This window comes from Edaphosphingomonas haloaromaticamans (assembly GCF_001853345.1).
Taxonomy (GTDB): domain Bacteria; phylum Pseudomonadota; class Alphaproteobacteria; order Sphingomonadales; family Sphingomonadaceae; genus Sphingomonas_E; species Sphingomonas_E fennica.
In genome coordinates this window covers 4043503-4101173 of record NZ_MIPT01000001.1, presented here as the reverse complement: position 1 = coordinate 4101173, position 57671 = coordinate 4043503, and the positions used below count along the sequence as shown (strand labels likewise).

At 67.6% G+C, this 57671-nt stretch carries 49 protein-coding genes (1 of these 49 running past the window's edge); 26 read left to right on the top strand and 23 right to left on the bottom strand.

Translation table 11 applies throughout. The features are described from left to right. The 4 genes from BHE75_RS19000 to BHE75_RS18985 all read left to right on the top strand — a co-directional run. On the top strand, positions 1-561 hold the end of the coding sequence (locus tag BHE75_RS19000; RefSeq protein WP_070934823.1) for an AMP-binding protein. It extends 999 nt beyond the left edge of the window; only the last 561 of its 1560 coding nucleotides appear in the window; the start codon falls outside the window, past its left edge; the stop codon is at positions 559-561. 23 nt (positions 562-584) lie between these two features. Then, on the top strand, positions 585-1301 hold the full coding sequence (locus BHE75_RS18995) for a TetR/AcrR family transcriptional regulator (RefSeq protein WP_254684508.1): 717 nt from the start codon (positions 585-587) through the stop codon (positions 1299-1301). A 108-nt stretch (positions 1302-1409) separates the two neighbouring features. Further along, the gene (locus BHE75_RS18990) at positions 1410-2303 is read left to right on the top strand and encodes an SDR family NAD(P)-dependent oxidoreductase (protein WP_070934821.1); all 894 of its coding nucleotides are present in this window, start codon (positions 1410-1412) and stop codon (positions 2301-2303) included. Next, positions 2303-3475 carry an acetyl-CoA C-acyltransferase gene (locus BHE75_RS18985; RefSeq protein ID WP_070934820.1) on the top strand — a complete coding sequence of 391 codons (1173 nt, stop codon included), beginning with the start codon at positions 2303-2305 and terminating at the stop codon, positions 3473-3475. The genes BHE75_RS18990 and BHE75_RS18985 overlap by 1 nt, the downstream gene beginning before the upstream one ends. Positions 3476-3642: 167 nt before the next feature. Here BHE75_RS18985 and BHE75_RS18980 read toward each other — a convergent pair whose 3' ends face one another. From BHE75_RS18980 to BHE75_RS18930, 11 genes are all read right to left on the bottom strand, one after another. Continuing rightward, the gene (locus BHE75_RS18980; RefSeq protein WP_070934819.1) at positions 3643-4560 is read right to left on the bottom strand and encodes a response regulator transcription factor; all 918 of its coding nucleotides are present in this window, start codon (positions 4558-4560) and stop codon (positions 3643-3645) included. Then, on the bottom strand, positions 4550-7927 hold the full coding sequence (locus BHE75_RS18975) for a hybrid sensor histidine kinase/response regulator (protein ID WP_070934818.1): 3378 nt from the start codon (positions 7925-7927) through the stop codon (positions 4550-4552). The genes BHE75_RS18980 and BHE75_RS18975 overlap by 11 nt, the downstream gene beginning before the upstream one ends. Continuing rightward, positions 7924-8574: an urease accessory protein UreG gene (ureG, locus tag BHE75_RS18970; protein WP_070934817.1), complete on the bottom strand. Its 651-nt coding sequence runs from the start codon at positions 8572-8574 to the stop codon at positions 7924-7926. The genes BHE75_RS18975 and ureG overlap by 4 nt, the downstream gene beginning before the upstream one ends. Further along, complete coding sequence (locus BHE75_RS18965; protein WP_245896934.1) at positions 8571-9347, bottom strand: urease accessory protein UreF; 777 nt, start codon at positions 9345-9347, stop codon at positions 8571-8573. Before BHE75_RS18965 ends, ureG begins: the two co-directional genes overlap by 4 nt. Then, on the bottom strand, positions 9241-9771 hold the full coding sequence (gene ureE / locus BHE75_RS18960) for an urease accessory protein UreE (protein WP_070934816.1): 531 nt from the start codon (positions 9769-9771) through the stop codon (positions 9241-9243). Before ureE ends, BHE75_RS18965 begins: the two co-directional genes overlap by 107 nt. A gap of 10 nt (positions 9772-9781) precedes the next feature. Beyond that, positions 9782-11494 carry an urease subunit alpha gene (gene ureC / locus BHE75_RS18955; RefSeq protein ID WP_070934815.1) on the bottom strand — a complete coding sequence of 571 codons (1713 nt, stop codon included), beginning with the start codon at positions 11492-11494 and terminating at the stop codon, positions 9782-9784. Beyond that, the gene (locus tag BHE75_RS18950) at positions 11495-11800 is read right to left on the bottom strand and encodes an urease subunit beta (protein WP_070934814.1); all 306 of its coding nucleotides are present in this window, start codon (positions 11798-11800) and stop codon (positions 11495-11497) included. 145 nt (positions 11801-11945) lie between these two features. After that, on the bottom strand, positions 11946-12248 hold the full coding sequence (locus BHE75_RS18945; RefSeq protein ID WP_015458205.1) for an urease subunit gamma: 303 nt from the start codon (positions 12246-12248) through the stop codon (positions 11946-11948). Between the two features lie 2 nt (positions 12249-12250). After that, complete coding sequence (locus BHE75_RS18940; RefSeq protein WP_070934813.1) at positions 12251-13135, bottom strand: urease accessory protein UreD; 885 nt, start codon at positions 13133-13135, stop codon at positions 12251-12253. A 79-nt stretch (positions 13136-13214) separates the two neighbouring features. Continuing rightward, a complete protein-coding gene (locus BHE75_RS18935) occupies positions 13215-14708 on the bottom strand; it encodes an agmatinase family protein (RefSeq protein ID WP_084653368.1) in 1494 nt (497 codons plus the stop codon). Positions 14709-14869: 161 nt separating this feature from the next. Beyond that, on the bottom strand, positions 14870-16294 hold the full coding sequence (locus BHE75_RS18930; protein WP_070934812.1) for an agmatinase family protein: 1425 nt from the start codon (positions 16292-16294) through the stop codon (positions 14870-14872). Between the two features lie 186 nt (positions 16295-16480). On the opposite strand from BHE75_RS18930, the gene BHE75_RS18925 reads away from it, so the two are divergent. Genes BHE75_RS18925 through BHE75_RS18890 form a run of 8 tightly spaced genes read left to right on the top strand, consistent with a single transcriptional unit; the run spans position 16481 to position 23066 of the window. Then, entirely contained in the window at positions 16481-17671 is a 1191-nt protein-coding gene (locus tag BHE75_RS18925) for an amine dehydrogenase large subunit (protein ID WP_084653365.1), read from the top strand. A gap of 7 nt (positions 17672-17678) precedes the next feature. After that, the gene (locus tag BHE75_RS18920) at positions 17679-18227 is read left to right on the top strand and encodes a MauE/DoxX family redox-associated membrane protein (RefSeq protein ID WP_070934811.1); all 549 of its coding nucleotides are present in this window, start codon (positions 17679-17681) and stop codon (positions 18225-18227) included. Between the two features lie 2 nt (positions 18228-18229). Then, positions 18230-18859 (top strand): methylamine dehydrogenase accessory protein MauD, encoded by a 630-nt coding sequence (gene mauD, locus BHE75_RS18915; protein WP_015458199.1) that lies wholly within the window; start codon positions 18230-18232, stop codon positions 18857-18859. A gap of 19 nt (positions 18860-18878) precedes the next feature. Further along, positions 18879-19427 (top strand): methylamine dehydrogenase (amicyanin) small subunit, encoded by a 549-nt coding sequence (gene mauA / locus BHE75_RS18910; protein ID WP_070934810.1) that lies wholly within the window; start codon positions 18879-18881, stop codon positions 19425-19427. Continuing rightward, on the top strand, positions 19427-19885 hold the full coding sequence (locus BHE75_RS18905) for a c-type cytochrome (RefSeq protein ID WP_070934809.1): 459 nt from the start codon (positions 19427-19429) through the stop codon (positions 19883-19885). Before mauA ends, BHE75_RS18905 begins: the two co-directional genes overlap by 1 nt. Beyond that, positions 19882-20379, top strand: a complete 498-nt coding sequence (locus BHE75_RS18900) for a hypothetical protein (protein WP_070934808.1) — start codon at positions 19882-19884, stop codon at positions 20377-20379. The genes BHE75_RS18905 and BHE75_RS18900 overlap by 4 nt, the downstream gene beginning before the upstream one ends. Before the next feature lie 34 nt (positions 20380-20413). Then, positions 20414-20884 (top strand): (2Fe-2S)-binding protein, encoded by a 471-nt coding sequence (locus tag BHE75_RS18895; RefSeq protein WP_015458195.1) that lies wholly within the window; start codon positions 20414-20416, stop codon positions 20882-20884. Next, a complete protein-coding gene (locus BHE75_RS18890; RefSeq protein ID WP_070934807.1) occupies positions 20877-23066 on the top strand; it encodes a xanthine dehydrogenase family protein molybdopterin-binding subunit in 2190 nt (729 codons plus the stop codon). The genes BHE75_RS18895 and BHE75_RS18890 overlap by 8 nt, the downstream gene beginning before the upstream one ends. Before the next feature lie 38 nt (positions 23067-23104). Here BHE75_RS18890 and BHE75_RS18885 read toward each other — a convergent pair whose 3' ends face one another. Further along, positions 23105-23413 (bottom strand): UrcA family protein, encoded by a 309-nt coding sequence (locus BHE75_RS18885; protein WP_191225227.1) that lies wholly within the window; start codon positions 23411-23413, stop codon positions 23105-23107. A gap of 304 nt (positions 23414-23717) precedes the next feature. Here BHE75_RS18885 and BHE75_RS18880 point away from each other — a divergent pair, with 304 nt between their 5' ends. Then, complete coding sequence (locus BHE75_RS18880) at positions 23718-26123, top strand: TonB-dependent receptor (protein ID WP_070934805.1); 2406 nt, start codon at positions 23718-23720, stop codon at positions 26121-26123. Positions 26124-26242: 119 nt separating this feature from the next. Here BHE75_RS18880 and BHE75_RS18875 read toward each other — a convergent pair whose 3' ends face one another. The 4 genes from BHE75_RS18875 to BHE75_RS18860 all read right to left on the bottom strand — a co-directional run bounded on the left by BHE75_RS18875 (position 26243) and on the right by BHE75_RS18860 (position 31785). Then, positions 26243-27829 carry a tetratricopeptide repeat-containing sulfotransferase family protein gene (locus BHE75_RS18875; protein WP_070934804.1) on the bottom strand — a complete coding sequence of 529 codons (1587 nt, stop codon included), beginning with the start codon at positions 27827-27829 and terminating at the stop codon, positions 26243-26245. Positions 27830-27839: 10 nt separating this feature from the next. Beyond that, positions 27840-29894 (bottom strand): TonB-dependent receptor, encoded by a 2055-nt coding sequence (locus tag BHE75_RS18870; RefSeq protein ID WP_084653361.1) that lies wholly within the window; start codon positions 29892-29894, stop codon positions 27840-27842. Between the two features lie 36 nt (positions 29895-29930). Then, positions 29931-30506, bottom strand: coding sequence for a HupE/UreJ family protein (locus BHE75_RS25385; RefSeq protein WP_438830633.1), 576 nt, complete (start codon positions 30504-30506; stop codon positions 29931-29933). A gap of 409 nt (positions 30507-30915) precedes the next feature. Then, positions 30916-31785 carry a peptidyl-prolyl cis-trans isomerase gene (locus tag BHE75_RS18860; RefSeq protein ID WP_084653359.1) on the bottom strand — a complete coding sequence of 290 codons (870 nt, stop codon included), beginning with the start codon at positions 31783-31785 and terminating at the stop codon, positions 30916-30918. A gap of 203 nt (positions 31786-31988) precedes the next feature. Between BHE75_RS18860 and urtA the strand changes: the two genes are divergently transcribed. From urtA to urtE, 5 genes are read left to right on the top strand one after another with little or no spacing between them, the layout of a single operon-like run. Beyond that, positions 31989-33206: an urea ABC transporter substrate-binding protein gene (urtA, locus tag BHE75_RS18855; RefSeq protein ID WP_070934802.1), complete on the top strand. Its 1218-nt coding sequence runs from the start codon at positions 31989-31991 to the stop codon at positions 33204-33206. 25 nt (positions 33207-33231) lie between these two features. Continuing rightward, the gene (gene urtB / locus BHE75_RS18850; RefSeq protein WP_070934801.1) at positions 33232-34122 is read left to right on the top strand and encodes an urea ABC transporter permease subunit UrtB; all 891 of its coding nucleotides are present in this window, start codon (positions 33232-33234) and stop codon (positions 34120-34122) included. Continuing rightward, complete coding sequence (gene urtC / locus BHE75_RS18845) at positions 34115-35194, top strand: urea ABC transporter permease subunit UrtC (RefSeq protein WP_015458185.1); 1080 nt, start codon at positions 34115-34117, stop codon at positions 35192-35194. The genes urtB and urtC overlap by 8 nt, the downstream gene beginning before the upstream one ends. Then, positions 35191-35949: an urea ABC transporter ATP-binding protein UrtD gene (urtD, locus tag BHE75_RS18840; protein ID WP_070934800.1), complete on the top strand. Its 759-nt coding sequence runs from the start codon at positions 35191-35193 to the stop codon at positions 35947-35949. The genes urtC and urtD overlap by 4 nt, the downstream gene beginning before the upstream one ends. After that, a complete protein-coding gene (gene urtE / locus BHE75_RS18835; protein ID WP_070934799.1) occupies positions 35946-36662 on the top strand; it encodes an urea ABC transporter ATP-binding subunit UrtE in 717 nt (238 codons plus the stop codon). The genes urtD and urtE overlap by 4 nt, the downstream gene beginning before the upstream one ends. Positions 36663-36782: 120 nt before the next feature. Here the strand turns inward: urtE and BHE75_RS23560 are convergent, their stop codons facing one another. Next, a complete protein-coding gene (locus BHE75_RS23560; RefSeq protein ID WP_084653357.1) occupies positions 36783-37811 on the bottom strand; it encodes a metallophosphoesterase family protein in 1029 nt (342 codons plus the stop codon). Between the two features lie 26 nt (positions 37812-37837). Next, positions 37838-40288: a TonB-dependent receptor gene (locus tag BHE75_RS18825; RefSeq protein ID WP_191225226.1), complete on the bottom strand. Its 2451-nt coding sequence runs from the start codon at positions 40286-40288 to the stop codon at positions 37838-37840. 213 nt (positions 40289-40501) lie between these two features. On the opposite strand from BHE75_RS18825, the gene BHE75_RS18820 reads away from it, so the two are divergent. Beyond that, the gene (locus BHE75_RS18820; RefSeq protein ID WP_139181774.1) at positions 40502-41686 is read left to right on the top strand and encodes a TetR/AcrR family transcriptional regulator; all 1185 of its coding nucleotides are present in this window, start codon (positions 40502-40504) and stop codon (positions 41684-41686) included. 17 nt (positions 41687-41703) lie between these two features. On the opposite strand, the gene BHE75_RS18815 is transcribed toward BHE75_RS18820, so the two are convergent. Together BHE75_RS18815 and BHE75_RS18810 are read right to left on the bottom strand one after the other, a co-directional pair. After that, complete coding sequence (locus BHE75_RS18815) at positions 41704-43866, bottom strand: penicillin acylase family protein (RefSeq protein WP_139181773.1); 2163 nt, start codon at positions 43864-43866, stop codon at positions 41704-41706. A 95-nt stretch (positions 43867-43961) separates the two neighbouring features. After that, on the bottom strand, positions 43962-44570 hold the full coding sequence (locus tag BHE75_RS18810; protein ID WP_070936138.1) for a TetR/AcrR family transcriptional regulator: 609 nt from the start codon (positions 44568-44570) through the stop codon (positions 43962-43964). A gap of 82 nt (positions 44571-44652) precedes the next feature. Between BHE75_RS18810 and BHE75_RS18805 the strand changes: the two genes are divergently transcribed. From BHE75_RS18805 to BHE75_RS18780, 6 genes are all read left to right on the top strand, one after another. After that, positions 44653-46959 (top strand): TonB-dependent receptor, encoded by a 2307-nt coding sequence (locus BHE75_RS18805; RefSeq protein WP_070936135.1) that lies wholly within the window; start codon positions 44653-44655, stop codon positions 46957-46959. A gap of 23 nt (positions 46960-46982) precedes the next feature. After that, positions 46983-48275, top strand: a complete 1293-nt coding sequence (locus BHE75_RS18800; RefSeq protein ID WP_070934796.1) for a metallophosphoesterase — start codon at positions 46983-46985, stop codon at positions 48273-48275. Positions 48276-48407: 132 nt separating this feature from the next. Then, a complete protein-coding gene (locus BHE75_RS18795; RefSeq protein WP_070934795.1) occupies positions 48408-48827 on the top strand; it encodes a GlcG/HbpS family heme-binding protein in 420 nt (139 codons plus the stop codon). Between the two features lie 5 nt (positions 48828-48832). After that, a complete protein-coding gene (mgrA, locus tag BHE75_RS18790; protein ID WP_070934794.1) occupies positions 48833-49873 on the top strand; it encodes an L-glyceraldehyde 3-phosphate reductase in 1041 nt (346 codons plus the stop codon). A 208-nt stretch (positions 49874-50081) separates the two neighbouring features. Continuing rightward, the gene (locus BHE75_RS18785; RefSeq protein ID WP_070936133.1) at positions 50082-51116 is read left to right on the top strand and encodes a LacI family DNA-binding transcriptional regulator; all 1035 of its coding nucleotides are present in this window, start codon (positions 50082-50084) and stop codon (positions 51114-51116) included. Between the two features lie 120 nt (positions 51117-51236). Then, complete coding sequence (locus BHE75_RS18780; RefSeq protein WP_084653354.1) at positions 51237-53741, top strand: glycoside hydrolase family 3 protein; 2505 nt, start codon at positions 51237-51239, stop codon at positions 53739-53741. Between the two features lie 110 nt (positions 53742-53851). Here the strand turns inward: BHE75_RS18780 and BHE75_RS18775 are convergent, their stop codons facing one another. Continuing rightward, positions 53852-55030: an MFS transporter gene (locus BHE75_RS18775; RefSeq protein ID WP_070934792.1), complete on the bottom strand. Its 1179-nt coding sequence runs from the start codon at positions 55028-55030 to the stop codon at positions 53852-53854. Between the two features lie 15 nt (positions 55031-55045). Beyond that, a complete protein-coding gene (locus BHE75_RS18770; RefSeq protein ID WP_070934791.1) occupies positions 55046-56080 on the bottom strand; it encodes an aldo/keto reductase in 1035 nt (344 codons plus the stop codon). A gap of 88 nt (positions 56081-56168) precedes the next feature. Here BHE75_RS18770 and BHE75_RS18765 point away from each other — a divergent pair, with 88 nt between their 5' ends. Continuing rightward, positions 56169-57074, top strand: coding sequence for a LysR family transcriptional regulator (locus BHE75_RS18765; RefSeq protein ID WP_070934790.1), 906 nt, complete (start codon positions 56169-56171; stop codon positions 57072-57074). 27 nt (positions 57075-57101) lie between these two features. Here the strand turns inward: BHE75_RS18765 and BHE75_RS18760 are convergent, their stop codons facing one another. Then, positions 57102-57500 (bottom strand): nuclear transport factor 2 family protein, encoded by a 399-nt coding sequence (locus BHE75_RS18760; RefSeq protein ID WP_070934789.1) that lies wholly within the window; start codon positions 57498-57500, stop codon positions 57102-57104. Positions 57501-57671: the final 171 nt, after the last annotated feature.

Here is a 57671-nt window from a genome sequence, read left to right as displayed (position 1 = left end):
GATACCGCGCGCAAGGCGACGGCGTCGGGCAAGCCGGCGATCGGTGTCGATCTGCTCATCACCGATGCGGAGGGACGGGCGCTTCCGACGCAACGGGAAACGGAGGGGCATCTTCGCGTCCGCGGCGCAGCGGTGATCGAACGCTATTTCGGCCACGACAGGTCCGCCACGGATCCCGACGGCTGGTTCGCCACGGGCGACCTGGCGAAGCTGACCGCCGATGGTGAGCTGATCATCACCGGCCGCGCCAAGGACCTCATCAAATCGGGCGGGGAGTGGATCAATCCGGCGGAAATCGAGGCGGTCGTGGGCGCCCTGCCTGAAGTGTCGCTCGCGGCCGTCATCGGCAGGCCGGACCCGAAATGGGGCGAGCGCCCGATCCTCCTGGTCGAGATGCGCGAGGATCAGCAGGTTTCCGACGAAAAGCTGCTGGGCGCGCTTGTTGGCCGGGTTGCGCCCTGGTGGATTCCCGACGCGGTCGTCCGCCTGTCCGCCATGCCGCTGGCCGCAACGGGCAAGATCGATAAATTGCGCCTCCAAAGCGAATATGGCGGGGCCTGACTTTCCCGCCTTGTTCTCCAGCCTTGACGCCTGCGCGCCTATCCCCGAAGAACATTCTCGTGCAAGAGAATGTGAAAGCCCCCAAGCGGTCGAAAAAGGCCGAGCAACGCGCCGAGACAATCGAGCAGATCCTTGATGCTGCCGAATATCTCTTTTCGAAACATGGGCTCTACGGGGTCACGCTGAAGGACGTGGCGAAGAAGGTCGGCGTCCATCACACGCTGCTGAATTATTATTTCGAGGACAAGAACAAGCTCTTCCATGCCGTGTTCGCCCGTCGCGCCGTCGTGACGAGCGAGCGGCGCATGAACGCGCTCGATCAATATGAGAAAGCGTGCGGCGACAGGCCGACCGTGGAAGGCGCGCTCCGCGCCTTTCTGGATACGGACCTCGACCTCTATATCGAGGGTGGCGAGGCGTGGAAAAACTACGCCGCGCTGGGCGCGCAGGTGGCGAATACGCCCGAATGGGGCGCCGAGTTGATGGACACCCACTTCGATCCCGTCGTGCTCAGATTGATCGACCTTCTGAAGAAGGCGCTGCCCGATTGCAGCGAGGAGGATATTTTCTGGGGGTATCAGTTCGTTACCGGTGCTCTCATGCTCACGCTCGCGCGCACGGGGCGTATCGACAAGCTCTCTCACGGCCTGTGCAAATCCGACGATTTCGTCGCCGTGAAGGAACGCATGGCTTCCTTCATGGCGGCGGGTTTCCTGCAGATCTGCGGCCAGGGGCGATGACGGCAGGCGAGGAAGCGGCACCGGCGTTTCGAGCGGCGTGAATTTCATTCGCTCACTTGATAGTGAATATCCCATGCGCTAATCCCTTCCGCAAGAAGGGAGAGTGCCATGAATCTTGCGGGTCGAATTGCCATCGTCACGGGCGCGGGTGGGGGATTGGGGCGTGCCCATGCGCTTTATCTCGCGCGTCTCGGCGCCAAGGTCGTGGTCAACGACATGTCGCAGGAAAGCGCCGGCAAGGTCGCTGCGGAAATCGCGGCTGGCGGGGGCGAGGCGATACCGGTCGCGGCTTCAGTCACGGACGAGGCGGCCATTCTCGCCATGGTTGACGATATTCTGTCCCGCTGGGGCCGCGTCGACATTCTCGTCAACAATGCCGGCATTCTCCGCGACAAGAGCTTCGCGAAGATGACGATGGATGACTTCAGGGCCGTCGTCGACGTGCATCTGATGGGCGCCGCGATCTGCTCGAAGGCCGTCTGGGAGCCGATGCGGGCGCAGCGTTACGGGCGGATCGTGATGACGACCTCGTCTTCGGGCCTCTATGGCAATTTCGGGCAGGCCAATTATGGCGCCGCCAAGATGGCCCAGGTCGGCCTGATGCAGACGCTCGCCATCGAAGGCGAGAAATATGGCATCCGGGTAAACGCCCTTGCGCCGACGGCGGCAACTCAGATGACGCACGGGGTTCTTTCCGATGACAGCCTGGAACTGCTTGATCCGTCGCTGGTGAGCCCGGCGCTTCTGGCGCTGGCGGGCGAGGATGCGCCCACGCGCACGGTGCTCTGCGCGGGCGCCGGCCATTTCGCCGCGGCGAACATCACGCTTACGCGCGGCCATTATGTCGGTGCCGGGGCCGATGCGGGCGATCGCCTGCTTTCGGGCTGGCAGGCCGTCACCGATCGCACGGGTGAGATGGTTCCCCCCTACGGCTTCTTCCAGGCGGAACGCGAGCTTGCCAGCGCGGGCAACGAAAACCTCGTCGTAGCGCTCCGCCAGTGATGCGCGACGCCGTCATCGTTTCCACCGCCCGCACCCCGATCGGCCGGGCCTATCGCGGTGCCTTCAACGCCACGCCCTCTCCGACCCTTGCCGCCCATGCCATTGCGGCGGCGGTGGAGCGGGCGGGCGTGGAGCCGGGGGCGGTCGAGGATTGTATTCTCGGCTGTTCGTTGCCCCAGGGCTTCCAGCAGACCATCGGCCGGACGGCCGCGCTGGCCGCTGGCCTGCCGGTCTCGGTATCGGGCATGACGCTGGATCGCCAATGCTCCTCCGGCCTGATGACGATCGCGACGGCGGCAAAGCAGGTGATCGTCGACCGGATGGACGTGGTGGTCGCCGGCGGCGTCGAATCGATTTCGCTGGTCCAAACCCCCGATCTGCGCGTCGATCAGGACCCCAGGCTGGCTGCCGCCCAGCCCGACATCTACATGTCGATGCTCGAGACCGCCGAGACGGTGGCGGCGCGTTACGGCATCCCGCGCGAGGCATGCGACGCTTACTCGCTCCAGTCGCAACAGCGCACGGCGCGTGCCCAGGCGGAAGGCCGCTTCGATGCCGAGATCGTTCCGGTGCGCACCGCCATGCGGCATGTGGACAAGGCCAGCGGTGAAACGAGCGTCCGCGAGGTGCATCTGGAACGGGACGAGGGCAACCGCCCCGATACGACGATCGAGGGCCTGTCCGCCCTGAAGGCCGTCTTCCCCGGCGGAACCGTCACCGCCGGCAATGCCAGCCAGCTTTCGGACGGCGCATCGGCCTGCGTGGTGATGGAAGCGCGCACCGCCGAGCGCCGCGGATTGCAACCTCTGGGCCGCTATGTCGGCATGGCCGTGGCGGGGACGAAGCCGGATGAGATGGGGATCGGCCCGGTCCTGGCGGTTCCTAGGCTGCTCGAGAAGTTCGATCTTGCGATCGACGATATCGGGCTCTGGGAATTGAACGAGGCCTTCGCGGTGCAGGTGCTCCATTGCCGCGACACGCTCGGCATTCCCGACGAACGCCTCAACGTGAATGGCGGAGCCATCGCGATCGGGCATCCTTATGGCATGTCGGGCGCCAGGATGGTCGGGCACGCGCTGATCGAAGGCAGGCGCCGGGGCGTCCGGCATGTCGTGGTGACGATGTGCGTGGGCGGCGGCATGGGAGCGGCCGGCCTGTTCGAGGTGATGTAGGCCCCGCACCGGGTCCGGGTGATCGGTGCTCAGCCGGGCTGGCGCAGGATCTGAACGTGGTCGGGGTCGATGCGCTGCGCCGGGTGGCCATGGATGCGCTCAAGGCCGACAGCAGGCGCCTCGCGGACGAGGTGTCCGGGAGCGGCTCCTGACCGCCGCCGCGCGGGTCAGTTGCCGATGGTGCGCACCGCGAAGGCAGCGGCGGCGGCGCGCGTCTCGACGCCGAGCTTTTCGAATATCTGTTCCAGATGCTTGTTCACGGTGCGTGGGCTGATGCTGAGGATCTCGCTGATCACGCGATTGGGCTTGCCGTAGCTGATCCACAGCAGCACCTCCGCCTCGCGCTGGGTGAGGGCGTAGCGATCCTGCAGGCGCTGGATATCGGCGCCGTCGCGGATCAGGTTGAGGCGGACCAGCGTCTCGTCCCGCCGCGCGCGGGTGACGAGCACCAGTTCGAGCGTGGCGCCCGGCAGATCGAGCTTGATGCCGGCGCCGCTGCCATTGTCGTCCGCCAGCAGCCGGGCGATCGCGGGGCGGAGGAGATCGGGCAGGGCGCCGGCCTCCTTGTCCCACGCGGGATCGATATCGGCCAGCATCCGGCCGGCCTGCGGCGTCGCCCAGGCGAGGCCGCCCGCTTCGTCGACGGCGAGGAGGTGGCGCCCGGTGGCGTCGAGCGCGATCTGGCTGCCATGGGAGATCCGCGCGTTGGCGAGGTGGACGCGGACGCGGGCGAGCAGTTCCTCCACCACGATCGGCTTGCGGACATAATCGACCCCGCCGGCGTCGAGCGCATGGACGACATGCTCGCTTTCGGTGAGGCCGGTCATGAAGATCACCGGGATATGCGCCCAGGCGGCGTTGCGCTTGATCGCGCGGGTGGTTTCGAAGCCGCCCATGCCGGGCATCACCGCATCCATCAGGATCAGGCCGGGGGTGACATGGGCGAGCAGATCGACCGCGCCCTCGCCGCTGGTGGCGATCAGCGCCGTCATGCCTGCCCGATCAATGGTGTCGGTGAGGAAGCGCAGCGTTTCGGGCGTGTCGTCCACGACGAGCACGGTTTCATGGGCAAGATCAGCGACCATCGTTCAACCTTGTCTTTATCATCGCCCCCAGCCCCTTGAGGTCGAAGCGGTCGAGCGAGGCGAGGAAATGCCCCGTCATCGGCCGGGCCTCGGGCACGGCGGCCTCGAATTCCTGTATTTTCCTTTCTATCCCCCGGACATGGCCGATACGGACGAGTTGCTCCAGCTCGACCAGATAGGCTTGCGCCGCTTCGGGCAGGGCATCGGCCGAACCGCCTTCGCCCGCGTCGGCCGTGGCGGGTGCGGGGGTGCCGCTCGTCCATTCGATATCGAGCTGGTCGGATATGGTATCGAGCAGCGTGTTGAGCTCGACCGGCTTGATCAGGAACATGTCGTGCGCATCCTGCCCGTCGCCGCCGCGGCGATATTCGTGCGCGTCGGCGGAAACCATGACGATGCGGATCGCCGGTCCATGCGCCTCGCGAATCAGGCGGGCCGTTTCCCAGCCCGACAATCCCGGCATGGTGATGTCCAGCAGCACGAGATCGGGCCGGACCTGGGCGGCGAGCATGGTACCGCTTTCGCCGTCGAGCGCGGTATAGACCGGAAAGCCGAGCGGTTCGAGCAGGTTGCGCAGCACCGCGATCTGGGTGGGATCGTCATCGATGAGGAGGATGGAGCGGCGCGGGCCGACATAGCCGGTCACGGTGTCGCCGCTCGGGCTGTCGGGCAGCGCGGCGCCCGCCGCCGCCTGGGACAGCATCACCCGGATGACGAAGCGGGTGCCCTTGCCGGGTTCGCTGCTGACGGTGATCTCCCCGCCCAATATCTGCACCAGCGCCTGCGTGATCGACAGGCCGAGGCCCACGCCCTGCTGGCGGTGCGCGCCGGGATTGCTGCCGCGTTCGAACGGATCGAAGATGCGCTTCAGATCGCGCGGATCGATGCCGATGCCGGTATCGGCGATTTCGATGGTGGCGAGCTGGCTGCGATATTTGACCTTGAAGCCGACCTTGCCGGCTTCGGTGAACTTGATCGCGTTCGACAGCACGTTGATCAGGATCTGGCGCAGCCGCTTCTGATCGGTGTGGACGAATTCGGGCAGCCGTTCCGGCCGTTCGTAGACGAAGGCGATGCCCTTGGCCTGCGCCTGCGGGCGGAACATGTTGGCGAGCTGATCGAGGAAGGGCGGCAGGCGCACCGTATCGCGGCTGACGCGCAGGATGCCGCTTTCCACCTGCGAGATATCCAGCAGCCCTTCGACCAGGTTGGTGAGATGCTCCGCGCTGCGGCGGATCACGCGGGCGGCCTCCACCGGGGGCACGTCGCTGCCGCGCTCCAGAAGCTGGGCATAGCCGTAGATCGAGTTGAGCGGGGACCGGATTTCGTGGCTGACGCTGACGAGGTAGCGGCTCTTGGCGGCGTTGGCGGACTCCGCGGCCTCCTTCGCCTTCTGGAGCTGGCGGTCGGTGACGTCGTGGGAGGCGATCTCCTCGACCAGCTTCTGCATGTGGTGCTGGGTTTCCTGCATGGCGGCGCGGCGGCTTTCGTGCGCGAGGACGATGATCCAGGCGGCGATGCCGGCCAGCAGAGCGAAGGCGAAGAACACCGCGAGCAGCACCGGCGCGATGGCGGCCCCGCCATCGGCCATGCGCCGCGCGAACTCCCGGTGGATGACGCCGAGCACCAGCGCATTGCACAGGTTGATGAGCGCCAGCACGCCGATGAAATGGCCGACGGGGGTGTGCACCTGCGCCGCGAGCGATGTCGGCAGCAGGCGTTCGAGCCAGTGGGACACCTGCTCCGTCGCGCGGCTGCGATCCTTGCAGCGATCGTGGCAGCGCGCCTCCAGCGTGCAGCACAGCGAGCAGATCGGCGCCGAATAGACCGGGCAATGGGCCATATCGTCCGGCTGGAAGCTGTTTTCGCAAATGATGCAGCGCCGTTCCGCCTTGGCCGGCAATGTCGATCGGCGCGCGATATAATAACGGCTGCGGGTGGCGAGCGCGATGGCGGGCGCGGCGACGAAGGCGATCGCCAGCCCAATGGCGGGCGCGAACGCCTGCGGCAGCGGGCCCAGCAGGCCGACATGCGAGACGGTGGAGGCGACGATCGACAGCGTCATCGCGCCCACGCCCACCGGGTTGATGTCGAACAGGTGGGCGCGCTTGAACTCGATGCCGCGCGGCGAGAGGCCGAGCGGCTTGGAGATCATCAGGTCCGCCGCCAGCGCGCCGATCCAGCCGGCGGCGATGTTGGCGTAGAGGATCAGGATGCCCTCGATCGCGTCGAGGATGCCGATCTCCATCAGGATCAGCGCGAGGACGACGTTGAAGATCAGCCAGACGACGCGGCCGGGGTGGCTGTGGGTGAGCCGGGCGAAGAAGTTGGACCAGGCGATCGACCCGGCATAGGCATTGGTGACGTTGATCTTGAGCTGGCACGTGATGACGAAGATGCCGGTGAGCACCAGCGCCAGCCCAGAATGGCTCGTCATCGCGGTGAAGATCGTGAGGAACAGGTCCGTCGGGCTGGCCGCCTGCGCGGCCGTCGCGCCGTGGCGCAGCACATAATCGGCGAGGAAGGAGCCCAGCAGCAGCTTGGCGCCGCCGATCAGCGTCCACCCCGGCCCGCCGGCGATCATCGCCAGCCACCAGCGCGTGCGCCCCGTTTTCTCGCGCGCGGGCAGGAAGCGCAGATAATCCGCCTGCTCGCCGATCTGCGGCAGCAGCGAGAGGAGGGTGGAGAAGGCCAGGCCGAAATAAAGGAGGCTGACCTCCCCGTCCGGCGCGCCGAACTGGCCGGCGAAGCGGCTCCATTCATCGAGCGCGGGCTGGCCGAGCCAGAGGATGTAGCCGATGGGTGCGAGTTGCAGCATCACCCAGATGGGCTGAGTGACGAACTGGAAGCGGGTGATCGCGCTCATGCCGTAGAGCGCGACCGGGATGACGACGAGCGAGCTCAGCACATAGGCCAGGCTCATCGGGATGCCCGACATGGCGCGCAGCGCGACCGCCATGATGCTGGCTTCGACCGAGAAGAGCAGGAAGGTGAAGGAGGCGTAGATCAGCGAGGTGATGGTGGAGCCCAGATAGCCGAAGCCCGCGCCCCGGGTGAGGAGATCGATGTCGAGCCCGCGCCGCGCCGCCTGATAGGCGATCGGGAAGCCGATCACGAACATCAGCGCGACCGCCGCCGCGATCGCCGCGACGCTGTTGGCGAAGCCGTAGGCCAGCGTGATCGTCGCCCCGATCGCCTCGCAGGCCAGGAAGGCCGTCGCCCCGATCGCCGTGTTCGCCACCCGCCCCGCCGACCAGCGCCGCGCGCTGTCCGCCGTGTAGCGCAGCGCATAATCCTCCAGCGTCTGGCTGGCCGCCCATTTGTTGTAGAGGCGCTTTTCCCGGTAGATGTAGGCGGGCTGGTTCATCGGCTCTCCCGCCTTGCCGGCAGCCCGCCCGCCTGGACGATGAAGGCGATGATCTCGTCCAGCCCGATATTGTCCTTGAGGTTGGTGAACAGGAAGGGGCGGGCGCCCCGCATCTTGCGGGCGTCGCGGTCCATCACCNCCAGGCTCGCGCCGACCAGCGGGGCGAGATCGATCTTGTTGATGACCAGAAGGTCGGATCGGGTGATGCCGGGGCCGCCCTTGCGCGGGATCTTGTCGCCGGCGGAAACGTCGATCACGTAGATGGTGATGTCCGCAAGCTCCGGGCTGAAGGTGGCGGCCAGGTTGTCGCCGCCGCTTTCGATGAAGATCGCCTCCAGCCCCGGGAAGCGCGCCGCCATCTGGTCCACGGCGGCGAGGTTGATGCTGGCATCCTCGCGGATCGCGGTATGCGGGCAGCCGCCGGTCTCCACCCCCATGATCCTTTCGGGGACAAGCGCGCCCGATCGGGTGAGGAATTCGGCATCCTCGCGCGTGTAGATGTCGTTGGTGATGGCGGCGATATCGTAATCGTCCCGCATCGCCTTGCAGAGCCGGTCGGTCAGCGCCGTCTTGCCCGATCCCACGGGGCCGCCGATCCCGATGCGGAGCGGGCCGTGGACATGGGGGGCGAGGGCGGCCATGGTCATGATCTGAACAGCCTTGTGTAGAGCGTTTCGTGGTGGATCGACGCCAGTTCCAGCAGCGGGGCGGCGGTGCCGAGATCGTCGAGCGGGGTGGCGATGGCCCGCGCCGCGATCGGCGGGATACTGCGGGCGAGAAGGGCGGTGGCGATCTGCCCGTCCGTCTGGCCGAGCGGCACGAGGCGCACGCCGGCCGAGACGAGGTTGGCGGCGGTGCCGTGCAGATAGGCATGGAGCGCCGGCTCCAGCGGGACGCCGTGGGCGGCGCAGGCCAGCGCCAGCACCACGGCATGGGCGATCGGCCGATCGCCCCAGCGGCCGGCGAAACCGTCGAGCGCGGGATGCGGCCAGGCGCGGCGGGTGACGGTGAGGAAGGACCGGCCCTGCTGGTGGCTTTCCAGCGCGGTTTCACTGCTGCCGCGAAAGGCGGCGGCCAGCGCCGCCACCTCATCGAAGGCCTGCGGATCGGCGGCGGTGCGCCAGCCATGGCCGAACAGCACCGCATCCACCCAGCCGCCGCCGCGCGCGAGCACCGCCTCGATATAAAAAGCGAGGCCGGCCACATCGCGGACCCGCTGATCGTCGACCGCCGTTTCCAGGCCGTGGCTGTAGGTGAAGGCGCCGACCGGATAGGCTGGCGATGTCCAGGCAAGCAGGTGCTGAAGGGCGCCGTCAGTGAGCATGGTGATGGTGGTGGCGCTCCCGTCCGGGTGGCGCGGCATGATCGTGATGGTGGCCGTCGCCGTGATGATGGTCGTGGCCGTGCCCGCCGCTGGCATAGGCCCCCTGTTCGGGCGTGAAGGGCGCGTGGACCGCATCCACCGATGCGCCCAGCCCCTCCAGCATGTGGCGGATCACATGATCCTCGCGCAGCAGGATGCGGTCGGCCTGGATTTCGGCCGGCAGGTGGCGGTTGCCGATATGCCAGGCGAGGCGGACCAGGCCGATGCCGGGCCCCGCGCGCACCGCCATCAGCGGCTCGGGCGCGGCGGTGACGGCGATCAGGCGCCCGTCCGCCAGCGCGATCGCGTCGCCATGGCCGATCACCGCCGCGCGGGGCAGGTTGAGCAGGAAGGCGGTGCCGCCCTTCGCGACATAGCGGAAGCGGCGGCGGTGCCGCTCGTCATGATCGAGGGCGATATGATCGGACGCGCTGGCCGGGTCCCACTCCCCCCGTGCGATGATCCGTTCCGCCGTCTGCATCACGATCCTTTCAGAACAGGAAATAGCGCTGGGCGAAGGGGAGGGTGCGGGCCGGCTCGCAGGTCAGCAGCTCGCCGTCCGCGCGGACCTCGTAGGTCTCGGGATCGACCTCGATATGCGGCATTGCGTCGTTCAGGATCATGGCCCCCTTTCCGATGGTCCCACGGGTGTTGTGCACCGCAGCAAAGGGGCGCGAAAGGCCATATCGATTGCGAATTCCGGCATCGATCGATGCGCCGGACGCAAAGAAGAGCGAAGACAAGGTGTTGGCCCGGCCAAGCGCGCCGAACATCGGCCGATAATGCACGGGCTGCGGCGTCGGGATGCTGGCATTGGGATCGCCCATCGGGGCCGCCGCGATGCTGCCGCCCTTGATCACCATATCGGGCTTCACCGCGAAGAAGGCCGGGGACCAGAGCACCAGATCGGCGAGCTTGCCCACCGCGATCGATCCGACGATGTGGCTGATGCCGTGGGCGATCGCCGGGTTGATCGTATATTTGGCGATGTAGCGGCGGGCGCGGAAATTGTCCGCATCGGCATCGTCGGTGCCAAGGGGGCCGCGCTGCCCCTTCATCTTGTCCGCCGTCTGCCAGCAGCGGATGATCGTTTCGCCGACCCGGCCCATCGCCTGGCTGTCCGACGACATCATCGAGAAGGCGCCGAGATCGTGGAGGATATCCTCCGCGGCGATCGTCTCCTTGCGGATGCGGCTTTCTGCGAAGGCCACGTCCTCGGCGATGCGGGGGTCGAGATGATGGCACACCATCAGCATGTCGAGATGCTCGTCGAGCGTGTTGACGGTGTAGGGGCGCGTCGGGTTGGTGGAGGAAGGCAGCACGTTGGGCAGGCCGGCGACGCGGATGATGTCCGGCGCATGGCCGCCGCCCGCGCCCTCGGTATGGAAGGCGTGGATGGTGCGGCCCCTGAAGGCGGCGATCGTGCTTTCCACGAAGCCGCTTTCGTTGAGCGTATCGGTGTGGAGCGTGACCTGGATGTCCATCTCGTCCGCCACCGACAGGCAGCAATCGATCGCGGCCGGCGTCGTGCCCCAATCCTCGTGCAGCTTGAGGCCGCAGGCGCCGGCCAGGATCATCTCCACCAGCGCATCGGGCCGGCTGGCATTGCCCTTGCCGAACAGGCCGAAATTCATCGGGATCGCCTCCAGCGCCTGGAACATCCGCTCCATGTGCCAGGGGCCGGGGGTGCAGGTGGTGGCGAGCGTGCCGTGCGCGGGGCCGGTGCCGCCGCCAAGCATGGTGGTGACGCCGGCGTTCAGCGCCTCCTCCGCCTGCTGCGGGCAGATGAAATGGATGTGCGCGTCGATCGCGCCGGCGGTCAGGATGCGGCCCTCGCCGGCGATGATCTCCGTCCCCGGCCCGATGACGATGTCGACGCCGGGCTGGGTATCGGGATTGCCGGCCTTGCCGATCGCCGCGATCAGGCCGTCGCGGATCGCGACATCGGCCTTGATGATCCCCCAATGATCCAGGATCACGACATTGGTGATGACGGTATCGGCGGCGCCTTCGGCCCGGCTGGCCTGGCTCTGGCCCATGCCGTCGCGGATCACCTTGCCGCCGCCGAACTTCACCTCCTCGCCATGGACGGTGCGGTCCTCCTCGACGCGGATGAGGAGGCTGGAATCGCCCAGCCGGATGCGATCGCCGACGGTGGGGCCGAACATGCCTGCATAGGCCCGGCGGGTGAGCGTGACCGGCATTCAGAGCCCCCCCATCACTTCGCCGCGAAAGCCGATCACGATGCGGCGGCCCCCATAGGGGATCAGCGCCACTTCGCGGCTCTGCCCCGGCTCGAAGCGGATGGCGGTGCCGGGCGCGATATCCAGGCGGTGGCCGCGCGCGGCGGCGCGATCGAAGGTGAGCGCGGGATTGGCTTCCGCGAAATGATAATGGCTGCCGACCTGGATCGGCCGGTCGCCGCTATTGGCGACGACAAGGGTGATGGCCACGCGATCGGCGTTGAGGACGATGTCGCCTTCGGCGGGGATGATCTCGCCGGGGATCATGCGGCGGCCCCGCGCGCCATTTCCGTCATCCCGACGAAAGTCAGGACCCATTGCCGCTCCGTCCGAAATTCCAGCGCAGCGGCAATGGATGCCGGATCAAGTCCGGCATGATGGATGTGGGGCGTTGAGGGCGCGGGCCCCGCCGTCACCGGATCGGCCTGTGGACGGTGACGAGCTTGGTGCCGTCCGGGAAGGTGGCTTCCACCTGCACGTCGTGGATCATCTCGGATATGCCCTCCATCACCTGATCGCGGGTCAGCACATGGCCGCCGCTCGCCATCAGATCGGCGACGCTGCGGCCGTCGCGCGCGCCTTCGACGACATGTTCGGTGATCAGCGCGATCGCTTCGGGATGGTTGAGCTTCACGCCCCGCTGGAGCCGGCCGCGCGCGACGATCGCGGCCATCGCCACCAGAAGCTTGTCCTTTTCGCGGGGCGTGAGGTTCATCGTCAGCAATACCAGACGGCGGGAAGGCGCGGGGGCAGGCCCAGCGTGGCGGCGCGCAGCGCGGCGGTCGCGCGGATCACGCGATCCCGCAAGGCCCGCGCGTCCCGGTCGATCAGGCGGAGGATGAGCAGGCCGTCGAGGCAGGTGGCGCCGCCATCCGGCGCGCCGGCGAGATCGCGGGCGAGATCGAGGTGGCAGGCGGCATCGGGGCCGGCATAGGCCAGCGTCGCGATCGCGCGCGCGCCGCCGAAGCCGAACGGCGCATCGGCGGTGGCGGCGAAATCCCCGGCGATGTGCAGCGCGTCCGCCCACAGCAGCCGGCCGGCCCGCCAGATGCGCCATTCGTCATGGACGAGGCCCCGGGTGAACTGCTCGCCCATCGCGGCGCGGCCGAACAGCATGGTTTCGACCGCGAGCAGCCGGGCATCCTCCGCCAGATGGGCATGCAGGCGCCGGCGCATCCGCGTGCGATCGAACAGGATCGCTTCCTGCGCCAGCCATTCGCAGCGCCCGGCCTCGGCGATTTCGATCCGCGTCTCGATGCGGATGTCGGGATCGCCCGGCCGCACGCGATAGAGTTTCTCCGCCGCCTGGGTGGTGACGGTGCCGCGGCCATGGGGCTCGACCCGGATATCGAGCGCGACGCGATCGCCGCCGGTGAGGCCGCCGCTGGTGGTGATCGATACGGCCTGCGGGAAATCGCCCGCGGCGACATCGGGGAACAGCAGCCGGCAGGGCGCGCGCTGGTAGAGATCCGCCACGCCGCGCGCGGCGAAGGCGATGCGCGCCTCGCCATCCACCCGTTGCAGTGCCGCCTGCTGGCGCTGCGCCGATGGCGGCGGCGCCAGCGGATGAATGACGGCATCTGCGGATCGGCCATGCTCCATGCCGATGGTTGTGCGGGGGACACGGACGCATCGACATGGGGCATTTGACGTATGGGGCGGGAGAACCTCGCCCCGCCGGTCAGGTGGTCGGGCGCTTCTTCGGCCGCCAGCCATAATCGGGATCGACCTTTTCCACCTTGCCGTCGCGCTCGCCCTTCTGGCCGGCCGAGGGCTGCTGATGCTCGGTCGTGAGGTCGGAAAGATAGCCGGCCTGGGTGATGCCCTTCTTGCGCATCGCGACGCCGGTGAGACAGGCGTGCATCACGAAATTGGCGTTGAGCGCGGTGCGGTATGTGGAATCGAGCTGGGGCGCCACCTCGACGATCTCGAAGCCGACCAGCTCGTTCTCCGCGCACAGCCGGCGGACGATCGGCAGCGCCTCGCGCATGGTGAGGCCGCCGGGAACGGGCGTGCCGGTGCCGGGCGCGAAGGCGGGATCGAGCACGTCGACGTCAAAGCTGATGAAGATCTTCTTGCCGCTTTCGCGCGCTTCCTTGAGCGCGCGCTCCATCGTCGCCTGCCAGCCATTCTTCTCGATTTCCGGCATCGCATGGTAGCGCACGCCGTTGTTGCGCATCCATTCGAAGCCCTCCGCCTCCGGCCACGGCCCGCGCAGGCCGACCTGGATATAGTTCCGGCCGAGGACATGGCCTTCCTTCACCGCGCGATAGACGGGCGCGCCATGGGTGATGAAGTGGACGCCGCCCTGGCCGGCATCGAAGTGGGAATCGAAGTGGACGACGCCGAAGCTGCCTTTGCCGTGGACGTCGGCCAGGCCCGCCACGTCTGAATATTCCAGGCTGTGATCGCCGCCGACGATGAAGGGGATGGCGCCGGTGCGGGCGATCTCGGCAACGCGCTCGCGCACATGGTGGACGGTGCGCTCGGTGCTCATATTGTCGACGGCGATGTCGCCATAATCGACGATGTTCAGCTCCTTCGACGGATCGACCATGGTGAACATGTCGATCCCGCCCGCGCCATATTGGTTGCGGAGCGCCGATGGGCCGGACTTGGCGCCGCGATAGCCCGATCCCATGTCCAGCGGCGCGCCGACGATCGCGACGTCCACCTTCCCGGCAACGAGATCCTCCGGATAGATGGCGACCGGCGCGCCCGCGAAGGTGGCGATGCCGCCGCCATAGACGCCCCCGCCACGGCCGTTCATGTAATAGCTGAGGCTGAAGGGGCCCGGTTCCCGCTTCGGGTCCATCGTGCGCGGGCGCATCGTCTTCCAGCCGTTGAACATGGGCGATTCGGTATTGAGCGGGATCGACGCCATGTCGGTGTCGGGATGGAACTTGTTCGCCTCCACCACGGCGAGCATGCCGTCGATATAGGCCTCGATCTCCGCCGGGCTCTTTTTCTCGAGGCGCTGGAACAGCTTGTCGTAGGAACCGGCCATGCCCTCCGCCTTCTCGGAAAGGAGGAAATCGCGCTTCTCCTTGGGCAGCTTCGCGATCTTGGCTTCCAGCCAGGCGGGCGGGGCCACCTTGTCCGATCCGGCGGCCACGGTCGCGGTGATCGCCACGCCCGCCAGCAGCATTCCGATAACGATCCGTTTCAGCCTCATGATCCAGCCCCCGGCAAAAGAAATCCTGTCGGGGCGGGACGCTAGGGGCGGCGGAGCCGGGCCGATATGGGGCGATTGACGTAGCAGGGTAAGATACTGATATATAATAAGAAGGGGCGACATCCTGCGATGCCGCCCCCAGGTCCACGCTGGATTTCGGATCAGGTCGTGGGCTTCTGGCGCCCCTTCTTTTCCGCGGGCTTCTGCCATTCGGAGCTGAGCGGGCTCAGATAATGTTCCTGGGTGATGCCTTTCTTGCGGATCGCCATGCCGGCCATGCAGGCGTGCATGATGTAGGCGCTGTTCTGGGCGGAGCGGTAGGTGGGGTCCATCGTCGGATCGAGCTCCACCAGCTCGAAGCCGGCAAGGTCGGTCTCGGCGCAGATGCGGCGGATCAGCGGCACCACCTCGCGCATGGTGAGGCCGTCGGGAACCGGCGTGCCGGTGCCGACCATGTAAGCGGGGTCGAGCACGTCGATGTCGAACGACACGAACACGCGCTTGCCGTTTTCCTTGGCTTCCTTGAGCACGCGGCTGACCACCACGTCCCAGCCGGATTTCTCCACCTCCACCATCGTATGGTAGCGGAAGCCCTGTTCGCGCATCCATTCGAAGGTCTCGATATCGGGCGATTGCGCGCGCAGGCCGACCTGGATGTAATCGCGGCCGGCGACATGGCCCTCCTTGATGAGCCGGTAGACCGGCTGGCCATGATCGATCAGATGGGCGCGGCCGCGACCCGCATCATAATGCGAATCGAAGTGGATGACGCTGACCTTGCCCTTGCCCAGCACGTCGGTGACGCCGGCGATGTCCGAATAGGCAAGGCTGTGGTCGCCGCCGACGATGAAGGGGATGGCGCCCGTCTTCGCGATGGAGGCCACCTGTTCGCGCACATGGCCCATCGATCGCTCGGTGCTCATATTGTCGACGGCGACGTCGCCATAATCGACCATGTTGAGCACGGCGCGCGGCGACGTCATCGTATACATGTCGTTGCCGGCGCCCATGCGGACGGTGCGCATGGCGGTGGGGCCGAGATGCGCGCCGCGCGTGCCCGAACCCATGTTGAGCGGGATGCCGACCATGGCGATATCGACCTTGCCGGCGGTCAGGTCGTCCGGCCGCAGCGCCACGGGCAGGCCGAAGAAGGTGGGGATGCCGCTGCGCCCTTCGACATAGCGGCTGAGCGAGAAGGGGCCGGGTTCGCGTTTCGGATCGAGCTCCGCCGGGCGCAGCACCTTCCAGCTGTTGAAGCTTTTGGCCTCCGGGTTGAGGGGGATCGACGCCAGGTCGGTCTTGGGGTTGAACTTGCTCGCCTCGATCACCTCCATCATCGCGGCGACATAGGCCTGGATCTCCTCCGGCGACTTGGCCGCCAGCCGGCGCTCCAGCTCGCCTTCCACGGAAACGAATCGATCGGTTTCCTTCGAACGGAGGAATTTCGCCTGCTCGGGCGTCAGCTTGTCGAGCTTGGCCTCGATCTCGGGCGCGAACCGCTTTTCCGTGCTCTGCGCGATGGCGAGCGATGCGATGCCCGCCGCCGCCGACAAGGCGATGATGCCGAGTTTCCTCGATAGTCCCACGCCGCGACCTCCCTGTTCTTGCCATCGGCCCCAGGCACCGGCGCGGACGGAATCGTCCCGCCAGGGGAGCCGTGCCGGAGCTAGCATCGGGCGGGCGGCGCGGCCCCTACGTCAAACGCCCCATGGCCCGGCAAATCGCCGCAATCCAATGCTGCCGCCCATCGATCAACCTGTGGGGAACGGGATATGGGGCTGCAGTTCGGATCGTGGCTGAGGGGAGGCGCCTGCGCCGCCGGCATCGCCTGGGCGGGCATCGCATCGGCCGCCGATACGCCGCCGCCCGCGCCCGCATCGTCACCGCCGCCGATATTGGAGGCCGAGACCAGCGGCACGCTGATGCTCGGCCCGGCGGGCGCGCACCGCCTCTACATCGCCGCCGGCGAAGGCTTCACCATCATCGATGGCGACACGGCGAAGGTGGAAGGGACGATCCATGGCGGCCGGGCCGGCGTGCTCGCCGTCGCGCCGGACAACGGCCATTATTATGTCTCCGAAAGCTATTGGTCGCGGGACAATCGCGGCGAGCGGGTCGACCTCGTTTCCGTCTATGACAGCGCCAGCCTGAAGCTGGTGAACGAGATCAAGCTGCCCGGCCGGCTGATCGCATCGGGGCGCATGCCCTTCTTCTCGATCAGCGCGAGCGGCACGCGCGGCTATGTCTTCAACCTCGAGCCGGCGACCTCGGTGCAGGTTGTGGACCTGGAGAAGAAGAAGTTCCTCTCCACCATCGAGGTGCCGGGCTGCGGCCTGATCTTCCCCTATCGCGACGAGGGCTTCGCCTCGCTCTGCGCCGACGGTTCGCTGGCGACGGTGACGGTGGATGCGAAGGCGAAGGGCACGATCCGGCAGAGCCAGCCATTCTTCGAGGCCGAGACCGACCCCGTGTTCGAGGAGAGCCTGGTCGATCGCAAGACGGGCCAAGCCTGGTTCATCACCTATAACGGCCTCGTCCACCCGGTGAAGCTGGGGGGCGAGCCCGTGTTCGGCGAGCCGTGGAGCCTGCAGGCGGCGGCCGGGCTTTCCCCGGCGACGACCGAGCCGCAGCACAAGACCTGGCGGCCCGGCGGGCGGCGGCCGTTTGCGATCCACATGGCGAGCGGCACGCTGTTCGCCCTCATGCATGAAGGCAAGCCCTGGACGCAGAAGGCGGAAGGCACCGAGCTGTGGGCGATCGACGTCGCCACCCGGCAGGTGAAGGGGCGGTTCCGCGTGCCCACCGCCGGCCGCGTCGTCGGCGTGAGCCAGGACGAGAAGCCGTTGCTCTATGTGGCGGGCGAGGGCGACTGGCTTTGGGTGATGGACCCGGAAAATGGCAGGATCGTCCGCCAGATGAGCGAGATCCGCCGGCCGGGGATGATCCAGGTCACGGGTTTCTGATCGCGTCATGGACGCATCCGCCCTGTTGGCGATCGGCCACCTGGCCGCCGCATCGGCGATCGCGGCGATGCTGGCGGCGGGCGCGCTGGCCAAGCTTGCCGCCCGCGACGACTGGCTGGTTGCGCTCGCCGGCTATCGGCTGGTGCCTGGTCCGTTGATGGGCGGCGTGGCGGCGTTGCTGCCGGCTGCCGAGCTGGCCGTGGCGATCCTGATCGTCACCGGCCTTGGCGGTGCCGCGGGCGTGATCGCCGGCGCGGGGCTGCTGCTGGCCTTCGCGGCGGCCATCGCCGTCAACCTGCTGCGCGGCCGGCGCCATATCGATTGCGGCTGCGATCCGCGCGGCCGGCCCCGGCCGATCGGCTGGCCCATGGTTGCGCGCAACGTCGCGCTTGCCGGCATCCTGCTGGGCGGGATCGTGGCCGGGCCGGTGGCGGGCCTGCCGGCGCGGCTGCTGGCGATCGTGGCGGGCGCGGGCGTCTACGCGCTGTTCCGCGCCATCGCCATTCTCCATTCCTTCGCGCCGCGATCCACCGGCGCGCCCAACGGAGCCTATTGATCATGCTGATCGCATCGACATTCCTGCTGTGGATCGTGGTGGCACTTCTGGTGGTCGCGGTCGTGGCGCTCGCCCGCCAGATCGGCGTGCTGCACGAACGGATCGCGCCGATGGGCGCGCTGGTGACGGACGGCGGCCCCAAGGCCGGCGACCTGGCGCCGGTGATCGCGGCTCCCGGCCTGGCGGGCGGGATCGTCAATGTCGGCGGGCCGGACGCTTCGGGGCAGGCATCGTTGCTGCTGTTCGTCGCGCCCGATTGCCCGATCTGCAAGAAGATCATCCCCATCGCGATGGTGTTGGCCCGCGCGGAGAAGCTGCGGCTGGTGTTCGTGGGCGACGGCAATGCGGAGGATTATGCCGCCATGGCCCGGCGCCATCGCATGGAAGGGTTCGATTTCGCGCTGAGCCCGCAGATCGGGCTGGCCTATCAGGTGGGCAAGCTTCCCACGGCGGCGCTGGTGAGCGCGGCCGGCAGCATCGTGGCCAAGGGCCTCGTCAACAGCCGGGAGCATCTGGAGAGCCTGATCGTGGCGGGGGAGACCGGCTTCGCATCGGCCCAGGACTATCTGCGCGAACGCGGCGCGGCGGGCGACGAGAAGGTCGTCCGCATGCATGCCGGCGGCGGCAAGTGAACGAACGGGGGATAGTGCCATGAAGATATCGGACATGGACGGCATCGGCGAGAAGCTTGCCCGCAGGCTGGCCGGCCGCACCTCGCGGCGGAGCATGATATCGCGCGTGGGAACGGCGCTCGTCGCGGCGCCGCTCTTTCCGCTGCTGCCGGTCGATCGGATGAAGGCGCATGCCGCCGAGCCGGCGGAGCCCGACACGCGCAGCGATTTCCAGAAGAAGGCGCAGACCAAGGACGATACCGAGTGCAATTACTGGCGCTATTGCGCCATCGACGGATCGCTCTGCACCTGCTGCGGCGGCACGACCAGCATGTGCCCGCCGGGCACGCAGCCGTCGCTCACCTCCTGGGTCGGCACCTGCCTCAACCCGGACGACAAGCGGCTCTACCTGATCGCCTATCGCGACTGCTGCGGCACCAGCGGCTGCGGCCGCTGCCGCTGCGACAATACGGAGGAGGCGACGCCCGCCTACCGGCCATCGGGGAATAACGAGATCATCTGGTGCTTCGGCACATCCTCCATGGCCTATCATTGCTCGACGGCCGCATTGGTCGGGGTGGCGAGCTGATGTTACGGGCCTGGATCGCGGCCGTTGCCCTGCTGCTGTCGCCGGCGGCAGCATATGCGCAGGCGGTGCCGCAGGCCTACAAGGCCAATTGCCAGATGTGCCACCAATCCGCCGCGCAGGGCGTGCCCGGCGTCTATCCCCGGCTCGCGGGCCGGATGGACAAGGTGGCGGCCAGCGAGGATGGGCGGCGATACCTGATCGCCGTCCTGCTCCACGGCCAGACCGGACGGATCATGGTGGACGGCAAGCCGCTGAGCGGCGCGATGCTTCCTTATGCCCGCCTGGCCGACAAGGATCTGGCGGACATCCTGACCTATATCTCCACCGCCGGCGCCAGGGCCAAGGCCCGGCCGTTCACCCCGGCCGAGGTGGCGGCCGTCCGTGCCGCGCCGAAGCTGGCGGCCGCCAAGGTGGGCGAGGAGCGCGGACGACTGGCCACTGCGGGGATCGTGCCGTGATCCCGCGGCCGCTGGCTCTCGCCGCGGCGGTGGCGATCGGGCTGGCGGGCGTGGCGGCCGGCCATGCGGACAGCGGCACGGCGGGCGCCCCGGTGCTCAATCCCGCGCAAAGCCAGTTCCTCCTCCGCTGCGGCGGCTGCCACGGCACGACCGGCCTTTCGCCGCCGAAATCGGTGCCGGTGCTGCGCGGGCGGGCGGGGTGGTTCCTCTGCACGCCGGAAGGGCGCGAATATATCGTGCGCGTTCCCAACGTCGCTCGCGCGCTGCTGGACGATGCGCGGCTGGCCGCCGTGCTCAATTTCGTCGCCTTCGACCTCGGCGAGGGCTCCGCCCCGCACGGGGCGGAACCGTTCACCGGCGAGGAGGTGCGCGCGATCCGCGCCCGCCCGCTGACCGACGTGCCGCTGCTCGCGCATCGCCGCCAGGTGGTGAACGATCTGATCCGCAGATGCGGCGCGCCGAAGGACTTGCTGGTCTATGGCGGGGCCGGATAGGTCTGTGCGCGGCGCACGGGAGGCGCGAGGCTTCATGACGATCACCCTCAACATCAACGGGCAGGCGCGCACGATCGATGCCGATCCGGAAAAGCCGTTGCTCTGGGCGCTGCGCGAGGATCTGGGCCTCAGGGGCACCAAGTTCGGCTGTGGCGCGGGCCTGTGCGGTGCCTGCACCGTCCATGCCGACGGGGCCGCGATCCGATCCTGCCAGACGACGATCGCCGATGCCGCCGCGATGAAGATCGTCACCATCGAGGCGGTCGCGACCACCGACGCCGGGCGCCGCGTGACCGATGCCTGGATCGCGCTCGACGTGCCGCAATGCGGCTATTGCCAGGCGGGGCAGATCATGAGCGCCACCGCGCTGCTCGCTGCCACGCCTCATCCCGGCGACGAGGATATCGATGGGGCGATGGCCGGCAATCTCTGCCGCTGCTCCACCTATCTGCGCATCCGCGCCGCGATCCGGCAGGCGGCCGGGGCGGGAGGCGCCGGTGCCTGACATCGCGATCGAACGCCGTTCCTTCCTGAAGGCGACCTTGCTTACCGGCGGCGCGCTGGCCATCGACGCGCGCGTGGCGCTGGCCGGGACGGCGGGGGAGGCGCCCGTCGCCCTCAATGCGTTCATCCGCATCGCCGCCGACAACAGCATCACCATCGGCGCCAAGAATCCGGAGATCGGGCAGGGCGTGAAGACGATGCTGCCGATGCTGATCGCCGAGGAACTGGATGTCGACTGGGCGCAGGTCCGCATCGAGCAGACCCATGCCGCGGAAAAGCTGTTCGGCCCGCAGGTTGCCGGCGGCAGCCGCGCGACGCCCGTCAACTGGCTGCCGATGCGCAGGGTGGGCGCCACCGCGCGCAGCCTGCTGGTGCAGGCGGCGGCGCGGAAATGGGGCGTCGATCCGGCGGGCCTCGCGACGGCGGGCGGCGTGGTGACGCACGAGGCGAGCGGCCGCACGGCGCGCTATGCCGATCTCGCCGCCGAGGCCGCGGCGCTGCCGCCGATCGACCCCGAAAATGTGAAGCTGAAGGACCCGGCGGCGTTCCGCATCATCGGCACGTCCATAGGCGGGGTGGATGTGCCGGCGATCGTCGCGGGCAAGCCGCTTTACGGCATCGATGTCGCGATGCCGGGGCTGCTGCACGCTGCGCTGGAGGTATGCCCCGTGTTCGGCGGCACCTTCAGGGCGGGCAATCTGGACGAGGTCCGCAAGATGCCGGGCGTGCGCCATGTGATCGTCATCAAGGGCAACGGCCAGGCGGAATCGCTCTACGACGGCGTGGCGGTGCTGGCCGAAAGCTGGTGGGTGGCCGATCGCGCGCGGCAGGCGCTGGACCTGCAATGGGACACGGCCGGCCTTGAAGGCTTTTCCACCGATGGCTATGCGGCCGAGGCCGCAGCGAGGATGGGCGCCAAGCCCGATGCCGAGCTTGCCCGCCATGGCGACGTCGAGGCGGCCTTCGCCGCCGCCGCCAGGGTGGTGCGGGCCGATTACAGCTATCCCTTCCTCGCCCATGGCACGCTGGAGCCGCAGAACTGCACGGCGCTGGTGAAGGACGGCAAGGTCGAGATCTGGGCGCCCACGCAGAATCCCGAGCCCGGCCGCAAGCTGGTGGCCGAGGCGCTGGGCGTCCCGCCCGAGGCGATCCGCATCAACATGACGCGATCGGGCGGCGGCTTCGGCCGGCGGCTGATGAACGATTATATGGTCCGCGCCGCCGCCATCGCCGCGCAGGTGCCCGGCACGCCGGTGAAGCTGCTTTATGCCCGCACCGATGACGTGCGGCGCGATTTCTATCGTCCCGGCGGCTGGCACCGCTTCGCCGCCGCGATCGACGGGCGGGGCCGGCTGACCGGCTTCACCGATCATTTCATCACCTTCGGCCAGGACGGCAAGCCCATCCGTTCCGCGCAGATGAGCCCGTTCGAATTTCCGGCCGGCTGCGTGCCCAATCTAGCTTATGGCCAGTCGCTGCTGGCGACCAACCTGCCGACCGGCTGGCTGCGCGCGCCGGGTTCGAACGCGCTGGGCTTCGTCTTCCAGTCCTTCCTGGACGAGGTGGCCGTCGCCGCCGGCAAGACGTTGCCCGATCTGATGATCGAGCTGCTGGGCGAACCGCGCGACCTGCCCTGGCTGCCCAACGCGCCCGCGCTCAACACCGGCCGCGCGCGCGGCGTGATCGACAAGGTGTGCGCCATGGCGGGCTGGGGCAAGGGCGCGCGGCTGCCCGAGGGACGCGGCCGGGGCTTCGGCTTCTACTTCAGCCATATGGGCTATTTCGCGGAGATCGTGGACGTGGCCGTATCGGCCGAAGGCGAGGCGCGCGTCGCGAAGGTCTGGGTGGCGGGCGACGTCGGCAGCCAGATCGTCAACCCCGTGAACGCGATCAACCAGGTGCAGGGATCGGTGATCGAGGGGCTGGGCTATGCGCTGTCGGGGCAGGCGATCACCCAGGTCGCGGGCGCTGTGACGCAGGAGAATTTCCACGACGCGCCGATCCCGCGCATCGGCGAAGTGCCCGAGATCGTAGTGGAATGGGTGATTACCGACAATCCGCCGAGCGGGCTGGGCGAACCGGCGCTGCCGCCTGTGATTCCGGCGCTGGCCAACGCGATCCACGCCGCGACCGGCAAGCGCATCCGCTCACTGCCGATCACGGCGGAGATGCTGGCGGGATAGCGGCCGGACGCCGCTTCCCCGTGTGCGGGCCGCTGGCTTCAATCGGTGCCGCGCAGCTCCGTGGAGCGATCGGCGGCGAGGCGGGCGCGGCCTTCGGCGATCACCTCGGCCCGGCACTGGCTGGCCTTCTTCGCCATCGCGAGATGGATGTGGCTGACCGATCGGCCGCACACCGCCTCCGCGGCATCGGCGAGGCGGGCGTCGAGCCGGCGCTGGCCATCGGGACTCGCAAGATCGAGGCCGTCCGTGCGCACCGTGGCGCTTGGGGCGGCGAAGGGATTCTGCGCGGCCATGGCCATGGCGGGCAGGCATGCAAACGCGCATGCCGCCATGATGTGATTTCGCATCCTGATCTCCTGCATCTTTCCCGATCTGTATCGCCGGGGTGCCGACGTCATAGCACCGCATGCGCCGCGCGGCCAATTGCATGCATGTTACTCGCCATAATATGGCTAAATATCAAATGCTTGATGTCAATTCCGGCCCTACGTCAAACGCCCCATAGGGCCGGCCCGGCGCCCCTCATACCCTTTTCATGCTCCGGGTCGGATGCGCGCCACCATCGCGCGCCGGGTCGCGCGGCACCGTCAGAAGCGGGCCGCCGGGGGCATCGGATGCTGGCGGCACGAGAACCAAAAAGAAGGGGGTAATATGAAGCGCCGATCTCTCACCAGCCTCGCCTTGATGTCGGCGACCGCGCTGGGTGGCCTGTTGCCTTGCATCGCCCATGCCGCCGAGGCGGCCGAAGCCGCGGCGGCGGCCAACACCGCCGACGACATCATCGTCACCGGCACGCGTCGTTCGGTTTCGGTGCAGGACGCGCCGATCAACATCACCGCCGTCGGCGCCGAGCAGCTCGAAGCCCAGAGCATCACCGATATCCGCAACCTCGCCAACTTCACGCCGGGCGTGACGGTGCTCGATACCGGCGCGCGCAGCGCCAGCAAGATCGTGCTGCGCGGCCTTTCCGCGAACGATACCGGCATCGGCGGCAGCAACACCGAAAATTCGGTGGCCACCTATCTGGGCGAAGTGCCCATGTATCTCGACTTCAAGCTGATCGATATCGATCGGGTCGAGGTGCTGCTGGGGCCGCAGGGCACGCTTTACGGTTCGGGCACGCTGGCGGGGGCGATCCGCTACATGCCGAAGCGCCCGAACGTGAACGACGTGGAAGGCTATGCCCATCTTCGCGCCTCCACCGTCGCGCACAGCGACGATATCGGCTATATCGGGGATGCCGCGTTCAACGTGCCGATCGTCCAGGATCACGTGGCGCTGCGATCGGTGTTCGGCTATTATTTCGAGCCGGGGTTCATCGACTATAATTATGTCCTGAAGCAGCCTGGCATATCGCTGCCGCAGCCGGGCGGCCTCGATCTCGGCACGCCGGCGCAGCAGGCCGAGAATTTCGAGCGGCACAAGGATGCGGATTTCGAGCGCACCTTCACCACCCGCAACACGCTGCTGGTGCAGACCTCGGAAGATCTGAAGGCGTTCCTGACCTACGCCTACCAGCTTTCCAAGACGGACGGCTACCAGTCCAACAGCGCGGGCGTGCTGGGCACCGGAAAATATGAGCGGGCATCCCGCTATCTGGAGCCGTCGCGGCGCGAGGCGCATCTCGTTTCGCTGGAGATCAACGCCAACCTGTTCGATTTCGCGCAGCTCGTGACGTCCACCGCGCTCACCCGGCAGAAGGTGACGGGGAATACCGACAATACCGATCTGCTGCTGGACCTCGATTATGATTATGAGCTGTTCCCCGGCTTCTCCTCCTACGCGCCATCGGAGAACAAATATAAGCAGTTCAACCAGGAGGTGCGCTTCGTTTCCGCCCATGGCGGCCCGCTGAGCTGGGTGATCGGCGGCTTCTACAACAATTTCCGCACCAGCCAGTGGCGCAACGAATATGTGCCGGGCTACACCGCCTGGGCCGGCATCGATTACCGGCCCGACGACCTCGAATATATCTCCTTCGTCAATTCCAAGACCAAGGAAAAGGCGGTGTTCGGCGAGGCGACGTTCGAGATCACGCCGAAATGGCAGGTCACGGGCGGTATCCGCTACTTCAAATATGAGGCCGAGGTGACGGGCGGCACCGATCTGCCGCTGACGGGCGGCGGGCGGCGGCGCACGCCCTATCCGGCGATCCAGTTCGATCCCAGCCGCGTGCGTTCGGGCGATACCAGCGACAGCGGCACGGTGTGGAAGGTCAACACCTCCTACAAGTTCACCGACGATCTGATGGTCTATGCGACCTATAGCACCGGCTATCGCATCGGCGGCGTCAACCGCCACCCGCCCTGCGTGCTGCCGCTCGAGCCGGGGCAGAATGTCTGCGCGCTGCCGGACGAGCTGATCTACGGTCCCGACAAGACCAAGAACAAGGAAATCGGCGTCCGCTTCTCGCTGTTCGACAGGCGCCTGGTCGGATCGGTCGCCGGCTATCATATCGACTGGGACGGCATCCAGGTGGGCAGCCAGACGGTGAACGGCGCGCTCGGCATCACGGTGAACGGCGCCAAGGCGGTGTCGAAGGGCGTGGAGCTGAGCTTCACAGGCCGGCCGGTCTCCGCGCTGGAGATCAGCGGCACCTATTCCTACAATGACGTGCACCTGACGGATGTCGCGCCCGGCGTGATCGTGACCACCCATCACGGGCGCTTCGATGGCGAGCCGGGAGACCGCCTGCCCGGCACGCCCAAGAATGCGGGCACGATCGGTGCCACCTATACCGTGCCGTTCGACAGCGGCGCCGATCTCAAGCTCAACTGGACGGCCGTCTATCGCGGCAATGTGGTGACGCGGATCGGCGCGCGGGGCTTCGGCGAGAAGCTGCCCTCCTACACGCTGCATCGCGCCTCGATCACCTATGGCATGGACGATTGGGAGGTGAGCCTGTTCGCCAACAACATCTTCGACAATTACGCCGTTACCTCGGTGGGCCAGTCGACCGAGCAGATCGGCGTCAATGACGGCGTGGCGCTTCGTTATTACTCGCATGCCGTGGTGCGCCCGCGCACCGTGGGTATCGAGACGCGCTTCCGCTTCTGACCGCGCAAGCATTCCCCTTCAACCTCGCGGCCGCTCCAGCCCCACGGAGCGGCCGCTTTTTTGGGGAGGGGAGATAGGGCTGGCCGGCGCGCGCGGCGCGCGCCTCCCGCAGCCGGATTTCAGTCTATGGCGATGCCCTGGCGGATCAGGAAATCGCGCGCCGGCGCCAGGTGGCGTTCATAGGCGCGCCACTGGCCGATGCCGTCGCGATAGAGGGGCCGGCGCACCTGCGCGGCGCTGGGGGTGGCCACGGGGGCGGTATTGGCATGGAAATCCAGGCAGGCGGGGTCCCATTGCAGCCCGCAATGATCGAGCAGCCGCCGGGTCTGGCCCTCCTGATCGTCGATCAGCCCTTCATAGCTGAATTCGAGCACGCGGCCCGGCAGCTTTGCCCGCCAGTAAGCGATGAGCTGATCGAACAGCAGATAGAAGCGCGCGCAATCGACGAGATCGTAGGAATAGCCGTAATAGGCCGATGTCGTGGCGAACAGATTCTTGAAATTGCTCCAGATGCTGTCCATCGGGTTGCGCCGGAGGCAGACGATCCGGGCATTGGGCAGCGCGCGGGCGATATAGCCGATATAGAGGAAGTTGAGGGGCAGCTTGTCCACGAAGCGGCCGTGGCGGGCGCCCTCATGCTGGCGGGCGCGGTCGATATAGTCCCGCCCCACGGCATCGGGGGAGAGGCCGGCCGCGGCCAGGATCGTCTCCATGTCCAGCACCAGCCGCGACGGCGTTTTCGCCAGGCGCTTGATCGCGAGCGGCATGGCCTGAAGCTCCCCGGCGGAAGCGATTTCCGGGTGGGAGGAAAGGATGCGATCGACCAGCGTGGTGCCGGTGCGCGGCAGGCCCGTCACGAAGATCGGCGCGTCCTCCACCCTGCTTGCGCCCGTGAAATAGCCGGAGCGGTCGAACGCGGTGCGGATGGCGAAGGCGTTGCGCGCGTCGGCATCGATCGAAAAGCCGGTCCGCGCCTTGTGCGCGCGATTGCCGGTGTCGAGATGGCGGAAGGCGGCGTCATGTTCGCCGATATCCTGATATTCCTTGGCCGCCGCATAATGGATGCGCAGCCGATCGAGCGGATCGCGCGCGGCGTCGAGCGCCCGTTCCAGCCGTTCGACATGGTTGGCGGCGGGCGTCTGCCGCCGGAGCCCCGCCAGCCCGAAATGGGCGCGGCCGTGGGCGGGATCGCGCCGGAGGATGGCCTCATATTGCGCCTCGGCATCCGCCTTGCGATCGAAGAAGCCGTAAGCGGCGGCGAGGTTGAAGCGATATTCGGCATTATCGGGCGCCATGGCCACGGCGGTTTCGAACAGGGGAAGGGCAGCGGCATGATCGCCGAGCCGCGCATAGACGCAGCCGATCGTGTCCAGCGTGCGGGCGTCCGCCGCGCCGGCCGAGGCCGCCGCCCGATCCGCCGCTGCCCGCGCCTCCGCCTCGCGCCGGGCGAGGGTGAGCAGCCGGGCGCGCTGGGCCTGATATTCGGGGTTGTCGGCCGCCAGATCCGTGGCCCTGTCGATCGCCTGCAACGCGGCCGCGATCCGCCCGCCTTCGCCGAGCGCCATCGCGAACAGGAAATGCCCTTCGGTGAGGTGGGGATGCGACTGGACGGCCGCCGCCGCGATCCCGGCGCAGCCGTTGAGGTCGCCTGCCGCCAGCGCCGCGCGGGCGGCGGTGAAATCGGGCGGGGGAAGGGCGGCCGCCATGCCGATCCGATCAGAAGCTGCGGCGCAGCGAGACGCGGAACTGGCGCGGCTCGACGGGATGGAAATGGATGTCCTCCACCGGCTCCGCCTCGTTTGCGAGCCGGGATTCGTAGAAATAGGTGATGTCCGCGTCGCGGGCGTTGAACAGGTTGTAGATGTCCACGCCGATCCGCCAGGGCCCCAGCGCCTTGTAGCCGCCGAGGTTGACGAGGGTCGTCGGCTGCGATTTCACGGTTCCGTCCTCGATCAGCGGGGCCTTGCCGAAATGACGGACGCGCAGCGCCGCGGACAGCCCGTCGCCGAGATCGATCGCCGCCCCCGCGCCGAGCACGAAGCCCACCGATCCCGGAATGCGATCCACCGCCGAGGGCGTGCCGCTGAAGCGGGCGCGGGTGTAGGCGGCGGAAAGATCGAAGCTGACGGCATCGACGGGGCGCCAGAAGGCGTTGAATTCCATGCCCAGCCGCTTCGATGCGTCATTGGGCTCGGTGGTGCCGGCATCGCCGACGAACACCAGTTCCGATCCGAGCTTCAGCCAGAAGCCGACCAGCGAGGCGTTGAAGCGGGCGCCTTCGACGCGGGCGCCGATTTCCGCGCCGCGCGCGCGGACGAGGAGGTCGACGCTGTCGACCGGATCGCCGGTCGCCGAATCGATGCTGATCGCGGCGCCGCGCGCATCGTTGCTGTGGAAGGACTCGCCGTAATTGGCATAGAATTCCAGTCCCTTCGCCGCCGCCCAGGCCAGCGCGACCTTGGGGCTGAGCTGCGCGTCGGTGCCCAAGCCGCTGTTGGCGGAGATGTCGGCATCGACATCATAGCCGTAGAAATCGCCGCGCAGGCCGAGGATGGCGCGCACGCCGCCGCCAAGCGCCAGCTCCGCCTCGCCATAGCCGCTGACGCTATATTCATCGACCTTGTCCTGGCGGATCGGATCGCGGCGGCGGCCGTCGACGCTGGGATACAGCCCCACTCGGCCGATCAGGTCGTAGCGCGTGTCCGCGCCCAGGCGGAAGATAGTGGGGATGCCGGCCGTCGCGCCATCCCAATGATGGCGGATGGCGCCGCCGAAGATGCCCCGCTTGTCGCGCTGCTGGAATTCGTCCCCGTTCACCGGATCGGCGGCGAAATAGGTGAAGTTCGACGTCAGCCGCATCTGATAGTAGATGGCATAGGCATTGACCGAGGTGCCGTCGCCGATCTCGGCATCGCCGGACAGCGAGAGCCGGGTCGTCCGGCCGCCGAGATCGGGATCGATATAGCCGAGCCGGGGGATTGACCCGTCCTCCACGGCGCGGAGCGGGATCTGGTCCGTCGAATTCCAGCGGGCATGATAGGCCATCGCCGTCACCGACCAGTCGTCCCGGCTGTATTTGGCGAGCAGGTTGGCCTTGCGGTGGTTCTCGTCCAGCACCCACGGCCCGCGCGAGGCGAGCCCTTCGATGCCGACCAGCGTGGTTCCGCCGGCATCGTCATCCATGCTGAGGGCGGCGAGGCCGCGATAATAATCGTTCGAGCCTGCCGTGATCTCCACGAAGGGGCGGGCGAGCTGGCGATAGGTGGAAAAGCGCACTGTGCCCGCCGCGCTGAAATCCCCCGCGTCCACCGAATAGGGGCCTTTGGCGTAATCGACGCGCTCGACCAGCTCGGGGATCAGGAAATTATAGTCGAGATAGCCCTGGCCATGGCCGTGGGTGCGCATGTTCACCGGCATGCCATCGACGAAGCCGGCGAAATCGGTGCCATGATCGAGGTTGAAGCCGCGCAGGAAATATTGGTTGGCCTTGCCCGTGCCGGAATGCTGGGTGGCGATGACGCCGGGCACGGTTTCGACCAGCTCGCCCACGCGCAATATCGGCCGCTTCTCCAAATCGGCATAGCCGACGACGCCCTGCGATCCGGCGGTGGCGATGCCGATCTGCGCCTGGGCGCGGCCCCAGACCACGATGGCTTCGGCGCTTTCCTGCGGGGGGGCCGCCTCCGCTGCGACGGCCGGCGATCCGCCGAGGCCGATCGCCAGCGCCATGGCCGCGGGCGAGGCCATTTTCAGGAAACCGGAAATGTGCATCTGCTCCTGCCGAACTGGGGAATGGGCGAAAGGCGGTCAGGCGAGGCCGAAGCCGGTCGCGCGCTCCACCATCCAGAAGGCGCCGNGCGTGCCGACTCCGTAGAGCGCCGCCCTGCGGACCGGCTGGCTGAGCGAGACGGTGCGCAGCCCCGCCATGATCGCGGTGACGGCCGCCACGAAGATGAGCTGGCCGGCCTCGACCCCGATGTTGAAGAAGATGAGGCTCGGCACCCGTTCGCCGCGCGACACGCCGAGTTCCCCGAGGGCGCTGGCGAAGCCGAGGCCGTGGAGCAGGCCGAACAGCGACACCACCGTCATGTGCCGGCGGAGCGCGCTGGGGGAGGGGATATGGCCGCTGGCGTGCAGCGCCTCGCGCGCCATGAAGGCGATCGACAGCGCGATCGCGGCCTCCACTGGGGGGATGGGGATGTTGACCAGTTCGAAGAAGGCCATGGCCAGCGAGACGGAGTGGCCGAGGGTGAAGGCCGTCACCAGCCCGATCAGTTCGCGGCCGCGCGCCAGCAGGCACAGGCAGAGCACGAAGGCGAGGTGATCCCATCCCAGCCAGATGTGCAGCACGCCCTGCGCCAGGAATTCGCGCGCGATCTCCATGACGGGGCGATCGGTGGCGGCGGTTTCGCCGATGGGCACGGCGACGCCTTTTTCATCGCCGGTCAGGCTGCGATCGACCTGCGCGCCCATGATGTTGGTGACGAAGCTGGCGCCATCGACCTTCCACGGCGCCTGGATCACATCGGTGGTGCGGATCGCCCGGTCGCAGGTGAATTCGAAGGAATAGCGCGCGCGTCCGCCCGCCGACTGCCGGCTGGAGGAAGCCTGCTTGCAGCCTTCGGGCCAGATCACCGGGGCGGGCGAGCTGACGGCTTCGGGAACGGCGGCGGTGAATTCGTAGCTGTCCGGCTCCTCCCCGCGCGAGAGGCTGAACTCGCCTGACAGGAAGATATCGGCGCGGGCCGGTGCGGCCGCGATCGTCGCGGCCGCCAGCGCCAGCGCGGCGAGCCTAGCGATCGATCCGAACATCGAATTTCTCCTTGAGCTTGGCCACTTCGCGATCGACCACCGAATTGGTCGCGGCCATCATGAAATCCTGGCGCACCTGATCGCGGATCTGGGCATAGGGCATCAGCGACGGGGCAAAGCTCCGATCCTTGCGGACGAAATGCCACCCGCGCGGTGAGCGGACGGGGCCGAACCAGGCGCCGTCGGGCGCCTTGCGCAGCCGTTCGACGAAGGGCTGGCCGAAGATGCCGCGCACCATGCTCTCGCCATATTGGGGATAATCGCGGCCGAGCCAGAAATCGTCGCCGCCGACCCGCTGGCCGGCATTGAGCGCGGCCAGCACCGCCGCCGGATCGGCGGGCGCCGCGGAATAGAAGACCTGCGAGAAGCTGATCTTCGGCTCCGCCTGATAGCGCTTCAGATTGTCCGAATAATAATCGACGAGCTGTTCCTCGGTCGGCTCCGGCGGGGCGCCGGCGATGAGGTAGCGCACCTTGTCCGTCAGATGCTTGCGGGTCTGGCTGTCGGTAAGGTGCATGCCGCGGGCGATCGCCTCGCGGAACAATAGTTCGTCGGCGATGAAATTGTCGCGCATCCGCGCCTTGTCCGCCTCGCTCGCCTTGCGGCCGGCCAGCATCTCGAACTCCTCGACCTGCGCGGCCTGGATTTCGCGGCTGTAGTGGACGGGCTCCTTCCGGCTCGCCTCGATCGCGTGATAGGCGGCGAAGAAGCCGCCGCCGACGATGAGGAAGGCGAAGAGCGGATCGCGCACGATTGCGCCGATCCTGCGGCGCAGTCCCGCGGGGTCCGGCCAGGGCGGACCCGTCACCCGTGCGGCGGTGCCATCCTGCTTCTGCTCGGTCGCTATCAAGGTTGCGCCCCCGTTCGAATGCCACCTTCGCGCCCGGTTTTCCGGCGGCGTCGGCGCTTGTCGGGGCGATCCTATCGAGGTCGGCAGGGCGGCCGCCTACGTCAAATGACGCATATCGAGCGGAGCCCGCCCTTTCCTAGCGTTCGCGCCATCCCGGCAGGGGGTGTGCCCGCCATCCGGCGGTGCGCTTAGGGAGTAGCGAAATGGCCTTTCAATCGTCCAAGATCCTGGCTCTCGCCGTGTCGGGCCTCGCGCTGGCGCTGGCGTCCTGCTCGGGCGGCGGCGCGGATGGCGCGGCCAAGGGCGATGGCGTCGCGGTGGGCGTGCTCCAGTCGCTGACCGGCACGATGGCGATCAGCGAGATCACCGTGAAGAATGCCGAAATGCTGGCGATCGACGAGATCAATGCCGCCGGCGGCGTGCTGGGCAAGAAGATCACGGCGCTGGTGGAGGACGGGGCCTCCGATCCTTCGACCTTCGCCCAGAAGGCGTCGAAGCTGATCGAGGATGGTGGCGTCGCCACCGTCTTCGGCGGCTGGACGTCGGCCAGCCGCAAGGCGATGCTGCCGGTGTTCGAGCGGACCGGCAACCTGCTCTGGTATCCCGTCCAGTTCGAAGGCAATGAATGTTCGCCCAACATCATGTATTCGGGCGCGCAGCCCAACCAGCAGGCGCTGCCCGCGCTCGAATGGGCGATGAAGCAGGGATATAAGAGCTATTTCCTGGTGGGATCGGACTATGTCTATCCCCGCACCGCCAACCTGATCCTGAAGAAGCATATCGAGAAGGGCGGCATGGCGGTGGCCGGCGAGGCCTATGTGCCGCTGGGCGGGACCGACTTTTCGGGCGTGATCGCGAAAATCCAGTCCGCGAAGCCCGCGATCGTCATCAACACGCTGAACGGCGACAGCAACGTCGCCTTCTTCAAGCAGATGCAGGCGGCCGGCCTCAGCCCCAAGACGTTGCCGGTGATGTCCTTCTCCATCGGCGAGCAGGAAGCGCAGGCGATGGGCGCGGCACTGGTCGAGGGCAGCTACGCTACCTGGAATTATTTCCAGAGCCTCGCCTTGCCGGACAATGCGCGGTTCATCGAGGCCTATCGCAAGAAATTCGGCGCGGATGCCGCGATCACCGATCCGATGGTGCACGGTTATCTGAATGTCTGGGCGTGGAAGGCGGCGGCCGAGAAGGCCGGCGGCTTCGATCCCGAAGCGGTGCGCAAGGCGGCCGCGGCGCTCGGTGGCTTCGACACGCCGATGGGCAAGGTGAGCTTCGCGCCCAACCAGAGCCTGGTGCAGAAGGCCTATGTCGGCAAGCTCAAGGGCGACGGCCAGTTCGAGATCATCGCCGATTCCGGCGCGGACATCGCGCCCGAGCCCTATGATCCGCTCGCCTTCCCCGGCAAGACGTGCAAGCTCTGACCGGCCGGGTCGATCGGAGGCGGCGATGGACAGCCTGCTTTTCCTGACACAGCTCTTCAACGGCGTTTCGGTTGCGTCGCTTTACCTGCTGGCGGCGCTGGGGCTGGCGCTCAGCTTCGGCCTGATGCGCGTCATCAACATGGCCCATGGCGAGATGCTGATGCTGGGCGGCTATCTCGCCTATCTCACCCTGATCGTGGTGCCGGGGCCGCTGGCCATCCTGATCGCGATCCCCGTGGCGTTCGCCGGCGCGGCGCTGATGGGAGGCGTGGTGCAGACGGCGCTCATCAGCCGGCTGGCCCAGCGCCCGCTGGATACGCTGCTGGCGACGTGGGGCGGGAGCCTGATCCTGCAGCAGGCGGCGCGCGACATATTCGGGGCGATCGGCGTGGAGGTGCGGGCGCCGGACTGGCTGGGAGGCGGCATGGCGATCGGCGGCGTCAACCTGCCTTCGACGCGGCTGTTCATCATCGCCGTCACCATCGCGGTGCTCGCCGGGATCGCGCTGCTCCTGAAGCGATCGCGGATCGGCCTCCTCGTCCGCGCGGTGAACCAGGACCGGATGATGGCGGGCGCGGTGGGCATCGATGTGCGCCGCGTCGACCTCATGGTCTTCTGCCTCGGCTCCGGCATCGCCGGGCTGGCGGGCGTGGTGCTGGCGCTGCTCGGGCCCGTCACGCCCAATGTGGGGCAGAGCTACATCATTCCCGCCTTCCTGGTGGTGGTGATGGGCGGGCTCGGCAGCCTTGTCGGCACCACCGTGGCGGCGCTGATCCTGGGGCTGTTCTCCGCGCTCGCGCAGATCTTCGTCGACGTCAGCATGGCGCAGGTGCTGCTCTTGCTGTTCGTGATCCTCTTCCTCCAGGCGCGCCCGCAGGGCGTGATCGCCATACGCAGCCGGGCGCTCGATGCCTGACGCCGCGATCGCCATCCCGCCGCGGGCGACGGAGCGCCGCCTGCCGGGCGCGCGGCTCCGCCGCTTCGTCCCCTGGGCGCTCCTCGCGCTCGCCATTGCCGCGCCCTTCCTGCTTTCGGCCTATAATCTCAACCTGCTCGCCCGCTTCATGGCGATGGCGATCCTCGCCCTGGGGCTGGTGCTGATCTGGGGCCATGGCGGCATATTGAGCCTGGGGCAGGGCGTGTTCTTCGGCCTGGGCGGCTACGCCATCGCCATGCACATGAAGCTGGCCGATCTGCCGGCGGGCGAGCTGCCCGATTTCATGGTGTGGAGCGGGCGGGAAAGCCTGCCTTTCTGGTGGCAGCCCTTCGCCAGCCCCGCCTTCACGCTGGCCGCGATCCTGATCGTGCCCGCATTGGTGGCGGCGCTGTTCGCCTGGGCGGTGTTCCACCGGCGCGTCGGCGGCACCTATTTCGCCCTGATCACGCAGGCGCTGGCGCTCGCCTTCGCGACGCTGCTGACCAGCCGGCAGGATGTGACCGGCGGCTTCAACGGGCTTACCGATTTCTACAGCGTCTTCGGCTTCGGCCTCTCGCGCCCGGCGGTGGCGAAGGGGCTTTACTGGGTGACGCTGGCGATCCTCTGCCTCGCCTTCATCGGCCTCAGGCTGCTGCTCGCCTCGCGCTTCGGCATGCTGCTGCGCGCGGTGCGCGACGGCGAGAACCGGGCGCGTTTCCTGGGATACAGCCCGACGCCGTTCAAGGTGGTCGCCTTCGCGATCGCGGGGCTGCTGGCCGGCGTCGCGGGGGCCTTGTTCACGCTCCATGCCGGCGTCGTCGCGCCCGCGCTGGTGGGGGTGGTGCCGTCGATCGAGATGGTCGTGTGGGTGGCGATCGGCGGGCGATACAGCCTGGCGGGCGCGATCCTGGGGGCGCTGGCCGTGAACCTGGCGCGCGACGGTATATCCAGCGCCATGCCCGAATTGTGGCTCTACCTGATCGGCGCGCTGTTCATCCTGGTCGTGACCCTGCTGCCCAACGGGCTCGCGGGCTTCGCCAGGGCGCGTTTCGGCGGGGAGGGGCGGGCATGACCGGATCGGCGGTGGCGGACCTGCTGCTCGCGGTCGATGGTGTGACCGTCGACTTCGACGGCTTCAAGGCGCTCGATAATTTCAGCCTGACGCTCCAGCGCGGCGAGACGCGGGTGGTGATCGGCCCGAACGGGGCCGGCAAGTCCACGCTGTGCGACACGATCATCGGCCGTGTCCGGGCCACCGACGGCCGCATCCTCTTCCGTGGCGAGGATATCGGCCGCCTGCCGGAGCAGCAGATCGTCGCGCGCGGCATCTGCCGCAAGTTCCAGGCGCCGGGCGTGCTGCCCAGTCTGAGCGTGGCGGACAATCTGGCGCTGGCCGCGCGGCGCGACCGGCGCTGGTGGAAGAGCTTCGGCTTCGGCATCCCGGTCGGGGAGCGGGCCATGGTGGAAGAGACGCTGGACCTGATCGGGCTGGCGGACCGGCGGGCGGTGATGGCGGGGCTGCTCGCCCATGGCGAGAAGCAGTGGCTGGAGATCGGCATGGTGGTGGCGACGGGGGCCGAGCTGCTGCTGCTGGACGAGCCAACGGCGGGCATGGGGCCGGCGGAGACCAGCCGGACCGCCGATCTGATCCGCGATCTGGGCGCCGACCGCGCGGTGCTGGTGATCGATCATGACATGAGCTTCGTCGATCAGCTCGCCGCGTCCGTCACGGTGATGCACCAGGGCCGGTTCCTGAAGCAGGGCAGCGTCGCGGAGGTGCGCGCCGACCCGGAGGTCGCCGCCGTCTATCTGGGGCATGCGGCATGAGCGGGGCGCTGCTTTCGACGGAGGGGCTGGCCAGCGCCTATGGCCAGAGCCAGGTGCTGTGGGATGTCGGGATCGAGCTTGCGCCCGGCACCGCGACGGCGCTGATCGGGCGCAACGGCGTCGGCAAGTCCACCCTGCTCGGCGCGATCGCCGGCACGCGATCCGCGACGGCGGGGAGGATCGTCTTCGAAGGCGCGGACATCACCGGCCTGCCGGCCTATCGGCGCGCGCGCGCGGGGATCGGCTATGTCCCGCAGGGGCGCCATATCTTTCCCCACCTGACGGTGATGGAGAATCTGGAAACCGGCCTTTCGGCCGGCGGCGGCCGGGTTGGCGGCAATGCCCGCGTGCCGCAGCACATCTTCGATCTTTTCCCCAAGCTGCACGCCATTCGCGATCGCAAGGGCGGCTTCCTTTCCGGCGGCGAGCAGCAGCAGCTCGCCATCGGCCGCGCGCTGGCGGGCGCGCCGCGCCTGCTGCTGCTGGACGAGCCGACCGAGGGCATCCAGCCCAATGTCGTGCAGCAGATCGAGGCGGCGCTGCGCACCGTGCGCGACACGCTGGGCATGACGATCCTGATCGTCGAGCAATATCTGGATTTCGTCTGGCGCTTCGCCGACGGCTATTGCGCGATGCAGGGCGGGCGCATCGTCGGGCGCGGCAGCACGGCGACGGAGACGGCCGCGGAAGTCGCCCACCTCGTCCAGATATGAGGAGCGGCCCGATCCGGTTCAGGCCGAACCGGATCGGGCCTCGGGGCGCCCTTGTATGCCCGCCATTTCCGGGGGCCGCCGCGTTGCCCGGCCCCCGGCATCAGAATCGGCGATGCCCGCTCACTTGGCGAGCGGCTGGCCGCTTTCGCCCTTGCGGTCGAGGATGCCGGTGAGGCGGAGCAGGGAGATGGAGGGCGCGCCTTCGTCCAGCGTGATCCAGGCGAGATGGTCCATCTCGCCCGGCCCGTGCTGGTGGGAAACCGCGCCGGCGGTGCCCATCGTCAGATAATCGCGGCCGTTGCGGACCTCATGCGCATAATAATGGTTGTGCCCGGCGATCACCGTATAGTTGCGGCTGCCCAGCGCCGCCTCGATCCGGTCGAATTCGGCGGAATGGAGCTTCCACGCCGGCTTGTGCATCAGCACGAAGGTCCAGCGCGCATCCTTGTGCCGCTTCAGCGTATCGAGCGCCCAGTCCACCTGCTTCTGGCTGAAGCGCGCGCTTTCCAGCGCGGCCATGGCGGGATCGGTCTCACCCGTCGCCCGCTTGGCGTTCACGCCGGCCAGCGCCGCCTTCAGCTTCTCCTCGGTGCCGGCCGGATCGGTCTTCATCTGCGCCGCCAGCGCGTGGAACTGGGCGGCGAATTCGGGGGACATGTCGCGGGGCGGATCCTCGGTATCGAGGATCAGGAACAGCGCCCCCTTATAGGTGAAGGCGTAATAAGGCTCGCCCCGCTTGGCGCGCCACACGTCCAGCATTGCCTGATTGCCCAGGTCATGATTGCCGGCGACGTAGAAGAAGGGGATGCGGATTTCGCCGATGGCCTTTTCGATCGCGCCCCATTCCTCGGCAAGCTCCCCGGCATCGGCGGTATAGCCTTCGACGAGATCGCCGACATTGATGAGGAATTCGGGTTTCAGCCCGTCCGCCTGCTTCACCGCCTGTTCGAACACGCCGGGCCGGGCGAGGCCGGTGCGGTCGCCGATCACGGCGAAGCGGATCGCATCCGGCCGGGCGGCGGGCGCCTGCGTCCACGGCGCCGGGCTGGCCTTGTCCGGCATGTCCGGCTGGAAGGCGGGCTGGGGACCGGCGGTGGCGGCTGTTGCCGCCAGCAGCGCGGCGGCTGCCAGGAGGGAGGATCGGATCATGGCATCTCTTCTCATGTTTTGGGGAATCAGAAGGCGAAGCGGGCTTCGACCGCGAAGGTGCGGGGCTCGTTGATCAGCGACAGGATGGTGCCCGGATCGCGCGCGTTGGACGCCCGCTGGCGCATCAGCGCGCCGCGCTCGTCGAACAGGTTCTTGGCGATCAGGGAGATGGTGAGGCCGGTGTCGGGCAGCTCCACGCCGATCCGGCCGTTCACGATCGCCAGCGAATCCGCCTTCTGCTGCGGCGTATCGGTGATCTCGGTGTAGAAATCCGATTTCCAGCCGATATTGGCCGATGCCTTCAGGTTCAGCCGGTCGGTCAACGGAATTTCGGTATCGGCATAGACGGATGCGGAATTGGCCGGCGCATTGGGCAGCGGCCGCCCGGTCAGATCCTGCGAGCAGCCATTGGGCTGGGCGTGGAGCTGGTCCACCGTGCACGGCGCATTCACGAAGCGGCGATAATGCGCGTCGAGATAGGCGTAGGAGGCGCCCAGCCGCACGCCGCGCATCGGCTGCACCGATATCTCCGCCTCAAAGCCCTGCGACACCGCCTTGGCGGCGTTCATCGTGTCGACCGCGCCGGCGGTGTTGGTGGCGGAAACCTGCAGGTCGTCGAAATTGGTGCGGAACGCGGCCAGCGTGGCATAGCCGATGCCGAAATCATATTTGGCGCCGATTTCGAAGGCGAGCGCCTTCTCCTTGCCGAAGGCGGTGGCGGGCAGCAGGCTGGAGGCGTTGAAGCCGCCCTGCTTGGTGCCGGTCTGCACCGTGCCGTAGAGCAGCACCCGGTCCCACGGGTGATATTCGATGCGGCCGGCGGGCTGGAGGTTGCCGTCGCTCATCGAACCATCGTCCGCCGGTGTGCCGGGCAGCGCGAGGAAGGCGCCGTAGACGCCCTGCATGGTGCCGGCGAGCAGCTGCTCCACCGTCAGCCCCGGCGCGATCTGGAAGCCGGGCACGGGCACGACCGCCGCATAGCTTGCGACCGAGGCGAAGATGTTTCCGTTCAGGTCCAGCGATCGATCGAAGCCGCGCCGGATGCTGTTCCTGTCCCAGCTGTAGCGCAGGCCCGCCGTCACGCTCAGCTTGCTCGTCAGGTCGTAGCTCAGCTCCGCGAAGGCCGCCCAGCTCTTGCCTTTCTGGTCGAACGGGCTGGCGAGGATCAGCGTGTTGGCTTCGTCGAAACCCTGGGGCGAGGGGAGCAGCGCGGCGGGGATGCCGTTGCCGATCAGGGCCGCGCGCACGCCTTGCCCCACCCCGGTGAAGTTCAGCGCGGAATAGCCGCGCCGCTTGGTCCAGGTCATGTCGCCATAGGCGCCGACGATGTAGCGCAACGGCCGGTCGTCGGCCGATGTCAGCCGGATTTCCAGCGTCGCCGCCTCGTTGCGGGTGGGGTTGGCCTGCAGTAGCGTGTCGATCGGCAGCGCATCGCCGCGCCGCAGGACGTGGTGGAAATTGGTGTAGCCGGCGATGATCGACAGCGTGTCGCCATTGCCGATCTCCTGCTCCAGATCCGCCGTGGCGATATGCGCGCGGGTGCCGACCAGCGCATCGACATTGTAGATGCCCGACTGGCCCGAATAGACGCGATCGTCGAGCTCGGTCTCGATGCCGTTGAAGGCGGGGTTCACCGCATCGGCCGGGCCGACGGAGGTGAGCTGGCGGGTGTAGCCATGCTCATCATCCTGGAACCATTCATATTTCAGCTTCAACCGCGTGGTGTCGCCCAGGTCGATGGTGCTCTTGGCGCGGACCGCATAGGTGCGCTGCTTGCCACCGTCGCTCTTGCCCGGCGCCAGATCGTCCAGATATCCGCCGCGCCGGCGCACCATGCCGGCCAGGCGGAAGCTCACATCGTCGTTGATCCCGCCGGTGACGGCGCCGGTCGCCTCGAACAGGTCCAGGCTGCCGCCCTGCGCGGTCACGAAGCCGCCGAAATCATGGGAGGGATCGGCGGTGCGGAGGCTGACGACGCCCGACAGCGCATTCTTGCCGAACAGCACGCCCTGGGGGCCGCGCAGCACCTCGATGCCGCCCATGTCGTAGAAGGGAGTCAGCGCGTTGCGCGATTTCGAGGTGTAGACCCCGTCATTGTAGAAGCCGACCGCGCTTTCGAAATCGTCGAGCCCCGGCGATCCCAGGCCGCGTATCGCGATCTGGTTGATCTGCGCGCTCTTGATGAAGGTCAGGCTGGGCGCGAACATCGTCAGGTCGCGCGCGTCCTGCGCGTCGATCGATTGCAGCCGCTCGGCCGAGAATGCGGTGACGGAGGCGGAGGTCTCGGTAATCGCCTGCTCGCGCCGCTGCGCGGTGACGATGATCTCGTCCGCCGCATTTTCCCGGACGGCCTGCCCGCCATCGCCGCCGTCCGCGTTCGCTACCTGCGCCGCGGCCGGCGCGCTTGCCAGCAGCATCGCCGCGCACCCGCCCAGCAGCATCCCGAGGCGTCTCGGCGCCTTCGTCCCCTCAGTCATTTCTCTCTCCCCGTTATGAGGACGGAACCTGTCATGACAATACATTTGTATCAATCCCCGTTTGGAAGCTCGGTGCCTCCGATAGAGGGAAAATCCTGCATATATGTGACATTCATAAGTCAATCGGGACTCGATATGAGGGGAGCGGCATTATAAAAGATACGATCGTATTGATTATTGGAGCCGGTTCCGCCCGCCTGCTATGAGCGGCCGATGGCGATCGTGACGACGGTGGATCTGATTCTCGATGCGGGCCTCGCGGTCCTGGCCGAAGCCGGCCCGGAAGGGGCGAGCGTGCGCGGCATCGCCGATCGCGCCGGCGTGCCCGCCGCGACCTTGCAGCATCATTTCGTCAGCAAGCAGGCGCTGCTGAAGGCGATCTACGCCCGCGCGGCGGACCGGCATGTCGCGGCCACGGCCACGGCCCTTTCGGCCTTCGCGGGCCTCGCCGCCTTGCCCGTGCCGGATACGGAGCTGGTGATCGCGCTGCTGCGCACCTGGCTGGGCGAAGCGGAGCGAGCGACCGCCGGCATCCTCCACCTGCTGGCCCAGGCGGCGCGCGACGGGACCTACGCGCCGATGGCGCGCGACTGGGAGGCCCGCATGGTCGCCGCGATGGCCGGCGAAGCGGGCCTGCCGGCGGACATGGCCGGCTTCGTGCTGGAACTGATCGTCGGGGTGGCGCTGGCGAGCGCGCCTCATGCCTTCCGGGTCGAGAAGGACGTGCTCGATCGCGAGCTGCTCCTCTTCGTTTTCGGCCGGCGGGATGCCGATGCCGGCGGCTGGCTGCGTGCCTTCCGCGACCGGGAAAAGCGGCGCGATCCGGGCGACGCCGATCGCGCCGCTTCGGGGGATGTCGCCCGCGCGGTGCTGGATGCCGGCATCCGCATGATGGCCGAATCGGGCGGCGACGCGCTCAGCTACCGCAAGGTGGCGGCGCGGGCGGCGGTCGCGCCGTCATCGGTGCTCTACAATTTCCCGACCCGCCAGCATCTGGTGATGGCGATCTACGAGGATATCCATCGCCGCTTCACCCGATCGGTCCCCGCCGGCCGGCTGGNGCGCGCGGGGCTGGTCGACCGGGTGGTCGCCATGTTCCCGCCGATGATCACCCGGCAGATGGCCGGCGAGGTTCCGCTCGTCCTCGCATCCTGCGAATTGTTCCTGGCCGGCTGGCGCGATCCGGAACTGGCCCGCCAGGCCTGGTCGATGCGGCTGGCGCGCGGGCAGGTGCGCGACGATGCCGGCGCCACGCCCAATGAGGACCTGCTCTCGCACTTCCTGTCCCTGTGGACGATCGGCCTCGGCATGCTCCACCTCTCCCGCGATCCGGCGGAACGGGAAGGGCATATCGTCGCCCGGATGCGGGCAGGGGCGGTGCTGGCCCGCCTCGGCTGAGCGGGCGCGGCCCCGCTTCACTCGCCGGGGCGATAACGCCGCCCAATATGCCCGGCCAGCTCGTCCGGGTAGAAATAGACCGGGCGCAGCTTGCCCTCGGCATAGAGCCGGGCCTGATCGGCGAAATGCGGGGATGCCGGATCGCCGCTCTCGCCGCCCGCGCTCACCGCCCAGGCGCGGATGCGCGGGCCGAATTCCACGGTGGCGACGAAGCTGTTGCCGCGGGTGCCATAATAGCGCTTCGTCCCCGGATAGCGCTTCGCCCCGAACGCCGCGAGCGATCCCCATTGCGATGCGGTGAAGGGCACCGCGATGCTGGGCCTGGCATCGTCGAAAACCTGTTCGATCGCGCCGTCGTTGCGCTGGTATCGGTTGATCTCGCCCCACGGCACCCGCCAGCCGCCGAAATCCTGCGTCAGCCGCGCCACGGCGGCGCGCAGCGCGGCCAGCCGCTCCGCATCGCTCGCCCGCGTCGCCATATAATCCCACACCGAAAGCCCGGCATCCTTGGCGGGGCCGGCGGCGGGCTCCCACATCGCCTCGCCCCAGAACACCGCCAGCGACGTGGCCTCGCTCTCCAGTCCCCAGCGATGGTCCCAGCCGCGCAGCAGGCCGATCGGCCCGGCCAGCGCCGGATCGGGCGCGCGATCATAGGCGGCGACCAGGCCGGGGATCAGCCGCGCGAAGGCGGTGAGATAGGGATCGTAAGCGGCCGCGATCAGCGTTTCGGGCGTGAACCGCGCCTGCGCGTTCAGCACCCGTTCGGCATGCGGCCCGCGCGGATTTTCGCCCACCTGATCCATGTAGCGGGGATAATCCGCCGCCCTGGGGCTGTCCTTGCCGGCGGCCGTCCACGGCCAGTTGTTGGTGTTGAAGGCCCAGCCATTCTTCGGGTTCACCGCCTGCGGCAGGCTGGCCAGGCTGTGCAGCCCCTTCCAGTCGGTCGCCGGATCGCTGCCGTCCACGGGGCGGCGATAGTCGAAGCGATCGTCGCGGATCGGCACGAACTGGGGATGGAGATAGGCGATGTCCCCATCGGCGCTCGCGAACAGCGTGTTGTTGGAGGAATTGGCCTTGCGTTCGGCCACCTTCAGGAAGCCCGCATAATCGCGCGCCTTGGTGCGCAGATAGCTCTGCTCCAGCGCGGGCACCGGCCGGTTCATCAGGGCGGTGGCGATCCACTTGCCGTCCGCCTCGCGCACGATCGGCCCGTGATGCGTGGAATAGGTGGTGAAGCTGCGCTCGGCCATCGTCCCGTCCGCCGCGCGATAGGCCAGCCGGATAGTCCTTTCGGCAACGGGGCGCAGCGCCTTGCCGTAGCGGTAGGCGAGCCCGCCGTCCGGCCGGCGCACGATCGTCTCGGCGAACTCGTCGACATTGTCGATCCCGCTGGACGTGTGCATCCAGCCGATCCGGTCGTTGAACCCCTGATAGATGAAGAACTGGCCCCAGGTGGCCGCGCCATAGGCGTCCAGCCCCTCGCCGCTCTTCACCTGCTGCTCGGCGCGGAAGAAGAAGCTGGTGTGCGGGTTGATCAGCAGCAGCGCGTGGCCGTCCTTCGTGTGGGCGGGCGCGATGGCGATGCCGTTCGATCCTTGCGGCTCGCGATAGAGGAGGCCCTTCTCGTCGGCCGTCATGGCGATCTGCTTCCTGCCGTAAAAGGCTTCGAGCTGGCTCAGCGGCACCCGCTCCACATCGCCGCCGATGCTGCCTTCGGTGAAGCTCAGCGCCATCCACGGCTCGAAACGGCGGATCACGCGGGGGCGGACATCGGGATGGGTGGCGAGATAATGGTTGAGGCCATCCGCCCAGGCCTGCATCAGCGCCTTCAGCCATTGCGGGCTGCGCGCATAATCAGTCTTCAGCCGTTCGTGATCGACGAACAGGCGCTGGCGCAGATCCTGCCAGATCGCCTTTTCGCCCTCGGCTTCCGCCAGCCGGCCGAGATTGACCAGATAGTTGGTCTCGATCCGGTTGAAGTCGTCCTCGGCCTGGGCATAGATCATGCCGAACACGGCGTCCGCATCGGTCTTGCCGTCGATATGGGCGATCCCCCAATCGTCGCGGGTGATGGTGACATTGCCGATATGCGCGGCGGGATCGGCCAGGGCCGATGCGGCGAAACCGAAAGCGAGCAGGGGAAAGGCAAGGCGGCGGGCGGAGCGGACGATGGCAGGCATGCCCGTCCGCTAGAACGCGCGGCGCCTCATCGCAATGGCGCGCGACCGGGGATGGGGCAGCCGCACCCCCCATCCCATTCGCCTCGGGCTGCCGGTCAGCGGCTTCCGGTTCGATCGGCAACCAGCGCGATCGCCTGATCGACCAGCTGGGCGATGCGCGCCGGGGGAAGCGGGCGTCGCAGGATGGCGACATGGTAGGTCACGCTGCCGATCAGCGTGTGGCAGGCGAATTCGATGTCCGCCAGCGCGGCGGCCGGGGCCAGCCGTCGGAACTCGCGGATGTAGAAGGTCCGTTCCTGATCGGCATGCCGGCCGATCGCCGCCGCCAGATCGGGCAGGTGCGCGATCGTGAAGCCCAGCTTCAGGATCGCCTGGCCCCGCTCGCCCGAAAGATAGTCGGCGGCTGCGCTGGCATGGCCGATCAGGATATTGCGGGGGGATTCGCCGGCGGCGAAACCCGGTTCGATCGCTCGCGAGGTTTCGTGCAGGATCGCCGTGATCAGCTCGTCCTTGGAAGCGAAGCGCCGATAGAGGGTGGCGCGGCTGCACCCGGCCAGCTCGGCGATCGCCTCGAAGGTCAGCCCCTCATAGCCCTTGTCGGCCAGGACGCGCCATGCCGCGTCCCGGATCGTCGCATCCTTCTGCGTGTCGCGCGGCCGGCCGCGGCCGCGCGTGATGCCTGCATCCATTATTTCGCTCGCCATTTCCGTGCAGCTTTCGTGCAGCAAATCTGTCATAGAATAACGATACACGCCCGTCTCGTAAATGGTCCATGGAGATCGGGTCGTGCGCAAGTTCCTTTTTTCTTCCAGCCTGTTGATATTGGCGGCGGCGCAGGCTCACGCCGCGCCGGAAGCGGCTCCCGCCCCGGATGCGATGGGCGGCGACATCATCGTCACCGCGCAGAAGCGCGAACAGCGAATCACCGATGTCCCGATGTCGATCAGCGCTTACGGCTCCGGCTTCCTCGACCAGATCGGCGGCACCGAGCTTTCCAAGATATCGGCCATCACCCCCGGCTTCGTCATCCAGTTGCAGGACAAGTTCGCCCCCGGCTTCTCCGTGCGCGGCATCACCTCCAACGAATTCTCCCCCCAGGCGGAACAGCGCGTCGCCGTGTTCCAGGATGGCGTCGCGGTGGTGCAGACCGCCTCGGCCTATGGCGAGCTGTTCGACATCGACCGCGTCGAGGTGGAGAAGGGGCCGCAATCCACCCTCCATGGCCGCTCCGCGCTCAACGGCGGCGTCTCGATCTTCCAGAAGCGGCCGACCGACGATCTCTCGGTCGAGCTCAAGGCCGGCGGCGGCAATTATGATTATTACAGCCTGCAGGGCGTGGTGAACCTGCCGGTCAGCGACACGCTCGGCATCCGTTTCGGCGCGCTCAAGCGCAAGCGCGACGGCTTCGTCAAGGACAGCGACGGCAGCGGCACCTACAACGCGCTCGACGCCCAGGCCTATCGCTTCGCGGGCAAGTGGGAACCGACCAGCGACTTCAGCTTCAACCTGATCGCCACCTATGACGTGGACGACACCAAGGGCGGCGTTCCCTTCAAGTCGCGCACCTTCCTGCCGCTCGATCAGACGACCGGCGCGGTGGTCGGCGATCTTCGCTTCTGGACGCCCACCCACCTCGATACCTTCGGCACCTTGCCCTCGCCTTATTTCCATCGCGAGATCGTCGGCATCAGCGGCACGGCGGACTGGCGCCTGAACGATCGCCTCAGCCTCACCTCGATCAGCGGCTATCGCTGGTTCGATGCCTGCCAGTCGGGCGATAATGACGGCACGCCGACCAACCTGATCGCCTATCATCAGTGCAACGACGGCAAGCAATATTCGGAGGAGCTGCGCCTCAACTTCAAGGATGTCGGCATCTTCGAAGGCTTCATCGGCGGCAGCGTGTTCCATGCCAATAACGGCATGAGCATGGAGATGGGATATGACGAGCGTGCGATGGCGCTGCTGCTGGGCGGCACCTTGCAGAATCTCGCCCCGCGCGGCCTCACCAACGCGGAGATCAACGCCCTGCTCGGGCCGGCCGCCAACGTGCTGAAGGCGTTCCAGCTCGATCAGCAGATCACCGGCGCCAAGATCACCACCTACGATATCTTCGCGGATGTGACGGCCCACCTCACCGATCGGCTGGAATTGTTCGCCGGCGCGCGCGCGACGTGGGACAAGAAGGATCTCACCCTCCAGGGCCTCACCCCGCTCGGGCCGTCCAGCCTCACCGGCGGCGGCCTGCTGCTCCAGCCCACGCCCGGCAATGCGGTGCTCACCGGCAGCAACAGCTCCAGCAACGTCACCGGCCGCGCGGGCCTGCGCTTCAAGCTGACGCCGGACGTCAATCTCTACGCGGTCTACGGCATCGGCAAGCGGCCGGAGGTGCTGCAGCTCAACCCCACCACACCGGCGCAGCTGATCCCCACGGAGACGCTGAAATCGACGGAGGCGGGCGTCAAGTTCCGCCTGCTGGGCGGCCGCCTGGTCGGCGATGCCTCGGTCTATCATTATGAATATGAGAATTTCCAGACGCTGGGCCTGAAGGACGGCATCGTCGCCACGGTGAATGCCGGCAAGGCGGACGCCACCGGCTTCGAGGCGCAGCTGAGCTACGAGCTCACCCCCGGCATCTCGGTCTTCGGCAGCTACGGCTACAACCATGCCCGCTTCCGCGCCGGCCTTTATGACGGCAACATGTTCCGCAACAGCCCCGATCACAAGTTCGCGATCGGCGGCAATTTCGAGGCGCCGTTGAAGGGCGGCACGGTCGCCTTCGCGCCGCTCTACAGCTGGCAGTCCAAGATGTTCTTCTTCGAGGATAACGACCGGCTCGATCTGCAGCAGCGCGTGCCGGCGGCCTATTCCGATCGCGTCGTCGATGAATTCCAGAACGGCTACGGTCTGTTGAGCGCGCGGATCACCTTCACCCCGCGCGACAAGAAATGGTCCTTCGCGCTGGTCGGCGACAACCTCACCGACAAGAAGTTCCTCGTCGATGCCGGCAATACCGGCGATTATTTCGGCATCCCCACCTTTATCGCCGGATCGCGCCGCACCTATCGCGCCGAATTCGGCGTCACCTTCTGATTTCCCTGCAAGGAGAAAGCACCATGTCCCGATATATGCGCCTGTTCCGCGGCTGCGCCCTGATCGCCACCGTGCTGGCGACGGCGCCGCTCGCCGCCAAGGATGGCAGCTTCACCATCGCGGTGATCCCCGACACGCAGAATTATGTCGATTACACGCACCAGACCGCCGAGGGCTTTCCCTTCGACGCGCGCGACATGTTCATGCAGCAGCTGCAATATGTCGCCGACAATGTGGAGAGCGCGGGCGGCGACATCGCCTTCGTGACGGCGCTGGGCGACGTGTGGCAGCACCAGACGATCGCCATGGACCCCGATCATGCCAAGCGCGGCTTCAAGCGGGCGGCTAATCCCATGCTCGACGCCCATTTCGCGCCGACCGAGAAGGTGAAGTCGGTGGAGATGCCCGCCGCGCGCTCGGGCTATATGCTGCTCGCCGGCAAGGTTCCCTTCTCCGTCGTGCCGGGCAATCATGATTATGACGCGATGTGGACGGACTCCAAATTCCCGCCGGCCGCGAAGTTCGATCCCAAGGACATGGCGTCGCTCGGCATGCTCCATCCCGGCGGGCTCAACAATTTCCGCAGCGTGTTCGGCGATCAGTCCCCCTTCTTCAAGGGCCAGCCCTGGTATGTCGCATCGCATGACGGCGGCGCGGACAGCGCCCAGATCTTCACCGCCGGCGGCTACAGGTTCCTCCATATCGGCCTGCAGTTCGATGCCCCCAACGCCTCGCTGGAATGGGCGGCCTCGATCGTGAAGAAATATCCCGGCCTGCCGACGATCGTGACGATGCACGATTATATGGACAAGGAAGCGCGCCGCATCCCCAACCCGATGATCGATGGCCACGCCGCCGATCCGCAGGACAACAGCCCCCAGATGATCTGGGACAAGTTCATCAGCCGGCACGACCAGATATTCCTGGTGCTGTGCGGCCACGAACATGGCCAGGCGGTGCGCACCGACACCAACAGCTTCGGCCACAAGGTGCACCAGGTGCTCGCCGACTATCAGGATCGCGGCCAGACCGCCAAGGATGCGGGCGTGAAATCCGAATGGCCGGTAGGGATCGGCGACGGCTGGCTGCGGCTGATGACCTTCGACATGGCCGCCCCCGTGCCGACCATCAAGGTCCGCACCTATTCCACCCACTATAAGAGCCTGAGCGTCGATACGGCCGACTATGCCGCCTGGTACAAGCAGCAGGAAAAGCCGCAGCTCAGCGACGCCGATTTCCACGGCGAGGACGATTTCTCGCTGGAACTGACGGACTTCCGCCAGCGCTTCCCACAAAAGGCCCACGCCGTGCGCTGAGGGCGTTTCAGTGAAGCGAGCCTGCCGCCGCTTCGACGGCGGCAGGCTCGGCCGGGCCCAGATGATCGACCGGCTGTTCAAGCAGAGGGATCGGTGCTAGCGTCGTGAAAACGTTACCACTGAAAGGCTCGCATGCGTTCCGTTTGTATATTGGGAGAGGCCGAGGCATCCGTCGCCGTGGATGCTTGCCGGGATGAGTTGAGGCGCCGTGGCAAGGCGGCGGCGATCGCGGTCAGCGATGGGCATGGCGAGCTGATCGCGCTTTGGCGGATGGATGGTTGCCCGCTGCCGTCGATCGTGATCGCGCAGAACAAGGCCTACACCGCCGCCCGCGTCCGCCGGCCCAGCGGCGATATCGGCCGCAGCGCGCAGGCGGACGGGTCCGACGTTCATTATCATGGCGATGCGCGCTATGTCGGCTGGGATGGCGGCGCACCCCTTCTCCATGGCGGCGAATGCCTCGGCGCTGTCGCCGTCAGCGGCCTTTCGGGCGAGGAGGATCTCGAGATCGCCCGGATCGGCATCGACGCAATTCTCAACCTGCTGGATTGATCCCCATGGCTTTTCCCACGCCCTATGCCGCCGCCCCCGGCCGCTACGATACTATGCCCTATCGCCGCTGCGGGCGATCGGGGCTGAAGCTGCCGGCCATTTCGCTCGGCCTCTGGCAGAATTTCGGCGGCGACGACGTGTTCGAGACCGGCCGGGCGATCCTGCGCCATGCCTTCGATCACGGCATCAGCCATTTCGATCTCGCCAATAATTACGGGCCGCCCTACGGATCGGCGGAGGAGAATTTCGGCCGGGTGATGGCGACGGACTTCCGCAGCCACCGCGACGAGCTGGTCATTTCCACCAAGGCCGGGTGGGACATGTGGCCGGGGCCTTATGGCGACGTGGGCGGATCGCGCAAATATCTGATCGCCTCGTGCGACCAGAGCCTGAAGCGCATGGGCCTGGATTATGTCGACATCTTCTATTCCCACCGCGTCGATCCCGATACGCCGCTGGAAGAGACGATGGGCGCGCTCGCCACGCTGCACCGGCAGGGCAAGGCGCTCTATGTCGGCATTTCCAGCTATTCGCCGGAACTGACGCGCCAGGCGGCCGCGATCCTGGCCGAGCATAAGGTGCCGCTGCTGATCCACCAGCCCAGCTATTCGATGCTGAACCGCTGGATCGAGCAGGATCTGCTCGCCACGCTGGCCGATCTCGGCACCGGCTGCATCGCCTTCTCGCCGCTGGCGCAGGGCCTGCTGACGACCAAATATCTGAACGGCGTGCCGGAAGATGCGCGCGCCGCCCGGCCCGGATCGTTCAGCCAGTCGCTGATCACGCCCGACAATATCGCGCGGATTCGCGCGTTGAACGAGATCGCGAAGCGGCGCGGGCAGACGCTGGCGCAGATGGCGATCGCCTGGGTGCTGCGCGATCCGCGCGTCACCTCCGCGCTGGTGGGCGCGCGCACGGTGGACCAGCTCGCCGATACGCTCCGCTCGCTCGACAATCTCGCTTTCACGGCGGAGGAACTGGCCGAGATCGATACCCATGCCCAGGAAGGCGGGATCGACCTCTGGAAGATTTCCTCCACGCTCTGAACGGATGGTCCGTCCGCGCCGGCGCCTTGCCGCGCGGACGGGTTGCGGGCTAGAGCATGATCCGATCTGGCTGAATCGGACCATGCTCTAATTATCTTTTGTTTTCCGCATTTTCCGAGTCGTCAGATGGTGTCATCTGACTGGAAAATGCTCTGGCGGGGGACGGGCCGGCCTGCCGTCATTATTGTCGGATCGAGGAGTGATCGCTTTGCCCAAACCCACGATCGTCGAGGTCGCCAGGCTGGCGGGTGTCTCCAACTCCACCGTTTCGCGCTGCATCAACAACCCGGAAAAGGTGGACCGCAAGACGCTCGCCCGCGTCCGCAAGGTGATCGAGGAGACCGGCTTCCGCCCCAATCTGCTGGCCCAGAGCTTCCGGCGCGGCCGCACCGACATCGTGCTGGTGGTGATCCACAATATCGGCAGCAGCATCTTTTCCGACATCATCGACGGCATTCGCGGGGTGCTGGGCGATCGCTATTCGATCATCCTGATGGAATCCCGGTCGGAGGAGCAGGGGCATAGCCGCTTCATCGATCTGCTGGTGGCGCGCCAGGTGGTGGGCGTGATCCTGCTCTGCTCCTCGCCGCCCTTCAGCCGGAAGCTGGTGGAGCTGGACAATTTCCCCCGCCTGCCGGTGGTGATCGGGCTGGAGCCGATCAGCGAGGATCTCGCCAGCCTGCCGAGCGTCCATATCGACAATCATCAGGCGGCCTTCGATGCCACCCGCTATCTGCTGGACAGCGGCCATCGCGAGATCATGTTCGTTTCGGGCGAGCGGGGATCGCTGATCACCCAGGATCGCGAGCGCGGCTTCGTTGCGGCCATGGCGCAGGCGGGCATTGCCGACGGCGCGGCGCGCATCCTCCATGCCGAACTCAGCATCCAGGGCGGCATCGCGGCGGCGCACCGGTTGTTCGGCCGGGAAACGCGGCCGACCGCGCTGTTCTGCGCCAATGATGATATCGCGCTGGGCGTGATGAGCGTCGCGCCGCGCTTCGGCCTTGCGGTGCCGGCCGATCTTTCCATCATGGGTTTCGACGACACCGTCTATGCGGCGATGGCCAATCCGCCGCTATCCACCGTGGCCCAGCCGACGCGCGACATTGGCGAGCGCGCCGCCCGCCGCCTGCTGCGCGCCATGGAAAGGCCGGACGAGACGCCTGCGGGAACGGGCGAACTCGCCGAGATCCTGCCGCACCGGCTTGTCATCCGCCAGAGCACCGCGCCCCGGCTCGCCTGATCCTTTTGGCAGCGATGAAAACGTTGCCATAAATTTGTGGCGAGGGCGCCGGGCGGATGATAATCAGCGTCTGCATGAAAGAGGCCTGAGCCCCGCAACCGGATCGGCTGGAGGATGAGGATGAAGGCAGGCAGATGTGCGCGGATGGTGTCCCGGCTGGCGTTGGCCGCTTTCCTGTCCGCCGGCGCGGGCCTGTCCGCGCAGGGCACGCAGGCCCCGGCCGCACCTTCCGAACCCATGCCCGTCCACCCCGGAATCTGGCCGGCCGCGCGCTCGCCCATCGGCCTCGATCCCGCGATCGAGGCGCGGATCGGGGATATCATCCGGCAGATGACGCTGGAGGAGAAGGTCGGCCAGACGCTCCAGCCCGAAATCCGCTGGATCACGCCGGAGGAGGTGCGCGATTACCATATCGGCAGCATCGAGAATGGCGGCGGTTCCTTCCCCAGGGGCAACAAGCATGCCTCGGTCGGGGACTGGGTGGAGATGATCCAATCCTATTGGGAGGCCTCGGTCGATCCGCGCGCCAACCATGTCCGCATCCCCCTGATGTGGGCGTCGGATGCGGTGCACGGCCATAATAATGTGCTGGGCGCCACGCTCTTTCCCCACAATATCGGCCTCGGGGCCGCGCACGATCCCGATCTGATCCGCCGCATCGGCGCGGTGACGGCGGCGGAGGTGCGCTCGACCGGCATGGACTGGGCCTTCGCGCCGACCATCGCCGTGGCGCGGGACGATCGCTGGGGCCGCACCTATGAAAGCTATTCGGAAGATCCGCGCATCGTCTCCCGCTATGCCGCCGCCATCGTCGAGGGGCTGGAAGGCAGCGGCAGGGCCTTTCTCGACCGGGATCACGTTCTCGCCACCGCCAAGCATTTCCTGGGTGACGGATCGACCGACAAGGGCCGGGACCAGGGCAATTCGCTGGTGTCGGAGGAGGAGCTGAGCCGGGTCGACGCGGCTGGTTACGTCACCGCCATCGGTGCCGGCGCGCAAACGGTGATGGCCTCCTACAGCAGCTGGCACGGCACCAAGATGCACGCCAACAAGGCGCTGCTCACCGATGTGCTGAAGACGCGGATGGGCTTTGACGGGCTGATCATCGGCGACTGGAACGGCCATTCGCAGATTCCGGGCTGCACGCTTTCCGACTGCGCGATCGCCTTCAATGCGGGCGTGGACGTGTTCAACGTGCCGACCGACTGGAAGGCGCTATACCATAATATGATCCGCCAGGTCCGATCGGGCGAGATACCGATGGCGCGGCTGGACGATGCGGTGCGCCGGGTGCTGCGCGTCAAGTTCCGCGCCGGCATCATGGACGGGACGGCGCCCAGGGATCGGCCCGGCACCCTCCGGCCGATCGGCACGGCGGAGCATCGCGCCGTCGCGCGTGAGGCGGTGCGCAAGTCGCTCGTGATGCTCAAGAATAACGGATCGCTGCTGCCGATCCGGCCGGGCGCCCGCATCCTCGTTGCGGGCGAGGGCGCGGATAATGTGGCGATGCAGACCGGCGGCTGGACGCTTTCCTGGCAGGGCAATGACAATGGACCGGCCGAATTTCCCGGCGCCACCTCCATCTACCAGGGTATCCGGCAGGCGGCGGAGGCGGCCGGCGGCACGGCGGAGCTTGCGCCGGACGGGGCCTTCGCCCGCAAGCCGGATGTGGCCATCGTCGTCTTCGGCGAGACGCCCTATGCCGAATATATGGGCGACCAGACCGACGTCGCGCTCCACCATGGCAACAATGAAAGCCTGGCGCTGCTGAAGCGGCTGAAGGCGGCGGGCATTCCCACGGTGGCGGTGCTGCTGTCCGGCCGGCCGCTCTACGTGAACCCGCAGATCAACCAGGCCGATGCCTTCGTCGCGGCCTTCCTGCCGGGATCGGAAGGCGCGGGCGTGGCGGACGTGCTGATCGCCGGGGCGGATGGCAAGCCGCGCCACGATTTCACCGGCCGGCTCAGCTTCTCCTGGCCGAAGCGGCCGGACCAGACGCCCCTCAATATCGGCGACGCCGATTATGATCCGCAATTCGCCTACGGGTTCGGCCTTACTTATGCCGCGCCGGCCAAAACGCCGCGCCTGCCGGAGGTGGAGACCAGCGTCCAATATGGCGACCGCGGCGTCTATTTCGCCAGGGGCGTCTTCTGGAACGGCTATGGCCTCACGTTGGGCGCGGCGGGCGCGCCGCCGGTCGCCTATGCCGGCAAGCCGGCGGGCGCGGGCGCCGTCACCGCCGGTCCCAGCCCGCGCGATCCGCTGGTCGTGCATCTCGGCTGGAACGGCAAGGGGGAAGGGTGGGTCGCCATCGCCGCCGCCGATCCCACCGATATCTCGCGCGAGGCGAACGGCTCGATGCTCGTCAGCCTGGACGTCAAGGTCGGCAAGGCGCCGTCCTCGGCCGTGCATCTGATGGTGGGCGATACGGCGCTGCCCATCGCCCGCCTGCTCCGCCCCGGCGCCAGCCATCTCGAAATCGCGCTGCCTTGCTTCAAGGGGCAGGATTTCAGCAAGGTCCAGCCGCTGCTTCGGTTGAAGACGGGCGGCACGCTCGACATGGACCTGATCGATGCCCGGCTGGTCGAAAACAAGACCGGCACGGTCTGCCCGGCGGAGGAGTGACGACGGGGNTCGATGAGCGTGACTCATCGAACCCCGATTAAGCCCGTTCGGCGTCTGAGCCTTTCCAGGCGTGATGCGCCAGCATCTCGACGCCTTGGTATGGGGCGCGGTCAGGCGGCTTCGTTGCAGAGCTGCTCGGCCGCCTGCCCGGCCGGGCGCCGGGCGAGCAGCACCGCGCCCAGCCCCAGCGCCGATGTCGCGGCGCCGGCCAGCGCCACGGCCGGATAGCCCAGCCCGGCGGCGATCACCCCGCCGCCCAGCGCCGCGCCGATGGCATTGCCCAGGTTGAACGCGCCGATGTTCATCGACGATGCGAGGTTGGGCGCATCGGCGGCGGCGGCCATCACCCGCACCTGCAGCGGCGGCACCAGCGCGAAGCTCGCCACGCCCCACAGGAAGACGAGGATGGCGGTCGGTGCGGCATAGGGCATCAGCACCGCGAACAGCACCAGCACGGCGGCCAGCGAGGCGAGCGTGACGATCAGCGTCATGTCCACCGAACGATCGGCAAAGCGCCCGCCCAGCCAGTTGCCCATCGTCAGGCCCAGGCCGTATGTCACCAGCATCGCCGTCACGAAGCCCAGCGAGGCGTGCGTCTGCTCGCGCAGGATCGGGGTGATGTAGGTGAAGACGGTGAACATGGCGCTCGCGCCCACCACGGTTAGGCCGAGGGCGGCCAGCACCGGCCCGCGCGTCAGCACCCGCAGCTCGGCCACGGCATCGCCGTCCTTCGGCGCGGCCATGTCCGGCAGGGTGAGGCGCAGCGCCGCCATCGTCACCACGCCCAGCGCCGATATGCCCCAGAAGGCCGCGCGCCAGCCCATCTCCTCGCCCGCCCATGTCGCCAGCGGCACGCCCACGACATTGGCGATGGTCAGCCCCATGAACATCGCCGCCACCGCGCCCGCCTGCCGTTCGCGCGGCACGAGGCTGGCCGCCACGATCGATCCGACGCCGAAGAAGGCGCCGTGGTTCAGCGATGTGATGATGCGGGCCGCCAGCAGCATCTCGTAGCTGGTCGATATCGCCGCCAGCAGGTTGCCCAGCGTGAAGATGGCGGCCAGCCCGATCAGCAGCGTCCGCCGCCGTATCCGCCCGGTGGTGAGCGTCATCAGCGGCGCGCCCAGCATCACGCCCAGCGCATAGGCGCTGATCAGCAGGCCGGCGGCGGGGATGGAAACGCCAAGGTCGTTGGCGATGACGGGCAGCAGCCCCATCGGCGCGAATTCGGTGACGCCGATGCCGAAGGCGCCGGCGGCCAGGGCGAGCAGGGGAGGATTGATCTTCATGACGGGCTTTCCGGGTCAGACGAGCGGCGGGTTCAGGCGGGCGAAGCCTTCCTGCTGGCGATAGGGGGCATGCGGATAGGGCGGCATCACGTCGCTCGCGGCGTCCAGCCGGGCGACCTGCTCGGCCGTCAGCGACCAGCCGATGGCGCCCAGATTCTGGCGAAGCTGCTCCTCGTTGCGCGCGCCGATGATCACCGACGAAACCGTCGGCCGGCCGATCAGCCAGTTGAGCGCGATCTGCGGCACCGTTTTGCCGGTTTCCCCGGCGATGGCATCCAGCACGTCGACGACGCGATAGAGCAGCTCGTCCTCCACCGGCGGCGCGAAGGCGGCGGTTTCGTGAAGGCGGCTGCCGGCCGGGATCGGCGCGCTACGGCGGATCTTCCCCGTCAGCCGCCCCCAGCCCAGCGGGCTCCACACCAGCGCGCCCACGCCCTGATCGGCCGCCAGCGGCATCAGGTCCGCCTCATAGGCGCGGCCGATCAGCGAATAATAGACCTGGTGGGCGATGACGCGCGGCCAGCCATGGCGGTCGGCCACGGCCAGCGCCTTCATCAGCTGCCAGCCGGGATAGTTGGATACGCCGACATGGCGCACCTTGCCGGTGCGGACCAGCATGTCGAGCGTGGCGAGCAGTTCCTCCACGGGCGTCGAGGCATCGAAGGCATGGAGCTGCAGCAGGTCGATATGGTCGGTGCCCAGCCGTTTCAGCGCGCCTTCCACGGCGCGGATCAGGCGCGATCGGGATACGCCCCAGTCGCCCGGCCCGTCGCCGGTCGGCAGGCCGGTCTTGGTGGAGATCAGCACTGCGTCGCGCCGGCCGCGGATCGCCTCGCCCAGCACTTCCTCCGAAGCGCCGTCGGAATAGACGTCGGCCGTGTCGAACAGGGTGACGCCGGCTTCCAGGCAGATGTCCACCAGCCGCCGCGCCTCGCGCGCGTCGCTATTGCCCCAGGCGCCGAACAGCGGGCCGGCCCCGCCGAAGGTGCCGGCGCCGAAGCNCAGCACGGGCACCCGGAGCCCCGACGCTCCCAATTGCCGATATTCCATCCGCGTCCCTTTCAACTGCTATAGGAGCGCATAGATGGATCGCCACGGAGTCCGCCGGTAGGCCGGCTGGAGGCGAAGGATTTTTGAAATGGATGCAAAGATCGCCCCCGCCGCCGATCGCGCCCGCGCGCTGGAGATATTCACCGCCGTCGTCGCGGAAGGCAGCTTCTCCGCCGCCGGGCGGCAGCTCGGCCTCACGCCCTCGGCGGTCAGCCGCGCGATCGATCGGATCGAGGCGCGGCTGGGCGTGCGGCTGCTGTTGCGGAGCACGCGGGCGCTGGCGCTCACCGCCGAGGGGCAGGCCTATCTCGCGGCCGCGCGGCGCATCCTCACCGATCTCGACGATGCGGAGCAGGCGATCGCGGACCAGGGCGCGCCGCGCGGCCGCTTGCGGATCAGCGCCGCGCAGGCCCATGGCCGGCTCCGCATCGTGCCGTTGCTGGGCGAATTCACCCGGCTCCATCCGCACATCCTCGTCGATATCAGCCTCAGCGACAGGCTGGTCGATATCGCCGGCGGCGAGGCCGATGTCGCGATCCGCTTCGGCCCGCTGGCCGATAGCCCGCTCACCGCGCGCAAGCTGGGGGAGAATGGCCGGGTGGTCGTCGCCTCGCCGGCCTATCTCGCGCGTCACGGGACACCGCATATTCCCGAGGACCTCCACGACCATAATTGCCTCAGCTTCAATTTCCGCCGGGCCGAGCCGGTCTGGCCCTTCCGGCGCGACGGCCGCGATTATGCCCTCGCCGTCAGCGGCAATATCGAGGCGAACAATGGCGAGACGCTGGGCCAGCTTGCGATCGACGGCGTCGGCATCACGCGCGTCGGCTTCTTCGGGGTGGAGGATGATATCGCCGCCGGCCGGCTCGTCCCGTTGCTGGAGGAGTATAATCCGGGCGATAGGGAGGCGGTCCACGCCGTGTTCGCCGGCGGCCCGAACATGCCGGCCCGGGTGCGGGTGTTCGTCGATTTCCTGGCCGAACGGCTGGCGTGATCGCCCGGCGTCTCCGGGAAGGGCGCCTCAGGCGAGGGTGAGGTAGATTTCCGCCTCGATCACCCAGTCCGCGCCGATCCTGCGCCATTTGGCGGCATAGGTGCCGGAAGCGACCGCTGCCCCGCCTTCCGCGGCAAGGCCCTGCCAATGGCCCTGTTCCAGCGCGATCGGTTCCACCGGCGAAGCCTGGATGGTGTCCGGTGTGCGGGTGTAGATCGTCCGCTCCCGCGCCGTGAATTCGCGCTTCCATGCCAGCAATTGCGCCTTGCGGCCGGAAATCACCGCGCTGTCCGTGCCGGTGACGAGAATGGCGTTGGGCGCGAGCAGCGGGCCGATCGCCGCCAGGTCGGCTTCGGCCAGCGCCCGGTTGAAGGCGGTGCGGCGCAGGCGGATCGCAAGATCGGGCAGGGGGGCGGCCTTCGTCATCTTCGGAAGGGGTTCGGGTTGGGACCAATCGACATTCAGCCCTGACGGCCTGCCATCATCTGAATGTCGATTGGTCCTAGTCACCTGAATCTGAAGTACGTTTCATTGCTTTCTGGCAGAAGCGCTTGACGGAGGCGAGTATTTCGTCGGCGGATTTGGTCCAGCGGTAAG

Coding starts and splice junctions, on each gene's coding strand:
- BHE75_RS18825 (WP_191225226.1), bottom strand. CDS start 40,288: ATGACTGAGGGGACGAAGGCGCCGAGACGCCTCGGGATGCTGCTGGGC.
- BHE75_RS18945 (WP_015458205.1), bottom strand. CDS start 12,248: ATGAACCTCACGCCCCGCGAAAAGGACAAGCTTCTGGTGGCGATGGCC.
- urtD (WP_070934800.1), top strand. CDS start 35,191: ATGACCGGATCGGCGGTGGCGGACCTGCTGCTCGCGGTCGATGGTGTG.
- BHE75_RS18780 (WP_084653354.1), top strand. CDS start 51,237: ATGAAGGCAGGCAGATGTGCGCGGATGGTGTCCCGGCTGGCGTTGGCC.
- BHE75_RS18905 (WP_070934809.1), top strand. CDS start 19,427: ATGTTACGGGCCTGGATCGCGGCCGTTGCCCTGCTGCTGTCGCCGGCG.
- BHE75_RS18875 (WP_070934804.1), bottom strand. CDS start 27,829: ATGGCGGCCGCCCTTCCCCCGCCCGATTTCACCGCCGCCCGCGCGGCG.
- urtC (WP_015458185.1), top strand. CDS start 34,115: ATGCCTGACGCCGCGATCGCCATCCCGCCGCGGGCGACGGAGCGCCGC.
- BHE75_RS18935 (WP_084653368.1), bottom strand. CDS start 14,708: ATGAGGCTGAAACGGATCGTTATCGGAATGCTGCTGGCGGGCGTGGCG.
- BHE75_RS18885 (WP_191225227.1), bottom strand. CDS start 23,413: ATGCGAAATCACATCATGGCGGCATGCGCGTTTGCATGCCTGCCCGCC.
- BHE75_RS18990 (WP_070934821.1), top strand. CDS start 1,410: ATGAATCTTGCGGGTCGAATTGCCATCGTCACGGGCGCGGGTGGGGGA.
- BHE75_RS18880 (WP_070934805.1), top strand. CDS start 23,718: ATGAAGCGCCGATCTCTCACCAGCCTCGCCTTGATGTCGGCGACCGCG.
- BHE75_RS18760 (WP_070934789.1), bottom strand. CDS start 57,500: ATGACGAAGGCCGCCCCCCTGCCCGATCTTGCGATCCGCCTGCGCCGC.
- BHE75_RS18870 (WP_084653361.1), bottom strand. CDS start 29,894: ATGCACATTTCCGGTTTCCTGAAAATGGCCTCGCCCGCGGCCATGGCG.
- mauA (WP_070934810.1), top strand. CDS start 18,879: ATGAAGATATCGGACATGGACGGCATCGGCGAGAAGCTTGCCCGCAGG.
- urtB (WP_070934801.1), top strand. CDS start 33,232: ATGGACAGCCTGCTTTTCCTGACACAGCTCTTCAACGGCGTTTCGGTT.
- BHE75_RS18985 (WP_070934820.1), top strand. CDS start 2,303: ATGCGCGACGCCGTCATCGTTTCCACCGCCCGCACCCCGATCGGCCGG.
- ureC (WP_070934815.1), bottom strand. CDS start 11,494: ATGCCGGTCACGCTCACCCGCCGGGCCTATGCAGGCATGTTCGGCCCC.
- mgrA (WP_070934794.1), top strand. CDS start 48,833: ATGGCTTTTCCCACGCCCTATGCCGCCGCCCCCGGCCGCTACGATACT.
- BHE75_RS18810 (WP_070936138.1), bottom strand. CDS start 44,570: ATGGCGAGCGAAATAATGGATGCAGGCATCACGCGCGGCCGCGGCCGG.
- BHE75_RS18975 (WP_070934818.1), bottom strand. CDS start 7,927: ATGAACCAGCCCGCCTACATCTACCGGGAAAAGCGCCTCTACAACAAA.
- urtA (WP_070934802.1), top strand. CDS start 31,989: ATGGCCTTTCAATCGTCCAAGATCCTGGCTCTCGCCGTGTCGGGCCTC.
- BHE75_RS18795 (WP_070934795.1), top strand. CDS start 48,408: ATGCGTTCCGTTTGTATATTGGGAGAGGCCGAGGCATCCGTCGCCGTG.
- BHE75_RS18950 (WP_070934814.1), bottom strand. CDS start 11,800: ATGATCCCCGGCGAGATCATCCCCGCCGAAGGCGACATCGTCCTCAAC.
- BHE75_RS18925 (WP_084653365.1), top strand. CDS start 16,481: ATGGGGCTGCAGTTCGGATCGTGGCTGAGGGGAGGCGCCTGCGCCGCC.
- BHE75_RS18920 (WP_070934811.1), top strand. CDS start 17,679: ATGGACGCATCCGCCCTGTTGGCGATCGGCCACCTGGCCGCCGCATCG.
- BHE75_RS18800 (WP_070934796.1), top strand. CDS start 46,983: ATGTCCCGATATATGCGCCTGTTCCGCGGCTGCGCCCTGATCGCCACC.
- BHE75_RS18965 (WP_245896934.1), bottom strand. CDS start 9,347: ATGCCAGCGGCGGGCACGGCCACGACCATCATCACGGCGACGGCCACC.
- urtE (WP_070934799.1), top strand. CDS start 35,946: ATGAGCGGGGCGCTGCTTTCGACGGAGGGGCTGGCCAGCGCCTATGGC.
- BHE75_RS18980 (WP_070934819.1), bottom strand. CDS start 4,560: ATGGTCGCTGATCTTGCCCATGAAACCGTGCTCGTCGTGGACGACACG.
- BHE75_RS18940 (WP_070934813.1), bottom strand. CDS start 13,135: ATGGAGCATGGCCGATCCGCAGATGCCGTCATTCATCCGCTGGCGCCG.
- mauD (WP_015458199.1), top strand. CDS start 18,230: ATGCTGATCGCATCGACATTCCTGCTGTGGATCGTGGTGGCACTTCTG.
- BHE75_RS18775 (WP_070934792.1), bottom strand. CDS start 55,030: ATGAAGATCAATCCTCCCCTGCTCGCCCTGGCCGCCGGCGCCTTCGGC.
- BHE75_RS18815 (WP_139181773.1), bottom strand. CDS start 43,866: ATGCCTGCCATCGTCCGCTCCGCCCGCCGCCTTGCCTTTCCCCTGCTC.
- BHE75_RS18765 (WP_070934790.1), top strand. CDS start 56,169: ATGGATGCAAAGATCGCCCCCGCCGCCGATCGCGCCCGCGCGCTGGAG.
- BHE75_RS23560 (WP_084653357.1), bottom strand. CDS start 37,811: ATGATCCGATCCTCCCTCCTGGCAGCCGCCGCGCTGCTGGCGGCAACA.
- ureE (WP_070934816.1), bottom strand. CDS start 9,771: ATGCAGACGGCGGAACGGATCATCGCACGGGGGGAGTGGGACCCGGCC.
- BHE75_RS18895 (WP_015458195.1), top strand. CDS start 20,414: ATGACGATCACCCTCAACATCAACGGGCAGGCGCGCACGATCGATGCC.